Genomic DNA, 57671 nt, shown 5'->3' with positions numbered 1-57671 from the left:
CCGTCCACGCCCTTGTCCAACCAGAACTTCACGTTGTCCAATGTGGCTTGACGCACCGCGGGATTATGGAAGTTCAAATCAGGCTGCGAAGCCAGGAAGTTGTGCAGGTAATACTGCTCACGGCGCGGTTCCCAACGCCATGCCACACCGCCAAACAGCGACATCCAGTTATTCGGCGGCGTACCGTCTTCTTTCGGATCGGCCCAGACATACCAGTCGGCTTTGGCGTTATTGCGGCTCTCGCGGCTTTCCTTGAACCAGGAATGTTCTGCCGAGCAATGGCTCAACACCTGGTCGATCATCACCTTGATACCCAGCGAATGCGCCTTGGCCAGCAAGCGATCGAAATCATCCAGCGTGCCAAACAAAGGATCCACATCGCGGTAGTCGGCGATGTCGTAGCCGAAATCGGCCATCGGCGACTTGAAGAACGGCGATATCCAGATGGCGTCCACGCCAAGGCTGGCGATGTAGTCCAGCTTGCGCACGATGCCCGGCAGATCGCCGACGCCATCGCCATTGGTATCCAGGAAGCTGCGCGGGTAGACCTGGTAGATCACCGCACCACGCCACCAATTGGTTGTCGTCATCGCTCCCTCATACCCATGGATCGCGCGCCGACCTGGCACGCACAGCGGGCGCAACTATTCCACGCTTGGCGCTCGTGCGTGACGGCGGTGGGCCATGCTGCGCCATGAATACGTATGCATATCGCCCGACCGCCGCGATGCTTCCGCGTTGGCGTTTGCGGTCTTTGGTACGACTTCCGTTGCAAAGATCAACTACGACAAGGGTTTGGCGGCGGCGTCGGTTTCATCACGCCAAAATCCATCGACGGCCCGCGGCGGGATTATGTTTGCAGTGCAGCATGGAATCGGCCGAACTTCCCTGCAAGATGCCGACCACCGACGCCCATGCATGGGGCGGTGCGTCGTCTACCGCAACCAGGACTCACCCGAATGACCCAAAAGCCGCAACTGTCTTTCTGGCAGATTTGGAACATGTGCTTCGGCTTTCTGGGTATCCAGTTCGGATTCGCGCTGCAGAACGCCAATGTCAGCCGTATCTTCCAGACGTTGGGTGCGGAGATAGACGACATTCCGATGCTGTGGGTAGCGGCGCCGCTGACAGGCCTGATCGTGCAGCCCATCGTCGGTTATTTCTCCGACCGCACCTGGACGCGCCTCGGCCGCCGCCGGCCCTATTTCCTATACGGAGCGTTGCTGGCTTCGCTGGCATTGTTGTTCATGCCCAACTCGCCGGCACTATGGGTTGCGGCTGGCCTGTTGTGGATCCTCGACGCGTCCATAAACGTCTCGATGGAACCGTTCCGCGCCTTCGTCGGAGACCAACTGCCGCCTCAGCAACGTCCGGCAGGCTATGCGATGCAGAGCTTCTTCATCGGCGTGGGTTCGGTGATCGCCAGCATGCTGCCTTGGTTGTTGACTCAGGTCGGAGTGAGCAACACTGCCGAAGCCGGCGGCATACCCGACACCGTCAAGTACGCTTTCTATGCCGGCGGCGCGATTCTGTTCCTGGCGGTCGGCTGGACCGTACTGCGTACTCGCGAGTACCCGCCAGAAGTGCTGACATCGTTCGACGACGCCGGCACCGTAGATGAAACACACGCTGATCTCGACACCGCCCGCGCGCGTCGCGAGGGATTGCTGTGGCTGCTGGTGGGCGGCGCCGGCATCGCGTCGATCTTCTGGTTCGCGCTGGACAAACAACTATTCGTGCTGGCCGGCGGCCTGACAGCCTATGGAGTAATCCTGCTCCTGGTCAGCCTTACCCGCTCGCGCAACATGTTCAGCACCATCGCGGCCGATCTGCACGCCATGCCCGGCACCATGCGGCAGCTAGCGGTGGTGCAGTTCTTCTCCTGGTTCGCCTTGTTTGCGATGTGGATCTACACCACGTCGGCGGTTACCCAAGTCCATTATGGAAGCACGAACACCGCGTCGGCCGCCTATAACGAGGGTGCCAACTGGGTCGGTGTTCTGTTCGCCGCCTACAACGGTTTTGCCGCGCTGGCGGCCGTCTGCATTCCGTTGATGGTGCGGGCACTTGGCCTGCGCATCAGCCATATGATCAATGTATGGTTGGGCGCCGCCGGTTTGCTATCGTTTCTCATCATCCGTGACCCGCAATGGCTGCTGCTGTCGATGGTCGGCGTTGGATTTGCCTGGGCCTCGATCCTGTCACTGCCGTATGCGTTGCTATCCGATAGTGTTCCCGCGAGGAAAATGGGTATCTACATGGGCATATTCAATTTCTTCATCGTCATTCCCCAGCTTATCGCCGCCAGCATTCTGGGATTCCTGTTGAAGACATTCGCCGGGGGGCAGCCCATTTACGCCATGGTAATCGGCGGCGCCAGCCTGCTGATCGCTGGCTTGTGCGTGCTGCGTGTCAAAGAACCCCTTTCCGATCCGCAGGTGGCCTGATGCGCCTAATCATCTCCGCTCTCGCGCTGGCACTTTGCAATGTGCCTGCCTTTGCCGCGCCGCCGAAAACCGACACGTTCTACGGCACCCAAGAATCTTTCGCCAGCGAAGCGGTGTACTTCGTGCTGACGGACCGTTTCGTCAATGGCGACCCATCCAACGACCATCGCAACCAGGGCGGCGCTTATCCAACGTTCGATCAGCGCGTGCCCGGACCGGATGGCGAGACCGACAACATCGGCTATCTGGGCGGCGACTTCAAAGGCATCGTCGATAATGCGGACTATATCCGCGGCATGGGATTCAGCTCAGTCTGGATAACGCCCATCGTCGACCAGCCGGACGAACCCTTCACCGGCGGCAAGCCGGTCAGTTGGGGCAGTTTCTGGACCGACCAAGGCAAGACCGGTTATCACGGTTACTGGGGCGTCAATTTCTACAAGCTGGACGAACACCTGCCCAGCCCGGGATTGGATTTCGCCGGTTTCACCCAGGCCATGCGCAAGCAGAACCTGAAGATCGTGCTGGATATCGTGGGCAATCACGGCTCACCGTCCTACACCATGCCGAAGGATCAGCCGAAGTACGGCGAGATATACGACAGCAATGGAAAGCTGCTGGCCGACCATCAGAACCTGCCGCCAGGGAAACTGAACCCGGCGAAGAATCCCTTGCATCGTTTCTACAACACGAAGCCTGGCGTCGCCGAGCTTTCCGATTTCAACGAGAACAACCCGGCGGTGCTCGATTATCTGACCGGCGCCTATCTGCAATGGGTCGACCAAGGCGCTTACGCTTTCCGCATCGATACCATCGGCTGGATGCCGCACAGTTTCTGGAAAGCGTTCGCCGACCGCATACGCGAAAAGAAGCCGGACTTCTTCATGTTCGGCGAGAACTTCGAATACGACGCCGCGAAGATTGCCGGGCACACCTGGAAGCGCAATGGCAGCATCAGCGTGCTGGATTTCCCCTTGCGCGCCAAGTTGGTGGAAGTGTTCGAGAAACAGGACAGCGACTACGGGGCGCTGGCCGGGGCGCTGTATCTGGAAGATGGCCCTTACGCTAACCCGTACGAGCTGATGACGTTCTACGACAACCACGACATGCCGCGCATGGACGCGACTGATGATGGTTTCATCGACGCGCACAATTGGTTGTTCACCGCACGTGGCATACCGGTCATCTATTACGGTTCGGAAACCGGCTTCATGCGCGGTCGCGCCGAGCACGCCGGCAACCGCAACTACTTCGGCCAGGAAAACATCGACGCCGCTCCACGCAGTCCTATCTATCGCAATCTTCAACGCATCGCCAAACTGCGCCAAGCCTCACCGGCGTTGCAGCGAGGCTTGCAGCTCAACGTGCAGCTGAAGGGCGACGAAGCCGTGTTCTATCGCGTGTACCAAGAGAAAGGAAAGGCGCAAACCGCGCTGGTGCTGTTGAACAAGAGCGACCGGGCGCGGCGCATCACGGTGGACGAATACCTCCAAGCCGGCCCATGGCGCGATGGCTTCACCGGCAAGAAACAGCGCGTGAAAGATCGGTTGGCCGTGAGCGTACCGGCGCATGGCGTGCGCGTGTTTTTCCTGGATCAGCCGGTGACGCGGCAGGACATGCGTAAGCGCTTGGCCGAATTGATGGCGCGCAAGTCCCCCGATCCAGGGTGATTTCGAGAACCTGTAGGGGCGGCGTCCCGCTGCGAGCCCTTTGCTTCTATCGCAATCTGATGAAAAGAGCTCGCGGCGGGACGCCGCTCCTACAACGGCAATAGCTAGATCGCGCCGGAAGAGCGGCGCAACGCCAGCTTTACCGGAATGGTCTGGCTTTCCACCGGCTCGTCGTTGATCAGTTTCAACAGGCTTTCCACCAACATGATGCCCGCCAGCTTGGTGTCCTGCTGCACGGTGGACAGACTAGGATTGACGAAGCTCGCCATGGGAATGTCGTCGAAGCCGGCGACGGCGATATCGTCCGGTACGCGCAAGCCGCGTTCGTGCAGCGCCTTCATCGCGCCTATGGCAATCAGGTCGCTGGCGGCAAAAATCGCGTCGAATCGCACCTTCCGTCGCAATAACTCCATCGCCGCTTCATAGCCCGATTGCTCGGTAGTGACCGCATCCACCTGCAGCGACGGTTGCGCCATGGCGCCAGCGGCCTGCAGTGCGTGCGCATAACCGCGGTAGCGCTCGAAGAACTCCGGGTAGTGATTGGAGGCATCGCCCAGGAAGGCGACATCCCGCCTTCCTTGCTCGACCAGATGCGCGGTAATGTCCTGCCCGCCCTGGAAGTTATCGCAGCCCACCGAAATACCCGGCTGCCCCGGTAGCACTGCGCCCCAGCGGACGAAATGCGTGCCCTGCTGCACCAGTTGTTCCAGCCGCGACTGCGCCTGCAGGTAATCGCCATAACCTAGCAGGATGATGCCATCGGCCTTGTTGCTGTCTTCGTAGTCGGCCTGCCAGTTGGTGGATAACTGTTGGAATGAGATCAGCAGGTCGTAGCTTTGCAGCGCACAGGCACGGGTGATGGACCCCAGCATGGACAAGAAGAACGGATTGATCAGGGAATCATCCGGCGTCGGGTCCTCGAAGAACAGCAGCGCGATGGTGCCCGAATGCTGCCGGCGCAGATTGGAGGCGTTCTTGTCGACCTTGTAGTTCAGCTCGGCCGCGATCGCCTGGATGCGCTTGCGCGTCTCTTCGTTGACCATCGGACTGCCGCGCAAGGCGCGCGAAACAGTGGGCTGGGACACCCCGGCCAGGTGAGCGATGTCCAGCGAGGTGGCTTTACCCTTGATCGGTGCGGTCACGGACGGCTTCTGCAGCAAACGCTAGGACCGCGATGATGCCATGCCGGGCGGTCGGCTTCGACTGGTGGAGCCGGTAACCGGTTACCGGTTACCGCCGAAGAGTCTGTTCCTCTCCTTGTGGGAGCGACGCAAGTCGCGACCGGAGCTCGAAAAGCACTTTAGACACGGATCAACACGAATGGATACGGATAAAGATCGTTGGTTGTTTTATCGGTCTTTTCCGCGTTAATCCGTGTCTAAAGCTCCTGATTTCCGGTCGCGACTTACGTCGCTCCCACAAGGAAACATGCCTCTCACCCCACCTGCATAGCCCCATGCACGCGCACGCCTTCGGCGTCGGTGATGCTGACGGACACTTCGATGCCGTGGCGGACGCTTTCGGTGACCACGCAGAAGTTCTCGAACTGAGCCAGTATCCGCTCCAGCGAGGCGTGCGCGCTGGCGGCTTCGGCCAACTGGATATCGGCCTGGATATGGCTTACCCGGAAACGGCCTTGCTCGTTGCGGGTCAATTCGGCGGTGGCCGTGGTCACCAACTTGCCTGGCTGGTTCTTGAACTTCCGCAGTGCGAACAGCAGGCTGGCGGACAGGCAATTGGCAACCGCCACCGTCAGCATCCGGGTGGGATTCGGGCCGGCGCCCTCGCCTAGCGGTTCCGGCTCGTCGGTCAGCAGGTCCGGAATACTGGTTTCGTCGAAATGGATGCGGAACGAGTAGTCGCTTTCTTGTTCCAGGGTCAGGACGATCTTCTGGGTGTCGCTCATGTGCAAGGGGCTCTATGTGTTAGGAAGGAAGATGCTGGCGTGCCCACTGCACGATGCTCTGCACCGGCATTGCTCCGGACTGCCGGGCCAGTTCACGGCCGTGATGAAACAGCCCCAAGGTGGGAATGCTGCGGATTCCGAAACGCGTGGCTAAAGCGGGCTGCGCTTCGGTATCCACTTTCGCCAAATGCAGACGCGGTTCCAGCAGTTTCGCTGCTTGTTCGTAGGCGGGCGCCATCGTCCGGCACGGGCCGCACCAGGGCGCCCAGAAATCCACCAACAATGGGATATCAGACCGGGCGGCATGTGCGTCGAAATGGATAGCCTCCAGCGCAAACGGCTGGCCGGCGAACAATCGAGACTTGCAGCGCCCGCACACCGGGCCTTCGCCCAGGCGCGCGGCCGGCACCCGGTTGATGGCATGGCAATGCGGACAAGCGATCTGGAGCGATTCTGCGGCGGCGTTCATGTGGCTGCCTCCTACATCGGATGCGCGACAGCATGGCGCAAAAGGGCGGAGGAATCATCACCAGCGCAGTCGTAGAGCGGAGCTTGCTCCGCTGCGTTTCCCTATAGGCGGACCAAGAGCAGCGGACTAATCTCCGCCCTACGAGAGGCGCCGTCTATTCGCTATCGCCTGCCGTCGCGACGGCCCGATTGTTATCGGCGCCGCCCCTATTCTCGAGGCGCAGCTCCGCTCCACGAGAACACGGGCCGTCTACACAATACGTTCGCGCAGCGCTTCGTACTGCGCCGGAATAGGATCAGCATGAGCGGGCCGCTGCAGCAATGCCGTCAACGAGGGCGGCACTTCCACCGGTCTGCCGATCAGCGGTTCGACTACGCTTTCGAACTTGGCGGGGTGCGCGGTGGACGCCACCGCCCAATCGCCGCCTTCACCGCTCGCCCGCAGGTCTTCCAGCACCTTGATGGCCGTGGCCGTATGCGGACAGAACACCTCACCATGTTGCGCATACCGGCGCTGGATGGTTTCCCGAATGGCGGCGTCGTCGACGCTGGCGGAAACGAACGCGGCACGTAGCGCCGCATCATCGCCGCGGTACAGCCAGCGCAAGCGTTCGAAGTTGCTGGGCGCACCCACGTCCATCGCATTGGCGATGGTGGGGACACTGGATTGCGGCGCGTATTCGCCGCCGGAGAAATAATCCGGCAGCACCCGGTTGGCATTGGTCGCCAACATGATGCGGCCCAACGGCACGCCAAGCGAGCGCGCCAGAATGGCAGCCAACGCATTGCCCAGGTTGCCGGTGGGAATGACGAAGTTCAGCATCTCGCCAGTGGCCGTGTGGTGACGCAGCGCGGCGTCGGCGTAGTAGCTCATCTGCGGCAGCAAGCGGCCCAGGCTGATGCTGTTGGCGGAACTGAGCGGCGCTTCGGCCTGCAACGCCTGGTCGTTCAATGCCCGCTTGACCAGTGCCTGGCAATCATCGAACGAGCCAGCCACACGCAACGCCGTGACGTTGTCGCCAAAACAACCGAGCTGATGTGCCTGGCGCGGTGAAACTCGGCCATCCGGATACAGCACCACGACGCGAAGCCCCGGTTGCTGGTGAAATGCCGCGGCCACTGCCGCACCGGTGTCGCCCGAAGTCGCCACCAGAATGGTCAACGGCCGTGAGGCGTCCTTGCGCAGCCGCGTCAGGCATGCAGCCAGAAAGCGTGCACCGAAATCCTTGAACGCTGCAGTGGGACCATGGAACAGTTCCAGCACATGATCGCGAGGAGTGGCCAGCGGCTTCAGCGGCGCGGGAAAATCGAAGGCTTCGCGGCAGATGGTCGGCAATTCCGACGCCAAAGCGTCGTCTTCGAAGAAGGGGGCCAACAGATGCGTCGCGGTCTCCGCAAGATTGGCGCCGGCTTTCAGTTCCCGCGACGCAGGTAGCTCTGACGGAACGTAGAGTCCGCCATCGGGCGCCAGACCCGCGGCGATCGCCTGGCTGAGCGTGGCGGAAAGTGACGAATCGCGGGTGGAAATGAACTTCATGATGGTTCCGTCGTGTCCAATGAATTACCAGAATGTTTATCTCGTCATCCCAGCGGACGCTGGGATCCATTTTCGCTTTCGCTGCGGAGAGAAGAAGCCACGATCAAGAGCAGATGGATCCCAGCGTTCGCCGGGATGACGAGTACTACCGTTGAGGCGCGCGGAGAGCAGCCCGGGCAACGACTCTCCCAGGCGCAAAACAACGCTGCGTCTTCACACCTCACTCCACCGACAACACCTCCGCACCGGTGGCGTTGATCGGCGACACCCACGCCTGACTATCGAAGCCCGCGTCGCGAAAGGCGGCCTGTATACCCGCCACAGCCGCATCCGCCGCAGCGCGCGATTCGAACCAGGCGAATACGCTGGGACCGGCGCCGGAAATGCTGGCGCCCATCGCACCCGCGTCCAACGCCGCTTGCTTGGCCGAGGCAAACCCTACGATCAAAGACGAACGACGCGGTTCGACCAGCACGTCGCTCAGACCGGCGCGTACCAGTTCGGTATTACCGGTATAGCAACCCGATAGCACCAAGGCGAGATTCGCGCTTTGAGCGACGAATTCGCTCAAGCGATAATCGCCCTGCAGCGCGGCGCGCGCGCGGCGAGTTTCCAGAATCGCGTCCGGATGGACCAGAACGCTATGCCATGCATCGGGGACGTGAATCCGGAGCAGATGTTCGGCGGTAGCCAGCACCAGTCCGCCCAACAGCATCGGCCCCAGATTGTCGCCATGGCGCCCACCACTGGCGACGGCTTCGCCGATCAACGCGAAGGGATACAACGCGTGTCGCGGCAATGGTTCTTCCAGCAGCTCATTGGCTGCGACCAGTGCGGCCACGCAGGACGCCGCCGAGCCGCCCATGCCCGATCCCAACGGAATGCCTTTTTCGATCTCCAGCTCGAAACCAAAGGGCAAGCCCTGGGCTTCACGCATGGCGATCAAAGCGGCGCCGGCCGTATTCCCTGGCGCGTCCAAGGGCAGGTCCACGGTCGCGCCGCGAATCGCGGCGATGCGCACCGCGGGTTCGTTTTCGTCTGGAGCTTCAATGCGCCGCACCGACACCGTATCGCCGGCGCCCTCGATCGCATGTCCCAGAATGTCGAAGCCGACTCCCACATTGCCGACGGATGCCGGCGAAAAAGCCGTGGCCATCTGCTTCATGCGCGCGCCTCGGCACGAAAAGCGTTTGGACACGGATTAACAGGGACAAGAGCGGATAAGACCGGCGCAGGCAGAAGTAAAAGTTCGCGGCGGAGATGCCGCTCCCGTGGAATTTCAGTAAATTTTTTCGCTTTGTCTGCGGTTATCTGCGTTGATCCGTATCCGAAAGCCTTTCTCGATATCCTCACAGCTTGGCTCCCTGCCCCGCCGCCACTCTCAGCAAGTCGGCGAACACGCCGGCGGCGGTCACTTCGGGACCGGCGCCCGGTCCTTGCACGATCAACGGATTGTCGCAGTAGCGACGAGTGGTGAACTGCACGATGTTGTCGGTCAAACGCAGATGGGCGAAAGCGTGCGTGTCCGGCAGTTCCACCAAGCCGACGCTGGCGCGGCCGTCGCCGTCCAGGCGCGCAACGTAACGCAACACCTTGCCTGCCGCTCTTGCCGCCGCCAGTCTTTGCGCGAAAGCGGCGTCCACCTCCGGCAGGCGTGCCATGAACTCATCGACGCTTCCCTGGCGCAACGATTCCGGCACCAGGCTTTCTACCACAACATCGTCCAACGTCAGTTCGCGGCCGGCTTCGCGTGCCAGGATCACCAGCTTGCGGGCAACGTCGGTACCGGACAGATCGTCGCGCGGGTCTGGTTCCGTGTATCCCATTCCGCGCGCCTCGCCTACCAGCGCGGAGAATGGTGCGCTGCCGTCGAACTTGTTGAACAACCACGCCAACGTGCCAGAAAAAATACCTTCCACAGATAACACCGCGTCGCCGGTGTCTAGCAGATCGCGCAACGTGGAAATCACCGGCAATCCGGCGCCTACCGTGGCCTCGTAGCGGAAACGTGCGCCGCTCACCGCCGCCGCTTCGTGGATGGCGCGGAATCGCGGTACCGGGCCGGCACCCGCCTGTTTGTTCGGCGTCACCACATGGATGCCGGCCGCCAGCCATTCGGCGTAACGATCAGCAACCTGTGCGCTGGCGCTGCAATCCACGATGACGGCATGTGGCAGATGCGCTGACAACAGGTGCGCGGTGAAGCGGTCCAGGTCGGCCGCCAATCGGCTGCTGGTCAGGCGTTCGCGCCAGTCGCCGCCGATGCCGCGTTCGTCCAGCAGCATCTTGCTGCTGGAGGCGATCGCGCGCAGCCGCAGGTCGAGATTGGCCTTGCCCAACAGCTGCGGTTGTGCGGCGCGCAGTTGTTCGATCAGCGTGGCGCCGACATTGCCCGGACCGATCACACCGACCGAGAACGTCTGCGGCGACAACCAGAATCCCGCATGCGCCGCGCGCAACGCCTTGGTCGCATCGGCACTGTCGATCGCGACGGAAATATTGCGTTCGGAAGAACCCTGCGCGATGGCCAGGATATTGACCCGTGCGCGACCCAGCGATTCGAACAGGCGTGCGGCCACACCCGGCTGGCCGGCCATGCCATCGCCCACTGCCGCCAACACGCTGATGTTGTCGGTGCGTTGTATGCGTTGCACCTGACCGATGTTCAATTCGTGCGCGAAGGCATTGAGCAACGCCGCCTGCGCACGCGTCGCTTCGGCATGCCGAACAACGCAGCAGATCGAATGTTCGGACGAACCCTGCGAAATCATCACCACCGACACGCGCGCATCGCGCAGCGCGGCGAATACGCGCTCCGCGGTGCCGGGTACGCCAATCAGGCCGGTGCCTTCCAGATTCAGCACTGCCAGGTCCGGGCTGAGTGTCAGGCCCTTTACCGGACCGGCGACATCGCGTTCGGCGGTGATGCGAGTGCCGGGGTGCTCTGGGTGGAAGGTGTTGCGGATGATGATGGGCAAGCCGCGTTCGATGGCCGGCGCCATGGTTTGCGGATGCACGACCTTGGCTCCGAAATAAGCGAGTTCGCAGGCCTCGTCGTAGCTGAGCGCACTTAGCTGCACCGCCTCGGGCACCACGCGCGGATCAGCCGACAGTACGCCGTCCACGTCGGTCCAGATGTGCAGTTCGGCGGCGTCGAACAACGCCGCGAAGATAGCGCCCGAATAATCACTGCCATTGCGCCCCAGCGTGGTGATTCGATTGGCGCGGTCGCGCGCGACAAAGCCGGTCACCACGATGCGGCGCTGCTGGTGCTGTGCGCGCCAGTCGGCAAGCCGGCTGGCACTGATGGCCCAATCCACTTCCACACCCAGGTCGCTGCGGTCCACCACCAGCACGTCGCGCGCATCCAGCACCGCGCAATCATCGCCTTGTGCACGGAAGTAATCGCCCAGCAAGCGCGCCGAACAAACCTCGCCCAGTCCCTGCACGCGGTCCAGCACCTCTCGCGGCAACTCGCCGATGACCGCGAGCGCGCCGAGTATCTCGGACAGCTTGGCGAAGCGTTCGTCCAGCCATTCCAGCGTGGGGCCGGCATTTTCGTTCAACAGCGCCACGGCTGCGCCGCGGTGACGGGCGCGCAGTTCGTGCCAGCGGTCGCGCCATTCGTCCTGATTGCGCGAAGCGAGCTCCGAGAGATCGATCAAGGCATCGGTGACGCCCCTCATGGCCGAGACGACGGCGACCTGGATATCTTCGTCGCGCGCCCGCAGCAACTGCGCGACATGGCGGTAGCGCTCGGCATCGGCCACCGAAGTGCCACCGAACTTATGCACGACAGTGCGGAGCGGTAAGGGTTCTACGGCTTGTTGTTCTTGTGCGGCAACGCTGGACGGCATGGAACGGAACCTCTGTTGTGAGGCCCGGCGCGCATCAGGTTTGGGGTCGCCCCGCATCCTGATCCGGGTGCGGGGCCGTGGTTTGCGAAATTACGCGAACACAACCAACCGCACCCGACGAATCGTGGTGCTAATGATGGTAATGGTACCGAGGCCGCCGGCCGCGCCAACACGGTGCGCTGGCGGAAAAGCCAGGGCGGAACCGTTCGACGGGGAGAGGGCGGCGTTGTGCATACCCGTAGAGAAACCGAAGCCGAGGGGTGCTGTCAAGCGCTGCATCGCAACATCGGGATCGATCGCCGTCTGGAAGCGGTTCCACCGTGACCAGACGGCAGCCGATGGTGACCCCGGCGCGATTCGAACGCACGACCTGTCCCTTAGGAGGGGACCGCTCTATCCAGCTGAGCTACGGGGCCTTGGGGCGGGATTGTCTCATGAACGGCCAGCGCGCCGCAGCGGGCGCCTCTCCGGGCATTCGGCCGTGCTACCTTTGACGGGTGCCTGGCGTTGTTGGTTGTGCCGGGCCGCCGGGGGTTCTTGGGGGAATCGGGCTATGGGCCGCAGGATTGCGCGGCCTGACGAATATCCCGTCGCGGCGGCGTTGCGCAATACCGAACGTGTTTGCCAGGAGTTGTGTCGTATGTGTCCAAGCAAGGTTTCCGCCGGCGACGAGCGGGGATGGATCGTCCCGATTGGTGGGGCCGAAGAAAAAGAAAACAGCGCCAGGATCCTGGAACGCTTCGTCGGTCTATGCGGCGGTCCCGATGCGGACATCGTGGTGATCCCCACCGCCAGCCGATTGGCCGACACCGGACTGCGCTACGAGAATATTTTTGCGCGGTTGGGTGCGGGACGCGCCGAGTCGCTGGAGTTCGACAGTCGGGACGATGGCCAGCGCGAGGATTGGTTGCGCCGCATCGAGGAATGCAGCGGCATTTTCTTCACCGGCGGCAACCAGTTGCGCATTTCCACCATCCTGGGCGGCACCGACGCGGCGCGGATGATCCGCCAGCAGAACGCACGTGGAGTGACGGTCGGCGGCACCAGTGCCGGCGCCAGCATTCTCAGCGAGCACATGATCGCTTTCGGGGAAGAAGGCTCCTCGCCGAACGCCAGCAGCGTCCGCTTGGCCCCTGGCTTGGGCCTGACCAATCGCTTCGTGATCGACCAGCATTTCCGCCAACGCGACCGTTTGGGCCGTCTGGTTGCTGCACTGGCATACAACCCGTTCGCGATCGGCATCGGTTTGGACGAAGACACCGCCGCTTTCATCGGGCCCGACAACACGCTTGAAGTCGAAGGCAGCGGTGCGGTGACCGTGGTCGATGCCGGTGGTCTGCAGTTCTCTTCGATGGCGCAGGTTTCGGAAGACGAACCGGTTTGCCTGCTGGGCCTCATGGTGCACATCCTGACTGCGGGCGCTACCTTCAACCTGCATACCCGGCAGGCTTCGGCAGGCAGCTTGGATCGGCCTCGTTCGGTGTAGGGTGCGTTGTTGATTTGTTTTGGGGCGGCGTCGATATCGATGCTGCGGACATTGACCCAACGCAGCGTGCGCTGTGCCGCGGCCTGGTCCAGGCGAGTTGGGATTCATCCGAACTATGAGCGTTTTTCTTTGGTTCCGGTGTTTCATTGAAGCGGGTCGTTTTTTGAAACGGTTTCGCTCATTGCTGCTGCCGCGGATGCATGGCTATGGCGGGTCGAGACCCGCCCTACGACGTTTCAACGATCGAGTCGATCGACACTTCCCAGTAGCTGGCCTGGGCAACCCCGGACGCGGCTGATAAGCGGTCAATCACCAGGCCGCTAACGCTTTTGCTGTTACGTTACTCCCCAGGCACCACCCGCCGGCACCGTCGGGCCGACCAAAACAATCTCAAGGTAAAGCATGCGCATTCTCGAACGCTCTGTTTTCGTCGGCCCTTCCCAATACGCCCATTTCCCCGTCATCCGGCTGGAACTGGACCTGCAGGCGCTGGAAGACTGGCCCACCGCGCGGCTGGGCGCGATCTTCGTCGATGGGCTGGTCGAGGCACTGCCCGGCTTGGCCGAACACGGTTGTTCCTATCGCGAACCCGGTGGGTTTATCCGCCGCATGCGCGAAGGTGAAGGCACCTGGCTGGGCCATGTACTGGAACACGTTGCCATCGAACTCCAGAACGTCGCTGGCGAGAACGTCACTTTCGGCAAGACCCGCAGCATCAGCGACGATCGCCCCGGTGTGTACAGCGTGGTGTACGAATACGCCCAACGCGAAGAAGGCATCGCCGCGGGCGATCTTGCCATCAAGCTGCTGTGCTCGCTGTTGCCCAAGGAATTGCAGCCCAAGAACAGCGTGCCTGACGACTGGAACTGGGACACTGCGCGCGACGATTTCATCCGCTACGCACAGCGCCGCGCACTGGGCCCGTCCACCGCTTCGCTGGTGCGCGCCGCTGAAGAACGCGGCATTCCGTGGTTCCGGCTCAACGAACAATCGCTGATCCAGTTCGGCCACGGCAAGTATCAGCAGCGCATCCAGGCCACCGTTACCGGCAAGACCCCGCATATCGCGGTTGAACTGGCCAGCGACAAGGAAGAAACCAACAAGATTCTCGGTTCGCTGGGCCTGCCGGTTCCGCGCCAGGAACTGGTCACCGACGCCACCGGCGCGTTGCGTGCGGCCAAGCGACTGGGCGGATCGGTAGTAACCAAACCCTACAACGGCAATCACGGCCGCGGCATCACCATCGACATTTCCAGCGATGATGAAATTCGCGAAGGCTTCGCTGCGGCCCGCGAGCATTCACGCTCGGTCATCGTGGAAACCTACATTGCCGGCGACGATCACCGGCTGCTGGTGGTCAATGGCGAACTGATCGCCGCCACTCGCCGCACTCCCGGCCATGTGGTGGGCGACGGCGTACATGACATTGCCGACTTGGTCGACATCGTCAATGCCGATCCCCGGCGTGGCGTGGGACACGAAAAAGTGCTGACCCGACTGGAGTTGGATGCACAGGCGGACTTGATGCTGGAACGCGTGGGCTACAACCATTTCTCCGTGCCAAAAGCGGGCGAAGTGGTCTACCTGCGTTCGACGGCCAATCTGTCCACCGGCGGCACCGCCACCGACGTCACCGACGTCATCCACCCCGACAACCGCGACATGGCCGTGCGGGCGGTGCGCGCTATCGGATTGGACGTGGGCGGTGTGGATTTCATTTCGCCCAATATCGCCGAAAGCTACAAACTGGCCGGCGGCGCGATCTGTGAAGTCAACGCCGCGCCCGGCTTCCGCATGCACGTGGCGCCCAGCGAAGGTACTCCGCGGGATGCCGCCGGGCCGGTGATCGATATGCTTTTCCCGCCGGGCACGCCGTCGCGGGTGCCGATCGCCGCCATCACTGGCACCAACGGCAAGACCACCACCGCTCGCATGTTGGCGCATATCACCAAGATGGCCGGCTATACGCCGGGATTGACCACCACCGAAGGCGTCTACATCGACGGCCAGCGAACGGTGGAAGGTGACATGACGGGTCCGGTATCGGCGCGGATGGTGTTGTCGGATCCGCAGATCGATATCGCCGTGCTGGAAACCGCACGCGGCGGCCTGCTGCGCGCCGGCATGGGTGTGCCGGAAGTGAACGTGGGCGCGGTGCTGAACGTGCAAGCCGACCATCTCGGCCTGAAAGGCATCGACACGTTGGAGCAATTGGCCGAGATCAAACGCATCGTGGTGGAAGTGGCAAGCGACTGCGCGGTATTGAACGCCGACGACGCGAACGTACTGAAGATGTCGGCATACACCGACGCCAAGACCATCTGCTACGTCACCATGAATCCTTCACACGCGCTGGTGCGCGAACATATCCGCGCCGGTGGCCGCGCCTGTGCGCTGGAGGCAGGCATCAACGGCCACATGATCACGCTGTACGACAAGGGCAGCCACATTCCGCTGATGTGGACGCACCTGATCCCCGCGACGATGGAAGGCCGCGCCCTGCACAACGTGCAGAACGCGATGGTCGCCGCTTCGATGGCGTTTTCGCTGGGCATCAAGCTGGATGCGATCAGCCAGGCCTTGCGCACCTTCGATACGACGTTCTTCCAGGCACCGGGACGGATGAATGTGTTCAACGAACACCCGTTCAAGGTGCTGATGGATTACGCGCACAACGCGCATGCGGTCAGCGTCATGGCTGACCTGGCTCAGCGATTGGACGTGACCGGCCGCCGTATCGTGGTGGTCGCTGGTCCCGGCGATCGCCGGGACGACGACTTGCGCGCGATCGCCGCGGCGATTGCGGGCAGATTCGATCACTACGTGGTTCGCCGCGATGACTCCTTGCGCGGCCGCGATGGCGACGAAGTGCCGCGTATCATCGCCAAGGCATTGCAAGCCAATGGCGTGCCGGACGACGCCATCACCATTATTCCCGATGAACAGCAGGCGGTGGACGCCGCACTGCGACTGGCCCAACCCGGCGACCTGCTGCTGATTTTCGCCGATGCACTGACACGCACCTGGAAGCAGATCACCAAGTTCCAGCCAGCCGGCGACGCACCGCGGCCGGCTGCCCGCATCGAAATTCCATTGCCGCTGGCTGCTCCGGAGGAAGCCGCCTTCGCAAACCTGGAAGGCGTGGTGCGCGACGAACGCGGACTGGTGTTCGAACGCGAGCAGAACGACTGAACGATGTCTCCGGAACCTTTTGAAGATTCGCGCCGATTGACCGGCTGCAACGTCTATTTCGCCGCCACCGGCGCGGCATTGGAAGCGGTTCGTGGATCGAAGCCGGACGACACGGCGCTCGAGCGTTGGCGTGCCAATATCGCCACGGCACGCGAAGCGCTTGGCTGGCCACAGGGCGACATCGTTATTCACCGCCACCGCACCGGCGCTTCTCTCGTCTTCGCCGCACCCATGGATCAGTTGTACACCGCCACCGAAGTCAACGAATGGGCTTGGTGGTCGGCGTTACTGAATCTTCAGTCCACTGTTTCCTTCTCCCCCCGGGAGAAGGTGCCTGGAGGGCGGATGAGGGAGGGAGCCCAAATCTCTAGCGCAACCTTTCGGAAGAAACTGCCTTTCGACTCGGAAACAAAAGACTTCATGGGGAGAAGGGAGCAAGAGCCGAAGCTCTACCATGCCCCCGGTCACGCTGCGGTTTGGGACGCTGACTCTGCCATCCACACCTTGCGCTTAGCCGCCAAAGCCGAAGCCCGCCCTGAACTGATTGCCCTGCAAGAACAGGCCGACGCGCATGGGTTGCCGCTGCTGGCCGACGATGACGAAGTCACGATCGGTGAGGGCACCGGCAGCCGCACTTGGTTTGCGGAGGGCCTGCCCTCGCCCGTCGTGGTGCCATGGGCGCATTTGCACACGATTCCTACGGCGCTGGTCACTGGCTCCAATGGCAAAACCACAACCGTGCGTCTATTGGCCGCCATGGCCAAAGCACACGGTTGGCGCACCGCCTACAGCTGCACGGATGGCGTTTTCTTCGATGGCAAGGCGCTGGAAACCGGGGATTTTTCCGGCCCCACCGGCACGCGCACTGCGCTGCGCCAGGACGGGGCGGAAGCGGCCATTCTGGAAACCGCACGCGGGGGCATGCTGCGGCGTGGGCTGGCGCTGTGCCATGCCAATGTCGCGGTCGTCACCAATATCGCTGCCGATCATTTTGGCGAATACGGCGTGCACGATCTCGATGACCTGGCGCGGGTCAAGTTGACGGTAGCGCGCGCGATCCGCCAAGACGGACAGCTGGTGCTGAACGCCGATGACTCGACGCTGGTGGCGCATGCGCCAGCGCTTACGGTTCCGCTGGCGTGGTTCGCATCGGACTTCGACCATCCTCTGCTGCAACAACACCGCGAACAAGGCGGTGCGACGTGCGGCGTGCGCGACGGCCGATTGCTGCTGTATGTCGACGGCGTCAGCAACGATCTGGGCACAGTGGCGTCCATGCCGCTTACCGTGCGGGGACGAGCGTCCTACAACATCGCCAATCTCGCCGGCGCCGCCCTGACCGCAAGCACGCTGGGCATTCCCCCGGTCACCATCGCCAACATCGCGGCGCATTTCGGCGGCGAGCGCGGCGACAACCCGGGGCGCCTGCAACGGTGGTGTTTCGGCGATATGCAGGTGTATGTCGACTATGCGCATAACCCCGATGGCTTGCGTGGTTTGCTGGAGGTCGCGCTATTGGAACGCGGCACAGCCCAGCGTTTCGCCCTGCTGTTGGGACAGGCCGGCAACCGCGAAGACGACGATATCCACCAGCTGGTTGCCACGGCCATGGCGTTCCATCCCAGCCATGTCGTGCTGAAGGACATCGGCGAAGGCTACCTGCGCGGACGGGCGCCGGGCGAGATCGCTGCGCTGATGCGTGGGGCTCTGGTTTCGCTTGGCATGCCGGAATCGGCCATCGTGACCTGCCTGGACGAAGCCGAAGCGGCTCGCCAGGCGCTGGCCTGGGCCCGGGGAGACGACGTGGTGGTGCTGCCACTGCATGAACCGACCGCCCGGACGCAAGCGGTGACGCTGCTGGACCGCATGGAAGCGGAGGGTTGGCGGGCGGGCATGGAGGTTCCGCCGCTTCCTGCTGCGGATGCCTAGTTGCTTGAGCTGGGACTAGAAGATTCAAGGCAAAAGCAAATCCCCCTCGATTCCCCTTTAAAAAGGGGGAGGCAAAAGCCAGCTTTCCGCTTCTCAATTTCCGCTTCGCGAATCCCGGCTCCTGCCAGCGGCTCTGCTAAAATTCCGGTTCCTCTGGCGCGCCCCCGCGTCCCTTCGCCGGGATTTCCGCGCTGAACCCGATTCCCTGGAGCTCTACATGCCCGCAAACATCCTCAAGGCGCTCGGCCTTGACCAGCGTAATTCCGGCACCTATCTCGGCAGCGGCGAATGGTCCGCTACCACCAATGCCGGTCTGCTGCAGTCGATCAATCCTGCCACCAACGAGGTGATTGCCGAGGTATATGCCACCAGCCAGGCGGACTACGAGACCGTGGTTGCGCGCGCGCAGGAAGCCTTCAAGGTCTGGCGCACCACGCCGGCGCCCCGTCGCGGCGAAGCCATACGCCTGTGCGGCGACGCGCTGCGCAAGCACAAGGATGCGCTGGGTTCGCTGGTCGCGTTGGAAATGGGCAAGAGCAAGCCCGAAGGCGACGGCGAAGTGCAGGAGATGATCGACATCGCCGATTTCGCCGTGGGCCAGAGCCGCATGCTGTACGGCTACACCATGCATTCCGAGCGGCCTGGCCACCGCATGTACGAGCAGTACCACCCGCTGGGCCTGGTCGGCATTATCAGCGCGTTCAACTTCCCGGTCGCGGTGTGGGCATGGAACTCCTTCCTGGCCGGCGTCTGCGGCGATATCTGCCTGTGGAAACCGTCCAACAAGACGCCGCTGACCGCCATTGCCTCGATGAAGGTCTGTAACGACGCATTGAAGGCCGGCGGCTTTCCGGACATCTTTTTCCTGATCAACGATGCCGGCGTCGAGTTGGCGCAACAGTTCGTCGACGACAAGCGCATTCCGCTGATCAGCTTCACCGGTTCCACCCAGGTCGGCCGCACCGTCGGCGAGCGGGTTGCGCGTCGCATGGGCCGCAGCCTGCTGGAGCTGGGTGGCAACAACGCCATCATCCTGGACGAAAGCGCCGACCTGAAACTGGCGATCCCCGGCATCGTGTTCGGCGCAGTCGGCACCGCCGGCCAGCGTTGCACCACCACGCGCCGTTTGATCGTGCACGAGTCGATCTACGACACCGTGCTCTCCACGCTGGTCAAGGCATACAAGCAGGTGGAAGGCAAGATCGGCGACCCCACGGACCCGGCGAACCTGATGGGCCCGTTGAACAGCCAGGGCGCCGTGCAGCAGTTCCTGGCCTCGATCGAGAAAGCCAAGGCGAGCGGCGGCAAGGTCGAAACCGGCGGTACCGCCATCGATCGCCCAGGCAACTTCGTATTGCCGACGATCATTACCGGCCTGAAGAATTCCGATGAAGTGGTGCAGCACGAAACCTTCGCTCCCATCCTGTATGTGATGAAGTACAAGACGCTGGACGAAGCCATCGATATGCAGAACGCAGTGCCGCAGGGCCTGTCTTCGTCCATCTTCACGCAGAACCTCAGGGCGGCCGAGCAGTTCCTGTCCGCTGCGGGTTCGGACTGCGGCATCGCCAACGTCAACATCGGTACCAGCGGCGCGGAGATCGGCGGTGCGTTCGGTGGCGAAAAGGAAACCGGCGGCGGTCGCGAATCCGGATCGGATGCGTGGAAGGTCTATATGCGCCGGCAGACGAACACCATCAACTACTCCGATTCGCTGCCACTGGCGCAGGGCATCAAGTTCGATCTCTGATCTTTCAGCCCTGATACCCGCGGATGCGTATCGCCGTCATCTCCGACATCCATGGCAACCTCGGTGCGTTGTCGGCGGTCCTCGCCGACATCGCCGCGCAGGACTGCGATAGCGTGGTGAACCTGGGCGACATTCTTTCCGGGCCGCTGCAGCCGGCGGAAACCGCCGATCTGCTGATGCCCTTGGCATTACCCACTATCCGCGGCAATCACGAGCGGCAACTGCTGGAAATGTCACCGGCAACGATGGGCGCCTCCGATGCCTATGCGCATGCCCGCCTGCGACAGGATCAGCGCGAGTGGCTGGCGCAACTTCCGGCCAGCCTGGTGTTGAACGAAGGCGTCTTGCTTTGCCATGGCACGCCGGCGAACGATCTGGAATATTTCCTGGAACATGTGGATGCGGGCGGCTTGCGGCCGGCCACACCGGACGAAGTGTGGGCGAAAGCCAGCGATGCGGCTTACCCGGTCATCGTGTGTGGACATACGCATGTGCCGCGGGCGGTACGCCTGGCCGATGGCAGGCTTATCGTCAATCCTGGTAGCGTCGGCTTGCCGGCGTACCACGCCAATCACCCTTTTCCGCACGACATTGAAAACCACAGTCCAAAGGCGCGTTACGCCGTACTCGACAACACCAGCGGGCGATGGAATGCCGAACTGATCGCGGTCGACTACGACCATGAAGCAGCCGCCAAGCTGGCATTGGAACACGGCAGCCCCGAGTGGGCGCATGCATTGCGAACGGGCCGCGTCGCGCCCGAGGAGAACTGATGTATTCGTTGGCCCGCCCCTTTCTGTTTGGCCTGGACGCGGAACGCGCCCACGGACTGGGTCTCAACGCGCTGGAACTGGCTTACCGCACCGGCACCACCGGATTGCTGACCAATCCCATCGCACCGATGCCTACCAAGTTATTGGGCCTGACGTTCCCCAATCCCGTCGGCCTGGCCGCCGGCCTGGACAAGAATGGCGCGCATATCGATGCCTTGTTCGCACTGGGCTTCGGCTTTGTCGAAGTGGGCACCGTCACGCCACGACCGCAAGCGGGCAACCCCAAACCACGCATGTTTCGCCTGCCCCAGCACCGCGCCATCATCAATCGTCTCGGCTTCAATAACGAAGGCGTCGATGTACTGGTGCGCAATGTCGAGCGCGCGCGGCGGAAGGGCGGCTTGCTGGGCATCAATATCGGAAAGAACAAGGACACTTCCAACGAGCGCGCCGCTTCCGACTATTTGTATTGCCTGGAACGCATCTATCCGCTTGCCGACTACATCACCATCAACATCTCCTCGCCCAACACCGCGGGGCTGCGCGAGTTGCAGGAAGAGCAAGCACTGCGCCATCTCATCGGCACGCTGCGCGATGCGCAGGAAGAACTCGGAGCGCAGCACGGCAAGCGCGTACCGATGCTGGTCAAGGTGGCGCCCGATCTGTCGGATGACGACATCGACGCGGTGGCGCGCGTACTCGCGGACCTGTCCGTGGATGGCGTGATCGCCACCAACACGACGGTGTCCCGCATCAACGTGCAAGATCATTCGCTGGCTCATGAAACCGGCGGCCTGTCCGGTGCGCCGTTGATGGGCCAGTCGACGACGGTGCTGCGCCGTCTGCGTGCCCGCCTGCCGGACAACATCCCACTGATCGGAGTCGGCGGCATTCTTTCGGGTGCCGATGCGGTGGCGAAGATGTCCGCAGGCGCCTCGCTGGTGCAGTGCTATACCGGCCTGATCTATCGCGGTCCGGAACTGGTGGGCGAATGCGTGGAGGCGATTCGCCGCCGCCGCGAAGCGCCCAGCCGCGGAGCGGTCGCACCGGAATGAACAATGCCTTTCGATTGATCGAGAGCGCTGAGCTCGACCACCGCAACACGTTCGGCATCGCCGCGCGTGCGCCCTGGCTGATCGAAATTGCCGACACCGACGCGCTACCCGAAGTACTCGCCCTGCCCCGATTGCGCGATGCGCCCGTCCTGATCCTCGGCGGCGGCAGCAATCTGCTGTTCGCGGGAAACCCGGAAGGCGCCGTGGTGTCGTTCGACTGCCGTCGCATGACCGTGCTGCAGGAGCACGACGATCATGCAGTGGTGCGTGCGGACGCGGGTGCCGAGTGGCACGCGCTGGTGCTGTGGACACTGCAGCAGGGATTGTCCGGGCTGGAAAACCTGGCGTTGATTCCAGGCACGGCCGGCGCGGCACCCATCCAGAATATAGGCGCCTATGGCTGTGAAGTAGGCGAATACGTGCATGCCGTGGAGGCCTTCGACCGAACCACCGGCGAACTGCGCCGACTGGATCGCGCCGCGTGCGCATTCGCTTACCGCGACAGCCTGTTCAAGCGCGAGCCCGACCGCTACGTGGTGACAGCGGTGGAATTGTCGCTGCCGCGCGCGCCTGCGTTGCGCCTGGACTACGCAGGGATACGCGAAGAACTGGCAGAAATGAATGTGGCTTCGCCCGACGCACGCAGCGTGGCGCAAGCGGTAATCCGCATTCGACAGCGCAAGCTGCCCGATCCAGCCGTGATCGGCAACGCCGGCAGCTTCTTCAAGAATCCAATCGTCCCCGCTGCATTGGCGGAGGATCTGCAGCATCGGCACGCAGGCTTGCCAATGTTCCGTGGCGACGCCGCCGATAACCGCAAGCTTTCCGCCGCCTGGATGATCGAGACCAGTGGCTGGAAAGGTTTCCGCGAGGGTGATGCCGGCGTGTCGGAGCAACACGCCCTGGTGCTGGTCAATCACGGCAGCGCGACAGGCGCGCAGCTACTCTCGCTGGCGCGCCGCATTGCTGATTCGGTACAGGCGCGTTTTGGTATCGCGATAGAACCGGAACCGAAAGTGATCGGGGCGCGTTGGTAGAGATGAGCGTTTGATGCCCACCATTCCACACCATTTCCGTGCAGCGTCGTTGATGCTCGGCAGTACGATGTTCTTCGGCTTGATGGTGGTGGCAATCCGGCTGGCATCGGAAACGCTTCACACCTTCGAGATCGCTTTCTTCCGCAACTTCTTCGGATTGATTGCTGCGCTGCCGCTGCTGATCCGGCATGGTCCGGGGTTGCTGAAGACCACCCAATTTCCGCGCTATGTGTTCCGCTGCGTGATCGGCATTTGTTCGATGCTGGCCGGCTTCTGGGCTATCGGCCATCTGCCGTTGGCGCAAGCGGTATCGTTGTCCTACTCGACTCCTCTGTTCGTGACGTTGGCCGCGGCTGCGCTGTTGAACGAAAAGGTCCGTGCCCGGCGCTGGACGGCGGTGGGGTTGGGCTTCCTGGGTGTGTTGATCATCGTGCGTCCAGGCAGCACGGAATTCAGCATCGGGGCGGTAGTGGCGGTATTGGCCGCGGTACTCAGCAGTATCGTCGCCATCCAGATCAAACAGCTGTCGCAAACCGAACCGGCGGACCGCATCGTCATCTACACCACACTGCTGTGGGTGCCGATGTCATTGGTCCCTGCGCTGGCGGTGTGGCAGTGGCCACAGGGCATCACGTGGCTGTGGGTGATCGCGGCCGGGATCATGGGCACCGGCGGCCACATGCTGTGGACACGCGCATTGAAGCTGGGCGAAGTTTCGGCGCTGACACCGATCAGTTTCATGCAGTTGCCTGTCGTGGCGCTATTCGGCTGGTGGTTGTTCGACGAAACGCTGGATCGCTGGACCTTGCTGGGCGCCGCGATCATCTTCGGCGCCAATGCCTACATCGCGCATCGCGAAGCGGTACTCGCAAAGCGAGCCGCGAGCGAATCGCCGACTTCCGCCGCCAAGCCGGGCGAATGAGCATAGCTCGGCGTCACACCCGGACTCTCGGGAACGCATCGTCCGCTTGGGGGCGACCTACCAATGCGTTGCCCTACGTAGAGCGGAGCTCGCTCCGCTGCTTTTGACGTACCGCCGAGGGTTGGTTTTTGGCATACCAGCAAGAGCAGCGGAGCAAGCTCCGCTCTACGTCGGTATCCAATCGTCGGTGGATTGTTGGCCGGGATTACGCCCCGGCGCTCGGAACACGGGCGTGTCATAGCGTCGGCGCGCGGAGCCGATCTACCAATGCCTGCCTTGCGTAGAGCGGAGCTCGCTCCGCTGCTTTTGACGTGCCGCCGAGAGCTGGTTTTTGGCATGCCACAAAGAGCAGCGGAGCAAGCTCCGCTCTACGTTGGCGTCCAATCCTCGGTGGATTGTTGGTCGGGATTACGCCTGGCGCTCGGAATACGAGCGTGTCATAACGTCGGCGCGTGGGGCTGACCTACCGACGCGTGCCTTGCGTAGAGCGGAGCTCGCTCCGCTGCTTTTGACGTACCGCCGAGAGCCGGTTTTGGCATACCACCAAGAGCAGCGGAGCAAGCTCCGCTCTACGTTGGCATTCAATCGTCGGCGACTCTCGTAGGTCGGATTACACGCCGGCGCTCGGGAGCGCGGGCGTGTCATGCGTCGGCCACGTGGGGGCGACCTACCGCATCACCACTTTTCCGGGGCGTCGATCGGCGCGGATTGCGTCGGCCATCGCGCGCTGCGGTTCGCTGAGTTGGGTGGGGTCGGCGGCCAGCAATGGCGCCATGTAGCGTTGGCGTAATTCGGCTGCCGCGGCTTTCTGTCCCAACTGTTCGTAGGCTTCGACCAGGTTCCAGGCACCGGCTACGGTTTCCGGATGGTCCTCACCCAGCAAGCGGCGCCGCACTTCGAACAATTCCCGGAGTGACGCTATGGCAGTGACGTTGTCGCCCACCTGCAGGGACGCGTCGCCGCGGATCAGCATGGCGGCCTGGGTTTGCGGGTGTTTGACGTCCAACACCTGCTTGGCGAGCGGCAGGGCTTCTTCCAATAGTTCGAGCGCAGCGCCCGCTTGTCCGGCACGAAACAAGGTGCCGGCGTGATTGATGAGGATGGAAACCGTGTCCGGATGCTTGCGACCGAACAGCCGTGTGCGCATTTCGATCACCTGCTCTTCCACCGGCAGCGCGGATGCGTAGTCGTCAAGGCGCGCAAAAGCCGTCGCGAGGTTCAGACGCGCGCGAATGGTTTGCGGGTGTTCCGCACCCAGCACACGCACACGCGCTTCCAGCACGGACTTCATCATCGGCAACGCCTCCTCTGCGCGGCCGGAGTCGGTGAGCATGTTGGCGAGCGTGCCACGTGCATGCAGGGTTATCGGATGTTCGGCGCCCAGTCGGCGCATCTGTATTGCGACCAGCTGGCGTTGCAATTGCACGGCGCCTTCTTTCTCGCCCGTGATCATGCGGACGATGGCCAGGTTGGTGGTGGCGCTCAACGTGTCCTCGTGATCCGGCCCGAGCACGGCTGTGCGCAGCGGCACCAGTTTCTCCATGTTCTCGCGCGCCTGCTTCAATTCGCCGACGGCGCGCTGCTGATCGGATAGGTCGTTCAACACGTCCATGGCGGCGGGGTCGCGCTCGCCCACCGTCGCGACCAGACGGTCGTGCAACGCCTGCAACATGCTTTTGGCGCGCTCGCGATCGCCTTTGGCGGCTATCGCGCGTGCGTGCGCCAATTCCAGCTTGACCCGGGTGCGGTCGTTGGGCGGCAACGCGTGAGCGCTAGGCAAAGACTGTTCCAGCACTTCCATCGCCTGATCGATCCGCGCCGCGGTCAGCAGCGAACTGGCCTGCTCCTGGCGAGCCATCAGCGTGGCGGCATTGCCTTCGCCCAATGTCCGGCTGCGGTACTCGGCGACTTGCCGGAAGTTTTCCACGGCCTTGTCGTTGACACCCAATGCCGCCTGCACGCGCGCGACGGATTCGCGCAGTTGGCTGGCTAATTCAGGCTCATCGGCGAAGTCGCGGCCGATGGCGGCTTCCGCACTGGCGAGCAGATGGATATCGATTAGTTCCCGCGCCAGATCGGCGGTACTGGCGCGTGCCAGCGTCGTATCGAAGGCCGCGCTGGCGCCTGGGTCGGTGATGGCAATCTGCTTGCGCAGTCCATCGGCCATGCCGATGCCCATCGCTTCGATCTCGATGCCTTCCAGCATCGATTGTTGGAAAGCGACTACTTTTTCCAACTCCGCGCTGCGCTTTTCCGCTACGGCGCGTTGCGTTCGCGCCTGCATCAAACCGTACACCGACAACGTCAGGCCACCTAGCAAAGCGAACAGCACCAGGCTCGCGGCGACAAACGCCACGCGGTGCCGGCGCACGAACTTGCTCCACACATAACGGCGACTGGCGGGTACTGCCGAAAGTGGCCGACCTTCGAGAAAGCGGCGCAGGTCTTCGGCCAGCTCCGCGACGGCGGCGTAACGCTCTGCGCGGTCGTGGCGCATCGCCTTCAGCACGACCCAATCCAGCTCGCCGCGCAGCGCACGCCGCATCCCGGCCAGACTGAGCCCGTGCTTGCGCGCGAGCTTCTCCGCATCGGCATGCGGCAACGTCCCCAGCTTCTCGGAAGGTGCCCGCAAAGTGGTGGAGGCCGGCAGCAAGGTTTCGCCCATCGCGGTGGGGCGGCTTCCGGTCAGTAGTTCGTACAGCACGACCCCCAGCGAATAGACATCGCTGCGCGTATCGATCGCCGCGGTGTCTCCGTCCGCTTGCTCCGGACTCATGTACTCGGGTGTTCCGGCGCGCTCGTGGCTGGCCGTGCCGATGGCGCGCGAAGCAACCGTGGCGATGCCGAAGTCGATGATCTTCGGTGACGGTCGCCCGTCAATTTCATCCACCAGGATGTTGCCTGGCTTCAGATCGCGGTGGACCACGCCTTTGTGGTGGGCATGTTGCACGCCTTCACAGATACGGATGAACAACTCGATGCGCTGGCGGAGCGTCAACGCGTGGTCTTCGCAGAAACGCGTGACCGGGCTGCCCTCGATGTACTCCATCGCGAAATACGGAAAGCCTTCCGGGGTCGCACCGGCGTCGTAGATCTGGGCAATCGACGGATGGCGCATCTGCGCCAGCAGTTGCCGTTCTATCTCGAAATAAGCGAGATGCCGCGCATCCAGCCGCTGTGCACGCAGCAGCTTCAAGGCGACCGTTCGTCGCACCGGCTCCAACTGCTCGGCGCGGTAGACATCGCCCATGCCGCCGCGGCCCAGGATCGATTCGATTCGGTAGCGGCCAAGCCGGGAGCCCGGCGCCAAAGCATCGACTTGAACCGTGCCGGCGTCCGGCGTGCGGGTAGCGAGGCTTTCTGTTGGCCCCAGATCATCGTGCGGGTGCTGCGTCGTCATCTGCCACTCCCCCCGTGGACTGCCCGTCATGTTACCGGATGCGCCTGCGGTTGAAGGGTATTCCAGCTACACTCCGCATCTAGGGCCTGTTAACACTATTGGGATAGGCCACGCCGCAATCCAGTGCGTGCGGGGCAAGGAAGAATGAGGAAATGTATGCCGATACATGCCCGAGTGATGACGCAGTCCCGTGCGCAGTGGATTGCGGCCCCCGTATCAAGTACGGGGCAGGCTCTTCGGGTTGCTTCCCCGCTTTGCCAGGAACTTGCGCGTGGCTTGAACAGGCGGCCAGCCTGCCGCTACGCCGCGCACAAGCCCCTGGCAAAGCGGGGAAGCAACGTGACCTATCCCAATAGCATTAACAGGCCCTAGGGGCCCACGATCACCGGCGCATGTCTCCAGCCAACAAAGATCCTCACACCACTCAACGTACGGTACTCAGCGGCGGTCCCAACGAGGATTCGTCGCGCTCGGCATGCGTGGTGGTGATCCATGGCGAAGGATTGGGCCGCCGTGTCGATGTCGAGGACAAGCCGGTGGTGGTAGGCCGTTCGCAGGAGGCGGACCTGCACATCCCGCACAAGAGCGTTTCCCGCCAGCACTGCCAGATCTGGCGTGACGGTGACCAGTACTGGGTGCGCGACCTGGGCGCCACCAACACCACCAAGCTCAACGAAAAACCCGTTCACGAAGCCGCATTGAACGATGGCGACCATCTGACGCTGGGCGAAAGCATCCTCAAGTTCATCAGCCACTCCAGTGTGGAGGCGCGCTATCACGAAGAAATCTATCAACTCGCCACGCACGACGCGCTGACGGACCTGTACAACCGCCGGCATTTCATAGAAGTGGCGGAGAAGGAGATCGCGCGTGCGATGCGTCACCAGCGTCCGCTGACGATGTGCATCATCGATGTGGATCTGTTCAAGCCGGTCAACGACCGCTACGGCCACATTTCCGGCGACAACGTGCTGCGTCAGATCGCCGGCCTGCTGCACCGGCACGTGCGCAACGACGATGCCGCCGCGCGTATCGGAGGCGAGGAATTTGCAGTGCTTTTGCCGGAGTGCGACGCGGACGCCGCATTCCACTTCGCCGAGCGCCTGCGCGAAGCCGTAGCGGAGACGGTGTTCAAGCCAGGCGGCGAAGCGCAACAAATCACCGTCAGCATCGGTATCGCGCCGATGACGCCCGAGCGCGACACCTGCAGCCGCATGATGGCTGCCGCCGATGCGGCGCTCTACCGTGCCAAGAGCGAGGGGCGCAACCGGGTGTGCGTGGAGCGCTGAGGCCGTTTCCAAGGCCCTGCCTGCCGGGGGCGTCGACGGCGATAGCAATAGCCGTGAAGACGCTTATCGTAGAGCGGAGCTTGCTCCGCTGCTCTCGGGTCTAGGGCGAAGAGCAGCCGAGCAAGCTTGGCTCTACCGAGGCGCCAATCCGAACCTGCCTACATCCATCGCGACGGATCACAAGCAGGCTATCAGGCCGCTCCGGCGAGCGGGCCCTCCATCGAGCCGCTCACAACTTTCGGTATGGCATGCACTTCGAAGCCACGCTCACGCCAGGCGTCGATGCCACCCCGCAGCGGCATGACGTCGACGAACTGATGCTTGCGCAGTTGGGCGGCCATCCACGCGGCGGAGACCTCGTCCGGGCATGCGCAGTAGATGACGATCTTTCGTTCGCGCGGATATGCCGACACGATCTCATCCAGCTTGCGCTCGTCGGCGAATACCGCGCCGGGAATGACGAACGGATCGATCTCGCGGAAGCCGGGAGCGCGGATATCGAATACGACGGGGGCGGACTCCGAACTCATCAGCGCATGCAGATCATCCGGCTCGATGCGGGTTGATTCCAGTGCCTTGAGCAACGCCCGCCGGCGGCGCCAGCGCACCGCGATATACGCGGCCAGTACCAGGCCAATCAAGACCCCGGCACCGGTACCTAACTGGCTCAGCGTCTCCAGCACGCTTTCCACCTGGTTGGCGAACACCGCTCCCAGCGCCAGCCCCACGCTGGCCCAAAGCGCGGCACCCAAGCCGTCATAGCGCAGGAACGAAGATGTTCCTGCCTGCATGGCGCCCGCCAGCGGCACCGACACCATCGACAGCCCCGGTACGAACTTGGCGACCGACAGCACGCGCACGCCATAGCGTCCATAAAAGCGTTCGGTCTGCTTCATGCAGCTGTCGCGCGACAACGACAGCCGGCACAGCGACTGCATGGTGCGGTTGCCGTAGCGTCGGCCAGCCAGGTACCAGGCGCTGTCGCCGATGAGGCTGGCCAGCACCGATACCGCCAGCACGCCCAGTAGCGGCAGCCACATGGGCTCGGCCGCCAAAGCCACGCTCGCGCCGACCAGGATCAGGGTCGGCATCGCCGGCACCGGCAGTCCCAGCGACAGCGCCAGGACATTGGCGAACACCAGCAGTACGCCATAACGTTCGACCAGCTCTTGCATGTCTGTACCTGTTTGCCGGGTGTCCGGCATGGGCGCCCACTCGGCTATGGTGTGACCGCGCTCGCTCCACGGCAAGCGCGAGCGTTGCAACGATGCGTTTACAACTTCGCCCGGGGACCGGGCTGGACACCGACCGGAGCGCCGTCCAGTCTGCTCAGGGCGGGTCATCCTTAGAGCACAGGCGGAATCACGAACATATGAAAACCATTGGCATGATCGGCGGCATGAGTTGGGAATCCACCCTGCCCTATTACCGGCTGGTCAATGAAACCGTCCGCGAACGCCTCGGCGGGCTGCATTCGGCCAAGCTGGTGCTGTACAGCGTGGATTTCCAGGAAATAGAACGGCTGCAACACAGCGGCGATTGGGACCGCGCGGGCGAGGCGATGGCGCACGCGGCACGGGCGCTGCACGCGGCCGGTGCCGACTTCCTGATCCTGTGCACCAACACCATGCACAAAGTCGCCGCCGCCGTCGAAACCGCGGTGCCCATTCCCTTCCTGCACATCGCCGACGCCACGGCGGATGCGATCACTCAGGCCGGTTTGCGCCGGGTGGGCCTGCTGGGCACCCGCTTTACCATGGAACAGGACTTCTATCGCGAGCGGCTGCAGCGCCACGGTATCGAAGTGGACGTGCCCGCCCCGCACGAACGCGAGGAAATCCACCGGGTGATCTACGAAGAACTCTGCCAGGGCCTCGTGCTCGACAGCTCCCGAGACAGCTACCGGCGCATCATCGCCGGACTGCAGGTGCGCGGCGCCGAAGCGGTGATCCTGGGTTGCACCGAAATCATGTTGTTGATCGGTCCCGAAGACGCCGACATTCCGATGTTCGATACCACCGCGCTGCATGCGCGGGCGGCGGCATTAGCCAGCCTGGATTAGGGCCTGTCTACGCGCCGTCGTCCGCAGCGCTGGCTCGCTTCCAAGGCCGCGCGCCCCACCTGAACATCACGAAGTAAACACCGGCGGCCCACGCCATGCCGGCAAGCCACCCGCCCAGGATGTCGGACGGATAGTGCACGCCCAGGTAGATGCGCGATGCGCCGACCTGCAACACGAACGCCAGCGCCACCACCAGCACCAGCCAGCGCCAGCGCGTATGCCAGCTCAGCAGGATCAAGGTCATCGCCAGCGTCATCGATCCCATGGCATGGCCGCTGGGAAAGCTGAACGTGGTTTCCGGCGCCAGCGATTCCCAGAGCGTCGGGCGATCACGCCGAAAAAATTGCTTGGTCGCCAGGTTGAGCAACGCCGAACCCGCGAACGATGCCGCCGCGAATGACGCTTCCCGCCAACGCCGCGCCAAGAGCAGTGTCAGCACCAACAAGATGTCGATCGGTATTACGCCGTACCGGTAGCCGGCGGCGGAAACACCGATGAACCACTGGTCCAGCCCGGGCGTGGCCGACGCGTGCGCTCTCAGCAGAAGCAACTCGTCGTAGAAGAACGCTTCCTGCTCGTGCACTTCATCGGCCAGTTCGACAAAGCCCCACAGCGGCAACAGCAAGCCCACGAACAACCAGACCATGCGCCCGGCATGCTGGCGAAAAATGGCGGCGATGATGCGAGCGCCCTGCGCGACGATCTCGGGGCTGTTCACGATCCGCACCATGCCGAGCGCACCAGGGGATTCAACAGGAGCTGGAACAGGCTCTCAGCCGGCGCTTCGCGCATATTTGGTTTCGACATAGTGGTCGATCAGTGCGACGAATTCCTGCGCGATGTTCTCGCCACGCAACGTCACCGTCTTCTCGCCATCGACGAATACCGGCGCGGAGGGTGCTTCGCCCGTGCCGGGCAATGAGATGCCAATGTTGGCGTGACGCGATTCGCCGGGTCCGTTCACCACGCAACCCATCACCGCCAAGGTCATGTTTTCCGCGCCCGGGTGACTGATCTTCCATTCCGGCATCTTGCCGCGCACGTGGTTCTGCACCACCTTGGCCAGTTCCTGAAAGAATTCCGAAGTGGTGCGCCCGCAGCCCGGGCACGCGGTGACCATCGGCGTGAAGGCACGTTGACCGGTGGTCTGGAGCAGCTCCTGCGCGACGATCACTTCCGCCGTGCGCGATTGACCGGGTTCCGGCGTGAGCGAAATGCGGATGGTGTCGCCAATGCCTTCCTGCAGCAGCACCGACAACGCGGCAGCGGACGCCACAATCCCTTTGCTGCCGATGCCTGCTTCGGTCAGGCCCAAATGCAGCGCGAAGTCCGAACGCTGGGCCAGGTCGCGGTAGACGGCGATCAGCTCCTGCACACCGCTTACTTTGGCCGACAGCACGATGCGATCGCGCGGCAAACCAATCTCCACTGCACGTTCTGCCGAATCCAGCGCGGACCGGATCAATGCTTCACGCAATACGTGGCCGGCGTCCCACGGGTCCGACCGCTGCGCGTTCTCGTCCATCAGTTGCGCGGCCAGCGACTGGTCCAGCGAACCCCAGTTGGCGCCGATGCGAACAGGCTTGTCGTAGCGGATGGCGAACTCGATCAATTGCGCGAACTGGGTGTCTCTCTTCTTGCCGAAGCCAACGTTGCCCGGATTGATGCGGTACTTGGCGAGCGCTTCGGCGCAGGCCGGTTCGTTGGTCAGCAGCTGGTGGCCGTTGTAGTGGAAATCGCCGATCAACGGCACATCGATGCCCATCATCCGCAACTTCTCGGCGATGCGGGGAATCGCGGCAGCCGATTCCGGGTTGTTCACCGTCAAGCGCACCATTTCCGAACCGGCGCGCCAGAGTTCGGCCACCTGCTTCACACTGCCGGCAATGTCGGCGGTGTCGGTGTTGGTCATGGATTGCACCACCACCGGATGTCCCCCGCCCAGCAGCACACCGCCAATCTTGACGGTCTGGGTGATGCGGCGGGGCCAGGCGGTGGCGTTGGCGGGAGGCGTGGGGCGAGTGACGGCGTCGTGCATGGGGCTATTTTAGACCGGGATGGGCAACGCAGCCCGCATGGATTTCCATTCGGAGAAATCCACTGGTCATCGGCGACGGCTTGCGCCTGCGACCGTCTGCCGCAGGGCTGCTCGCGGTCCCATGCTCTAGCATGTACGCATGTCCCCCATCGATTCATCGCCCTCTTTCCTGCGTACGCTGTGCAATCTGCGCTGGGTCGCCATCGTGGGCCAGGCGGCCGCGGTCCTGGTGGCGCTGGGCCCCATGCGGCTCGCCCTGCCGCAATGGCCGCTATGGTCGGGGATTGGTCTGTTGGCGGCGTTCAACTTGTACGCCACGTGGCGCAGTCGACGGCGTCCGGAGGAATCGTCCCGCGAGGCGTTCTGCCACATCCTGGTGGACGTGGCGGTGCTGGCTTGGCTGGTGGGCTGGAGCGGCGGTGCCGGCAATCCGTTCAGTTCGATGTTCCTGCTGCTGATCGTGGTGGCCGCCTTGGCACTGCCGCTACGCTGGGTATTGGGTACCGCCGCGGCTTGTCTGCTGGCGTATGCGCTGATGACGATGCTCGGGCGGCCATTGCCGCACCTGCGTGACCGCGGCATCGACCTGCATACCGTGGGCATGGCGGTGAATTTCGTGCTTTCGGCGGGTGTGGTCCTGTTTTTCTCCACCCGGATGGTCACTGCGCTGCGCCAGCGCGAACGCGAACTGGCGGTACTGCGCGAACGGTTTGCCCGCAACGAAGGCATCGTGGCACTGGCTACCCATGCGGCGGCGGTCGCGCACGAACTGAATACGCCATTGGCCACCATGACGCTGCTGGCCGAAGACATCCGGGAACAGTCGCCTTCCGTCGAAGTACGCGAGGACGCCACGACGCTGCGGCAGCTGATCGATCTCTGCCGCGACCGGGTGCGCGCCCTGGCCGATTCCGCCGACATGGACACGGACACCGCGGTCGACCTGGATCAGGTCGTCCAACGCTGGAAGCTGGTCCGCCCCGCCATCGAACTACACCGCGAAGGCGAACTGCCGCCCGGTCTGCTGGTCGACCCATCGGTGGGCCATCTGCTGCAAGCCCTGCTCAACAATGCCGCCGACGCCAGCCAGCAAGCAGGTTCTTCGCGCGTGGACCTGGCGCTGCGTCGCGAAGCTGAGGGACTGGTGGGTGAAATCCGCGACTACGGCAATGGCTTCCATGGTTCGCTGCCGTTTCATTCCGACACGTTGTTCCGAAGCAGCAAGCCCGATGGCATGGGCGTGGGACTGGCGTTATCGCACGCCACGGTGGAGCGCCTGGGTGGCTCACTGACCATGCAGACGCTCAAGCCTCGCGGAGTACGCGTGCAGTTCCGCCTGCCACGGCCAGGATTTCCAGAGGAGGTATGATGAAAGGCCTGCTGATCGACGACGACGAACTGTATGCGCGCACGCTGCAGCGCAGCCTGGCCCGTCGCGGTATCGAGACGGAGATCGCTTCGGATGCGCACAGCGCGTTGTTGTTGGCGCGCGCATCGCCTCCTGATTTCGCTCTGGTGGACTTGAAGCTGGGCGAAGATTCCGGGCTGAGCCTGATCCAGCCCTTGCGCGACCTGCGCGCGGACATGCGCATCCTGCTGGTCACCGGCTATGCCAGCGTCGCCACCGCGGTGGAGTCGATCAAACGCGGCGCCGACGATTACTTGCCCAAACCGGCTTCGCTATCGACCATCCTCGGTGCGCTGGGCGTGGAACAAAGGCCTGAGTCGGCCGAACCAGAAGACAGGATGACGCCGCTGTACCGCTTGGAATGGGAACACATCCAGCAGGCCCTGGCGGAAACCGACGGCAACATCTCCGCCGCGGCACGCTTGCTAGGCATGCACCGCCGATCTCTGCAGCGCAAATTGCTGAAGCGCCCAGGACCGGAACGCAGACAAATAGACGAATAACGTAGGGCGGGTATCGACCCGCCATCGCCATGCGCCCAACAACGGCGGGCAATCAAAGAAATCATTTCCGCAGCACTGCAAGAACGCTTCCGATGTGTTCTTTGCGCCAGCATCCAAATGGCGACGACGGGTCGGGGCCAACCCTATTTTTCTTTATGAAATCCCGCCGCTGCGCTACGGTATCGCCATGACCGATCCCGCCCGCGATGTCCTCACTCCCAGCCAGCTCAACACGCTGGCGCGCGATCTGCTGGAAAGCGCGTTTCCCCTGGTCTGGGTGGAAGGCGAATTGGGCAACGTCACCCGGCCCGGCTCCGGCCATTTGTATTTCACGCTGAAGGACGCGCGTGCGCAGGTGCGCTGCGCCATGTTCAAGCCCAAGAGCCAATGGCTGAAGTTCGTTCCGCGCGAGGGTCTGCGTGTGATGGCACGCGGCCGGTTGACGCTGTACGAAGCACGCGGCGACTACCAGTTGGTCATCGACCACCTGGAAGAATCAGGCGAAGGCGCATTGCGCCGTGCTTACGAAGAACTCAAGGCGAAGCTGTCGGCCGAAGGGCTGTTCGACACCGAACGCAAGCGTCCGCTACCTACGCATCTACGCCGGCTGGCTGTCATCACTTCCCCCACTGGCGCAGCGGTGCGCGACGTATTGAGCGTGCTGTCGCGACGCTTTCCACTGCTGGAAGTGGATGTGCTGCCTGTGCAAGTGCAAGGCGAATCCGCGCCGGCGCAGATCGTCGCCATGTTGAAGCGAGCCGGTGCCTCAGGCCGTTACGACGCAGTGCTGATCACCCGCGGTGGCGGTTCACTTGAAGACCTGTGGGCGTTCAATCAGGAGCCGCTGATACGCGCGATTGCGGCCGCACCAATGCCCGTGGTTTCCGCGATTGGTCACGAAACCGACTTCACGCTTGCTGATTTCGTCGCCGACCTGCGTGCACCTACGCCGTCCGCGGCAGCGGAATTGCTGGTGCCGGATCATCGCGATCTGCAGGCGCGCCTGAACGCGCTGGAACGTCGCCTACGCATGCTGCACACGCACCGCCTGCGCCAGGCCATGCAACGCGCCGACCGCGCCGCCTTGCGCTTGAACGCGCTACATCCCCAAACCCGGCTATCGATGCTGAAGCGACGTCATCAGGAAGCGGAGCGCCGGTTGCATGCGCTCTGGCGCGATCAACAACAACGCCGCAATGCCGCACTTCGGCAGGCGGCAGCGGTGCTGCGCGCGCATCAACCGCAACGCCGTTTGGCGGTGCTGCGTGAACGTTTGCGCGTGTTGGGCCTCCGTCCACAAGCGTGCATCGCCCGGACATTGCAACGCGATGCCCTGAGATTGCGCGGACTGGCACGATCGCTGGAAACCGTCAGCCCGTTGGCCACCGTCGCTCGCGGCTATGCCATCGTCACCCGCGAGGACGGGAGCTTGGTCCGTTCGGTCGCCCAGGTGGAGGCCGGCGACTCCGTAAGCGCGCGGCTAAGCGATGGCGATATCAAACTACGGGTCCTGTAAGAGCGGCCGTTACTTCGTAGGAGCGGCGCCCCGCCGCGAGCTCCTCCCGTCAGATCGCGATAAGAACGAAGAGCGATCGAAGCCTGAGGTTCGCCACCTAGACGCGCTGCGGCGCGTTCTTGATCGCGTTCACCGAACGGCTATCGGGGCGCGGAGCGGCGTCCCGCCGCGAGCTCTTCCCGTCAGATCGCGATAAAGAACGAAACGCTCGCGGCGGGACGCCGCTCCTACAAAGAGGTACCAGGACCTTAACCCCACTCCCCAACCCGACGCGTTCGACTTCTTGTCCACCACAGGAGTCCCGCCATGCATCACCGTCGCCTTTGCCTCTCCCTGTTGGCCGCCGCCGTCCTGGCCGGCTGCCAATCCAGTCCTTCCGCCGAAGACACCGCCGCATCCGCAGCCGGGCATCCGCAAAAAGTGACCGCGGCTATCGCCGCCGATCAGCAGGCAGTCTTACGTGAAGAGCAATCCGCCGTCCGGCATTTGCAGCGCAAGGCTTCCAACGCCCAAGCTCGCTACCACGCCCCGCCTCCACCTCCCGCGCCCACCGAATCGGCCGCCATGGCACCGATGACCAGCGCCAACTTGTATGCCAGCACACCGCCGATGGCTCCCGTCATGGCGGCTGCGCCGGCTAATCCCGCCAACACGGAAAAATACGCCGAGCGTGACGACAACCCTGTTCATCGCACCACCGAACAATCGATATCCACTTTCTCGATCGACGTGGACACCGGCAGCTACAGCAATGTGCGCCGCATGTTGCGCGAGGGTATCCGGCCACCCGCGGACGCGGTGCGCGCGGAAGAATTCATCAACTACTTCAGCTATCAGCATCCCGCGCCTGCCGACCGCAGCCGTCCATTCCGTGTCACCACGGAGTTGTCGCCGGCCCCATGGAACGACAAACGCCAGTTGTTGATGATCGGCATCAAAGGCTACGACGTGCCTAAAGCCACGCTGCCGCCGGCCAACCTGGTCTTTCTGCTGGACACTTCCGGCTCCATGGATTCACCGGACAAACTGCCGCTGCTGAAACAAACCTTGGCGCGGTTGGTGCCGCAGTTGCGCGAACAGGATCGCGTTTCCATCGTGGTCTACGCCGGTTCCGCCGGGTTGGTCCTGCCGCCTACGCCGGGCGATCGTCATCAGGACATCCTGGGCGCCCTGGAACGCTTGCAAGCGGGCGGGAGCACCAATGGCGGCGATGGCATCCGCCTGGCCTATGCGATGGCGCGGCAGACCTTCATCAAAGGCGGCGTTAACCGAGTGATCCTGGCCACCGATGGCGATTTCAATGTCGGCACGGTCAGTCAGGACGCACTGGAAACCCTGGTCGCGGACCAGCGTCAATCCGGCATCGCGCTAACCACGCTCGGATTCGGTCAAGGCAACTACAACGATGCACTGGCCGAACGCCTGGCCGATGTGGGCGACGGCAACCACGCCTACATCGACACGCTGCAGGAAGGCCGCAAGGTGCTGGTGGAGGAAATGCAGGCGACGTTGATGACGATCGCGCGCGACGTGAAGATACAGATCGAGTTCAATCCCGCCGCTGTGTCCGAATATCGCTTGATCGGCTACGAGAATCGTCTGCTGAATCGCGAAGACTTCGCCAACGACAAGGTCGATGCCGGCGATATCGGCGCCGGCCATGAAGTCACCGCGATCTACGAGATCACACCGGCCGGCAGCGGCGCGAACCGGTTGCCATCGCTGCGCTACGCCGAAGGAAAGCCGGTCGCGCGCACCAGCAGCGATGAACTCGCCCATCTACGTCTGCGCTACAAGCGCCCCGGCCAGGACAAGAGCGAACTGATCGAAACGCCCGTGTTGCGCTCATCGCTTACCTCCAGCCCCAGTCCTTCGATTCGATTCGCCAGCGCGGTTGCCGCCTATGCGGACCTGCTGCGCGGTGGCACGCATATCGAGAGCTGGACATGGAACGATGTAGCTGCCGCGGCTAAAAGCGCCCGTGGAGAAGATCGCTATGGATTGCGACAGGAATTCGTTGAGTTGGTGGAGCAAGGCCGGCGATTGGCGGCGAGCGAAAGCAATGCGCCCGTGATTGCTAGCGAATAACCAAGTTCACGCCCGCACAAGGATGTGCGGGCCCATACACCCCGACCTGGGAGCGACGTAAGTCGCGACCGGAAGTCCGCGAGATCCAGTGCTCACAATGAAGTGCATGGTAAAGATGTACTGATTATTTTGGCTTTCCGGTCGCGACTTACGTCGCCCCCACAAGTCGGGCTCCACGTGGCATTACACCGTCGCCACGCCACCCATCTGCGGTGCCGGGCGGCCGAACAGGTAGCCTTGGCCGAAGCAGCAGCCCAGGTCCAGCAAGGCTTGCCGCTGGCATTCGGTCTCCACGCCCTCGGCGATGGCGTCGATGCCCAGGGTGCTGGCGAGCGCCAGGATGGCGCGTACCAACGCCAGGCTTTCCGGGCGGCCTTCGCTGCCGATGCCGGCAATGAAGCTGCGATCAATCTTCAGCACCGAAATCGGGAACCGGTGCAGGTAGGACAACGCCGAGAAACCAGTACCGAAGTCATCCAACTGCGCCAGGACACCGTGCTGACGCAGCGTACGCAAGATCCGCAGCGTGCGCGGCGCATCGTCGAGCAGCGCCACTTCGGTGATTTCCAGACGCAGTCGCGAAGGATCCGCACCGGCGCTATCGAACATCGCCAGCAACCGGTCGGCGAAATCCGGCGAACGGAAATGGCGCGGCGAGACGTTGACCGATATATAGCCCTCGCCGCCGCGCGCGATCTGCTGCACCACCTGCTCGTACAGCAGCCAGTCGACCTGCTCGATCAAACCGCTGTCCTCGCCCAGGCTGATGAACTCCGCGGGGAGCAACAGTCCCCGCCGTTCATGCTGCCAGCGCAACAGCGCCTCGTAGCCGATCACTTCGCCGTTCTCCAGGCGCGTGATCGGTTGGTAGTACGGCATGAAATCGTGGTTGTTGATGGCGCGGCGCAAGTCCGCTTCCAGATCCAGGCTCTGCATCGCCGCTTCGCGCATGGCTTCATCGAACATCGCGCAGCGGTCGCGCCCCTGTTCCTTGGCGCGGTACATCGCCGCGTCGGCATCGCGCAGGAGCTCTTCGCCATTGCGATAGCGCGGGTGCCAGACCGCGATACCCAGGCTGGCGGAAGGAAACAGCTCGCGCCCGGCCACCCACATCGGCCTTCCCAGTGCTGACAACAACCGCTGCGCCAGCTCACGCACGCTTTCCTCGCCGTCGGCGTACTCCACCAGGATGGCGAATTCGTCGCCGCCCAGACGCGAGACTACGTCGTTGGCACGCATGCTCAGGGAGATGCGTCGCGACACCTCGATCAGCAGTTCGTCGCCGGCGGCATGGCCCATGCTGTCGTTGACCAGCTTGAACCGGTCCAGGTCCAGGAACAGCACGGCGAAAGCTTGGCCGTCGCCGTGGCGAGCGCGCTCTATCGCCGCGGACAAACGATCCAGCAGGTGCGGCCGGTTCGGCAACCCGGTCAGCGCATCGTGCGTGGCCTGGTAGGTAAGCCGCTGTTCCGCGCGTAGACGCTCCGCGATCTGTGCCAGCAATTGGTTATTGGCTTCGGCCAACTCGCGGGTACGCTCCTCCACGCGCCGCTCCAGTTCGGCGTGAGCGGCGCGCAGCCGCTCGTGCGCGCGCTGGCGATCCAGGCCGTTGCCGATGTGATGCGCGACGAACATCAGCAGGCTCTGGTCGTGGGCGGTGAACGCCACATCGGGCGAATAGCTCTGCACCACGACCGCGCCCACCACGTCTTCGCCACGAAACAAGGGCACGCCCAGCCAACTGTACGCGGGCGGCCCATGCTGCTGCAGGCTGCCTTGTTCGGCCAGCCTGCGGATCACCTCGCGATCGGCCAACAACGGCTTACCGCTGGCGATGACATATTCGGTCAGCCCATTGGTCAGGCGGCGGGACTGGCGGATGGGATCGCGCTCATCGATGGAATACGGAAACTGCAGGGTGTCGCCCGCGTCCGATACCAGCGCGATATAGAAATTGCGCGCATTGATCAGCTCATCCACCACCGCATGCACATCGGCGTAGAAGCGTTCCAAATTCTCCGAAGTGATCGCCAGATCGGTGATGCGGAACAGTGCCCCTTGCAGTTTTTCCGCGCGCTTGCGCTCGATGATTTCCGCCTGCAGTTCGCGGTTGGCGCGCTGCAGTTCATGCGTGCGTGCTTCGACGCGACGCTCCAGGTCCACGTGCGCGTGCTTGCGGTCCAACGCGGTAAGAATGTGCTGGGCCACGTAACCCAGCAACGCGCGGTCTTCGTCGGCGTAGCTGGCCGGCGCGTCGTAGCTCTGCACCACGATGGCACCGCAGATGCGGTCGTCGCGGCGCATCGGAACGCCCAGCCAGTCAAGACTGTCCGGTCCGTGGGAAGGATCGCGCATGACCCCCAGCTTCTGCCGGATGACCGATGACGGCCCGCGCAGCGGCTGCCCATGGCGCAGCAGCGCGAAGGTCATGCTGTTGACCATTTCCTCTTCGCTGAACTCGCGACCGGGCTCGGCCACATAGGGGTCGCGCTGGTCGGCGAAATACAGGAAACGCACTGTGCGCCGCTGATCGTCATACAGCACGATGTAGCAGTTTTCCGCATACATCAGCGAGCCGACGACGGTATGGATGCGCCGGAGCATCTCCGGCATCTCCAGATCGGCGCTGGCGAGATCGGCGATCTCATACAGCGCCTGCTGCAGACGCTTGGACTTTTCCAGCGATACCACACGCGCCTGCGCGCGTGCCGCATCCTGCGTGGTCATCAGCAAGGTCCTGGCCAACAGCAGCCAGGATTCCTCTTCGGCAGAGGTCAACGGCTGCGGCACCGACCAGGCAATCGCCATCCGCGCATTGCCGTCGGTGTTGTCCCAGGCATGCACGCGCACATCAGGCTCGTCGAGCTCCGATGGAGAATCGGACAGCGCCTGCTCGGCACGGCGGCGCAGTACAGGCAGCGCATTGGAGGACAGCGCGGCGCCGGAACCAAGCGCCCAATCGCGCCAGCAAACGCCCAAGGCAGCGTCATCCGGCAGCATGCCGCACAGGATCTGGACGACCCGGTCGATCGGCGATGACGGAGTGTCGACACGAGACATGTCGGCGCTTACGGGTCGGCTGGGCATTCCTGGTCCCGAAGGAGGCGATGTGGCGGCATGGATAACAACGGGATTTTCCCCAAGCGGCGAGCATACCGCTATCCAGGGGCGGCAATGCTCTCGGCGGACGAATATCGATTCAAAAACCCCGCTGGGACAAGCTGGCCGTTTACAAGTCCATGCTCATCCCAGCCGCAATTACGGATTTCGCCGCCGTTTCTCCGCTGAACGTACCCGGCCGTCTGAAGCGGACACATCCGGTCACCCGCTCCGGCTTCCCGCGCGCGCGCGAACCGCTTACCCTGACGCCGGTGAACGACCTTGCTGAACCCGCCGACGAATCGCTGATGCTGGCCTATGCGGCCGGCGACGCCAATGCCTTCGAGCAGCTTTATGCCCGTCACCGGGGACCGTTGTATCGGTTTCTGCTCCGTCAGCTGCGCGATCCGGCACTGGCCGATGAGTTCTTCCAGGACGTCTGGCAGCGGGTCATTACCGCACGGAGCGGTTGGAAGCCGGAAGCCGCATTCACCACGTGGTTGTTCCGCATTGCCCACAATAGGCTCAATGATCACTGGCGCGCCCTCAAGCACCGGCCACCGGCGCCGGACGACGCCGAGGACCGGACCGCCCGCGTACAGGACCCGGACACACCGGAGCGTCAGCTGTCGGAATTCGAACAACGGCGCCGTTTGCAACTGGCCATGGCCGAACTGCCGGACGATCAGCGCGAAGTGCTGCATCTGCGGCTGGAGCAGGAATTGACCTTGGAGGAAATCGGCGAGATCACCGGCGTTGGCCGGGAAACCGTCAAGTCGCGACTGCGTTATGCGATGGACAAGCTGCGTGCGAGATTGAGCGAATGATCAGGCAACAAGAACCACTGACGCCGGAAGAGCGCGAACTGGCTGCCCAGCTGTCGCGGCTGGGTCCGCACGGTGAGCCCTCGCCCGCGCTGGATTCCCGGATCATGGCCGCGGCGCACGCGGAGTTGGCCGCCACAAAAAGCCGTCGGCAAAAACCACGCTGGCCAGTGGCGTTGAGTTTGGCGGCGTCGGTGCTATTGGCCGTCGGCGTGGCCTGGCAGCTGCGGCCGTTACAGGAAACGCCTACGGCAAGCGAAGTCCCAACTGCAGCCGCCGCACCCGAATCCCCGCCACTGGCGGCCGTCGAAACCCAGGCCGCGGACGTCGCCGAACAAATTGCGGATGCCACGCCTCCTCCCCCGGCACCTGAAGCGTTCCCAGTGACGCCCGATACAAATAGTGGTGCCGCACCCGCCGGTCCACCGCAGCTGGAAAAGCCAGCCGCGCCAGGCACCGCCGCGCGTGCTCCCGCACCTGTTAAATACCTCGCCCGGGTACCTACACCCAAATCAACAACCCCGGAGACCGCCCGTTACTCACCACCGCCACCGCCGCCCCCGCCTGCGCCAGCTGAAGACGCACGTGCCGGCGCCTTGGCAGAGCCCGCGCCGATAATGCAGGCCTCGCATGATGCGGAGCGAACCGCCGTGCAGGCGGAGCAAGCGGCACAAGCCAAACGCGCGCGCGATGAGGCCACCAGCAACCGTCTGTTGCTGCGTGAGAGCGAGCAGCGTAGACGGCAGGAATCTCCAATGGCCGCCGCCAGCGCCATCGCGCAAGACACCATCGCCGAGGAAGCCAGCTCTGCGCGTGCCACGCTGCGGCGCACCGATCTGCAATTGCCGGTCGCCGAAGACGCCAAGCTGGCACCGGCGGAGTGGCTGAACCGCATCCGCCTGCGGCGCGACCTGGGCGATAGCGGCAACGCGAGCGCCAGCTTGCGGTTGTTCGTCGATGCGCATCCGTTCCAACGCGTGCCGGAAGACCTTCGCCCGCTGCTCGGCGAAGAATGAGCGATACCCTGGTCACGGCTGCCTCGCATGTTCTGGAGGTCAAGCACAGTCGTTTCATCGTGCACGCCGCGCCGGTCACCGCACCCGAAGCAGCACTGGCGTTCCTCTCGCAGGTTGCCGATCCCGCCGCCACCCACAACTGCTGGGCCTATCGGATTGGGGGCGAATATCGTTCCAGCGACGATGGCGAACCTGCCGGCACCGCCGGACGTCCCATCCTGGCTGCGATCGAAGGGCAAGGCTACGACCAGGTGATGGTGGTGGTTACCCGTTGGTTCGGCGGCATCAAGCTAGGCGCGGGCGGCCTGGTGCGCGCTTACGGCGGCGCGGCGGCGGAATGCCTGCGTGTCGCTCAACGCCGGCCATTGATCGCCTTGCGCGAGCTGGCGATCGCCTGTCTGTTCGAGGATCTGGGCCATGTGCATGGCGCCTTGGACCTTCATCACGCGGAAAAACTCGGCGAAAGTTTCGACGAATCCGGGGCACAACTTCGATTGCAGATGCCCGAAACCTGCGTGGACGCCTTGAAAATCCACCTCCGCGACGCCACACGTAACCGGGTACGGTTTATCGATGTGCCGGAAGCGGCATCGAAAGAGTGAGTCGACCGGGGTACTTGTGGGAGCGGCTTCAGTTCCGGCGGTGGTTCATCGCGATCTACCGGTACTGAAGCCGCTCCCACAAACGCCTCCACCGGATAACCGATGACCTCCCCTGCCACCGACGCAAGAGCGACTGCTACTACCGAGTCCAAATCCAGCGCGCCCAAACCCAAGCCCAAGCTCGGCAGCCTTCGCGCTCTGTGGCCGTTCATCCGTATGCACACGGGATTGTTCGCGGCGTGGCTGAGCGCATTGGCCGTTGCATCGGCGGCCACCCTGAGCTTGCCGGCGGCGTTCAAGCAAATGATCGACCATGGCTTCAGCGATGGCGGCGCGGGAATCAATCAATCGTTCGTGCTGTTGTTCCTTGCGGCGGTGGTGCTGGCACTGGCGAGCGCCGCGCGTTTCTACTTCGTTTCCTTGCTGGGCGAAAAGGTCGTCGCCGACCTGCGGCAGCAGTTGTATGGACACCTGATCGGTTTGGGCGCCGAATTCCACGACCGCAGCCGCAGCGGCGAACTGGTCTCGCGCCTGTCCGCCGATACCGAACTGCTGCGGAATGTCGTGGCCACCAGCATGTCGGTCGCCTTGCGCAGTAGCGTCACCGTCATCGGCAGCATGGCGATGCTGTTCGTCACCAGTCCGCGGCTGGCGGCTTTTGCGGTGATCGGCATTCCATTGGCGGTGTTGCCGATTGTGCTGGGTGCGCGGCGGTTGGAAAAAGCCTCGCGTGCCAGCCAGGACCGAGTCGCCGATGCGAACACTTTGGCCAGCGAGACCTTGGGCGCGGTCCGCACGGTGCAGGCACATGCGCGCGAGCCCTACGAAAGCGGCCGTTTCAGTGCCGCGGTCGCGGTTGCCGTGGAAACCGCCCGCAAACGCATCCGCGCGCAAGCCTGGGTGACCGCTGCGGCCATCACCCTCATCTTCGGCGCGATCGTGCTGGTGTTGTGGTCGGGCGCACACGATGTGGTCGAAGGCACAATGACCGCGGGTACGCTGGCGCAATTCGTGCTGTACGCGCTGATCGGCGGCGGCTCGGTGGGTGCGTTGGCGGAAGTCTGGAACGAACTGCAACGTGCGGCGGGCGGCATGGGCCGCATCGCGGAACTGCTGCAGGAATCTTCCGACATCGCCGTTCCCTCGCAACCAAAATCATTGCCCGCCGTACGTGGCGAGATTCGTTTCGACAACGTGGTCTTCCACTACCCGTCCCGGCCCGACCTGCCGGCGCTGGACGGCTTCGATCTGGCCGTGCATCCCGGTGAGACGGTAGCGCTGGTGGGGCCGTCCGGCGCCGGCAAGAGCACCGTGTTTTCGATGCTGCTGCGCTTCCACGATGCACAGGCCGGCGCGATCCGTGTCGATGGTATCGACCTGCGTGAACTGGACCCGGCTGACCTGCGCGAACAAATTGCGTTGGTACCTCAGCAACCGACCATCTTCGCCGCCAGCGCGGCCGACAATATTCGCTACGGCAAGCTTGATGCGACCGAGGCGGAGTTGAATGCCGCCGCCGAAGCCGCCGAAGCCGATGACTTCATACGCGAGTTGCCGGAAGGCTTCGATAGCCAGCTCGGCGAACGCGGCGCACGCCTGTCCGGCGGCCAACAGCAACGCATCGCCATCGCCCGTGCGCTGTTGAAGAATGCGCCGATTCTGCTGTTGGACGAGGCCACCAGTGCACTGGATGCACAAAGCGAACGCGCCGTGCAGCATGCATTGGAACGGCTGATGGAAGGACGCACCACGTTGGTCATCGCCCACCGGCTGGCCACCGTATTGAAGGCGGACCGCATCGTCGTGATGGATCGCGGGCGTATCGTCGCCCAGGGTACCCACGAAGAACTGCTGGCACAGGACGGCTTGTATGCGGAACTGGCGCGATTGCAGTTTTTGGATTGAGAGGCGGATTGCTGTTGTAGAAGCGGCGTCCCGCCGCGAGCTCTTCCATCAGATCGCGATAGAAGCGAAGAGCGTGAAGCTCGTCGTTTACCAAACTGGACGCGCTGCGACGCGTTCTTGATCGCGCGTGCGGATGTGGCTATCGGGGCGCGGATAAAAGCAAAAGCGCGCGCCGGGACGGCGCTCCTACCTATGATTCCTGCACCTACGATTCGCCGATCAACCCGCCTGCATCAACGGCACGGCAGCACGCGGGCGGCTGGGGAAGGCATGACGCACTATCCGCCAGATGACTTCGCCGAACTGCTTGGGCAGCGAGCCGGTGTTGTAGTGCTGACCGTAGCGGGCACAGATATCGCGCACTTCCGGCGCTAATTCCGCATAGCGGTTGGCAGGGATATCCGGATAGAAGTGGTGTTCGATCTGATGGCTCAGATTGCCCGATAGCACATCGATGATCGCACCGCCGCCAATGTTGGAAGAGCCGCGCAACTGGCGCAGATACCAATGGCCACGCGATTCATTCTTGATGCTTTCCTTGGGAAAGGTTTCCGCATCCAAGGTGAAGTGGCCGCAGAAGATGATGACGAAGGTCCACACATTGCGCATGCCGTTGGCCACCATGTTGCCCAGCAATATCGGCAGGAAGAACGGGCCGGCCATCAACGGGAACACCAGATAGTCCTTGATCAGTTGGCGCGCCATTTTCCTGCCCACCGGGCGAAAATTCCGCCGCAGCTGCGCGCCGCTCATCTTGCCGTGCCACCAACGCCCGAGCTTGAGGTCCTGAATAGCCACGCCCCACTGGAACAGCAGCGCGAAGAACACCGCGATGACCGGTTGCGCCAAATAGAACGGCTTCCAACGCTGCTCCGGGAAGACGCGCAACAAGCCGTAGCCGATGTCGTCATCCATGCCACGCACGTTGGTGTAGGTGTGGTGTCGGAAATTGTGGGTCTTGCGCCAGTTTTCGCTGGTCGCCACGATGTCCCATTCGTAGGTCTGGCCATTGAGATGGGCGTCGCCCATCCAGTCGTACTGGCCGTGGATGACGTTGTGGCCCAACTCCATGTTCTCCATGATCTTCGACAGTCCCAACAGCAACGTGCCCAAGACGCACACCGGCAGGAAGAAAGGAGCGAACGCCGCGCCCGGTAGCGCCAGGCCGCCCAAGACCGCGCCCGCGAACAGCAGAATGCGGCCGGCGAGTCCGGTATAGCGCACTGCCTTGACGATATTGCGGATGTAACGAGCGTCGCGGACGCCCAGCGTAGCGACGGTACGCGCACGCAGCGCGTCGAGTTCTTCGCCGAAGCGGTCAAGTTCGGCGGCGCTGAGGGGACGATTGCGGGGTGCGTTCATTTGGGGACGAGTTGCCTGGGCGCGGGACATCAGAGATCGAGTTCAAGGTCGGTGGCGGCGCTGTGGATACAAAGCTTCAACGCCGACGTGGCTTCATGCATCAGCTCGCCGGTATGCAGTTGGCGTGCGCTGCCGGAGAATTTTCCGCAGGCGCAGGTGTTGCAGATGCCCATGCGGCAGCCGGAGGCAGGCTTCAGGCCTTCGGCTTCCAAGGCGGTCAGCAGCGATTGACCGCGTGGCAGGCGCAAGCGGCGACCGCTGCGGCGCAGATGCACTTCGACGTCGCCTACCTCGTCGACAGCGATCGGCGGCGGCGTGAACGCTTCGGCCTGGAATGATTTCGCATGCTCGCCGAGCAACGCGCGCGCAGTTTCGACAAAGCCACCGGGACCGCAAGCCAGCACTTGCTGATCGGCGACACGCAGACCCAATGCGGAAATCAATTCGGCATCGATGCGGCCTTCGCCTTCATCGGTTCGTTGCGCAGGTTCGCGGGTCAACATCAACCGCAAGCGGAAGCGCGGCTGCGCTACGGCAAGCGCGCGCAGTTCATCGAGGAAACAGAACTCATCACGCTGCCGCGCCCAATACACCAGGGTCAGATCGACCGGCATGCCCTGCCCGGCCAGCTGACGGATCAGCGCCATCAGTGGGGTGATGCCGCTGCCACCGGCCAGGAACAACCAGGCGCCTTGCGGACGCGAGGGCAGCGTCATTTCGCCGAAAGCCGGCCCCAGTTCGAAAATGTCGCCCAGCTTCGCGCTACGGCATAGGTGTTCGCTGACGCGTCCGCCCTCGATGGCCTTGACGGTAATGGCTAGCAGCCCATCCGCCCGCATCGGCTCTGTCAGGCTGTAGCTACGGGTCAGGCGAGCGCCGTCGACATCCACGCCCAGGTTCAGATGCTGGCCGGGCTGGAAACCTGCCCAATGGGCGTTCGGCTTCAACAGCAGCGTCACGGCGTCGCGCGATGCTGGTTCGCGCGCGACCAGCTTGGCCAGCGGGCGCTCCCAGGTCCAACTGCGGCTGAAGCGGGAGGCCCAGAAATCGAAAACGTCCGGCTTGATCAGCGGACGGAGCAACCGCCTGAACGGGCTGGTTCCACGACGGTCGGGGAGAACTTGAGCATTCATGGGGCCTACTATACCCATGTGAATACATTTGTGTATACACGTGTATATTAATTCTGCGGCTATGATGCCGTCATCCCCGCCCTTCGGTTCAGCTAATCCCGTGACGTCACCCCCATTTTCCAATCTTCATGAAGATCATGGCCCTGGCCGCAAAGCGTCGATCTCGCGGGAAGACCTGTTGGCGGCAGCCTTGAAGTTGGTTGGCCCGCACCGCAGCGTTTCCACGCTCAGCCTGCGCGAAGTGGCCCGGGAAGCGGGAATAGCACCGAACAGCTTCTACCGGCAGTTCCGCGACATGGACGAACTAGCGGTAGCGTTGATCGACCTGGCCGGACGCTCGTTGCGCAAAATCATCGGCGAGGCGCGCCACCGTGCCGCCAGCAATGATCGCAGCATCGTGCGTGGTTCGCTCGAGGCCTTCATTGAACAGCTGCGCGCCGACGACAAGTTGCTGCACGTGCTGCTGCGCGAAGGCACGGTGGGCTCGGATGCGTTCAAGCAGGCCGTGGATCGGGAACTGAATTTCTTCGAAGAAGAACTGCACGTCGACCTGGTTCGCCTGGCAGAACGCGACAACGCCAAACTGCATCAACCAGCGCTGGTGTCCAAAGCGATCACTCGCCTGGTCTTCGCCGTGGGCGCCACGGCGATGGATCTGCCCACTGAGAAAGATGCCGAATTGATCGATCAGCTGTCGGACATGGTGCGGATGATCATCACGGGCTCACGGACGATTGCGATGCAAGGTACTGCGGCGCAAGCGTAGCGGCGCTCTCGCCGTTGCGAGGCGGCGCGTATGTTTTTGTAGGAGCGGCGTCCCGCCGCGAGCTCTTCCATCAGACCGCAACAGAAGCGGACAGCTATTGAAGCCCGCTGTCCGCGACTTGGACGCGCTGCGGCGCGTTCTTGATCGCGCGGGCCAAGGGGCTACCGGGGCGCGGAGCGGCGTCCCGCCGCGAGCTCTTCCATCAGCCGCAACAACTATTAATGCCCGCAGCCCGCCATCTGGACGCGCTGCGGCGCGTTCTTGATCGCGCGGGCCGAGGGGCTACCGGGGCGCGGAGCGGCGTCCCGCCGCGAGCTCTTTTCGTAGATCGCGATAAAAGCGAAGAGCGCGCGCCGAGGACGGCGCTCCTGCAACAGCCGATACGCGGAATATCGGGCTACACCGGCAACGCCCGCGTGATCAGGGCGCTGATATCACCGCTTGTCGGCAACGTGCCGAATGCCAGCCCATGTTCGCCGCCCAGGCGGCTGCGGATGAAGAGTTCCGCGGCCGGGCTTTGCGATGTCAGCAAGACCGCCGCTTGTAAACCGAGAGCCAACTGCTCCGTCAGCAGGCGCGCATTCGATTCGGCGATATTGCCAGGCGTTAGCGCTGCCTGCAGCCGCTCCAGCCAACCATCGAATACGGCATCGCGGCCAAGCGCTGCCTCCAGCTCCGCCAACACGGCCGCACCGGTTTCTGGTTCGCGAGACAGTGCGCGCAGGACATCCAGGCACTGGATGTTGCCGCTGCCTTCCCAGATCGAATTGAGCGGCGCCTGCCGATACAGCCTCGGCAACATGGACTCTTCCACGTAACCGGCGCCACCCAGGCACTCCTGCGCTTCATTGACGAAGGTCGGTGTGCGTTTGCATATCCAATACTTGCCGACTGCAGTGGCGATGCGGGCGAAGGCGGCTTCGCGGGCATTGCTGGCGGAAGCCTCCACGGCACGCGCCACTCGCAACGAAAAAGCCAGCGCGGCTTCCGACTCCAGCGATAAGTCGGCCAATACATTTGCCATCAACGGATGATCCACCAGCGGCTTACCGAAACTACGGCGATGGCGTGCGTGGTGCACAGCTTGCGCCAACGCCATGCGCATCTCCGCCGCCGAGCCCAGCATGCAATCCAGCCGCGTGTACATGACCATTTCGATGATGGTTGCCACTCCACGTCCTTCATCGCCGATGCGGCGCGCCCAAGCGCCGCAGAATTCGACTTCGCTGGACGCGTTCGACCAATCGCCCAACTTGTCCTTCAGCCGCATGATGCGGAACGCGTTCTTGTCGCCATTGACCAGGCGACGTGGCAACAGGAAACAGGTGAGTCCACCGGGAGCCTGCGCCAGTACCAGGAAGCCGTCGGACATAGGCGCGGAGAAGAACCACTTGTGACCGGTCAACGCATATTCGCCCTCGCGCGCCAGTGGCGTGGCCACCGTGGTATTGCTGCGCACGTCCGAACCACCCTGCTTCTCGGTCATGCCCATTCCCAAGGTAACGCCGGCCTTCTCCGCAATAGGGATATCGCGCGGGTCGTACACCGGAGCGGCAGCCTTGTCGGCCCACTCGCGCAGGGCCGTTTCGCGCCGCAGTACCGGCACCGCCGCATGGGTCATCGTCAAAGGGCAGCTGGTGCCGGATTCAACCTGATGATGCAGATAGCTCAATGCCGCACGTGCGACCTGGCTGCCAGGTTCTTCCTGGTGCCACGACAATCCAGCGACACCGTGTTCTTTCGCTGCGTGCATCAGGCGGTGGTAAGCCGGATGGAATTCAACCGTGTCGATGCGATGGCCATATCGGTCGTGTGTTTTCAAGCGCGGCTTGTCGCGGTTGGCATCGAAGCCGATGCGATACAGCTCATCGCCGGCCAGCGTTGCGTAGTGTTGCAACGATTCCGCAAAAGCGCTCGCACCTTCGCGAGTCACCCCTTCGCGCAAGACGGCATCGTCGGCCCAGAGATCACGGGGTTCGAACGGCGGTGGTTGATTTTCCACCGCGTGGGTTTCGAATGGCGGTAATGGATTCATCGCATCCTCCAACGCATGGATTGATTGTCGCGCATTCTTGGAGACGGCGCTGCAAGCCAAAGCTTTTGACACGGATTAACGCAGATGAAAGCAGATAAAAAAATGTGGGTTCCGCCTGGATCCGCATCGACGAGCAACCCCGCAGGGACGCCGTCTCGGCGCGAGCTTTTGCTTTTATCGTGATCGGATGGCAAGAGCTTGCGCCGAGACGACGCTCCTATCGGTCAGAAGTCGCTACGGAAGTATTGAAAGCGCCCAGCGCTTTCAAGAATTCCGGTTTCAGTTTCAGGCTGCCGAAGAATCCATGCTGTGTGCCGCTGAGTACACGCAGCATGTGGCCACGCCCGCCCGGCAGACGACCCAACGGCAGGAAGCTGACGTCGCGTACCTTCGCAATGATGTCGAGCTCGGACTGAAATAGCGGGGTCAGCCAGCGGCTCCAGAACTGATAGATGGATACGTGCGATTGCCGTTGTCGTTGGTACTGCGCCAGCGCGGCATCGATCCGCGTTTGTGCGCGCAAGGCATCGCGCAGTGCCAGCGCATCCATCAATGCCATGTTGACGCCCTGCCCCAGTTGCGGACTCATGGCGTGCGCGGCATCGCCGATCAACACCAGCCGATCACGATGCCAGCGACGCATGGTTGCGTCGCGGTAACTGGCACGTGCCAGGCAAGCCGTGTCGACAATGCTTTCCAGGCGTTGGTGCGCCTGCGGCCATAGGCTTGCGATCTCATCCAGCCACGGTTGCACACCATCTCGCTGCCAGCGGTCGAAATCGGCAACGGGCAGGCTCCAGAAAAAACTGAGCCTGGGTGTGTCATCGCCGGGGCGTGTTCCCACCGGTAACAAGCCGATCATCTTGCGGGCGGCTACATAGCGCTGGCGAAGCTCTTCGGGCCACTGCCAGTCGCCCTGTGGCACCAGGCACCACAGCGCTCCCCAGGGATACGGCGCATTTTGTCTGATGCCGTGCGTGTGCGTGCGCAACGAAGAGCCGGCGCCATCGGCGGCGATCACCAGATCGAAGGGGCCGTGCCACCCGCCTTCGCCATCCTGGATGCGACGCGTATCGTCGTCGATGCCAACGATGCGGGTGCCGCGATGTACGTGCTCCACACCGGTCCAGGCCTGTGCCAACAGCGTAAACAACGCACCGCGCTGCATTCCCAACCCGAACATGTCCGCACCCAGCTGCGTGTAACGCATGTCCATCACGGCGCGTCCGCATGGCGTCTCGCCATACAAGCGCTGCACCACCCGCCCGTGTGTCAATGCCTGTTCCAACAACCCCAGTTCCCACAGCACTTGCAGACCGGTTGGCTGCAACAGGAAGCCGGCGCCTACCGGTCCCAGTTCCTGCGCGCGTTCGAAAACTTTCACCCGGTGTCCGTCGCGCGACAGCAGGATCGCGGCAGCCTGGCCCGCCGTGCCGTAGCCGATGATGGCGATGTCGAGTAATGGCTGCATACCGTCGTCATTTCCTTCACGCGTTTACCTGCGAACACCGCACCGGGTTAATAACCATGCGGATACCAATTTAAGTAAATGCATTTACCTGCTGCTGAGCCCGGTTGCGCGACCATTTATGCGGCAACGCACAATGCCGAAGAGGAGCCTCGGCATAAAAAAACCCCGCCATGGCGGGGTTTGAAGAAACAAAAATTCGGTAATCAAGCAGCCGGTGTGACATTGCCCGCTTGGGCGCCTTTGGGGCCTTGGCTTACCTCATAGCTGACGCGCTGGCCTTCCTGCAGGCTGCGAAAGCCTTTGGCTGTAATAGCAGTGTGGTGCACGAAGACGTCGGCGCTGCCATCTTCTGGCGCGATGAATCCGAAGCCCTTGGCATCGTTAAACCATTTGACGGTACCGTACGGCATAGCGATTGCATTTCCTTTTCTGGATGCGGGTGGTTTGTGTGACTCGTCGTCACGGCCCGAGTATGCAAACCTCGGAGCGAGTTGACAATCACCCGCGTGCAAGTTCGCCGATCAGCTCCGGCAACCCGGCCGATGCCGCTTCCACATTCGACAGCACCTCGGCCAGGGTGATCTCTTCGCCGGTACCGCAACCGGCCGCCCAGTTGGCGACGATCGCCAGGCAGGCGTAGTCCAGTCCGAGTTCGCGCGCCAAGCCCGCTTCCGGCATACCGGTCATGCCCACAAGATCGCAACCATCGCGACGCATCCGTGCGATCTCGGCTTTGGTTTCCAGCCGCGGACCTTGGGTGGCACCGTAGCAACCGCTCTCCACCAGCTTGACGCCGGTGACGTGTGCGGCGGCAATGACCTTGTGGCGGAGCAATGATGTGTAGGGATCACCGAAATCGACATGCAGGACTTCGTTATGCCCGCTTCCATCCGATGCGGCATCCCATATCGTCGAAACGCGGCCCCAGGTGTAGTCGATCAACTGATCCGGGCACGCCAGGACTCGCGGACCGAACCGCTCGGTGATGCCGCCCACGGTGTTGAGTGCCAGCACGCGAGTGGCGCCGACTTCTTTCAGCGCGGCCAGGTTGGCGCGGTAGTTCACTTGATGCGGCGGTACCGAATGTCCTTCGCCATGCCGAGCCATGAAGGCGATGCGTTGCCCCAACAGGTGGCCGATGCGGACGGGGCCGGAGGGTTTGCCAAAGCGCGTATCGACCTGCCGCGTTTCCACATCTTCCAGGTTCGCCAGCTTGTACACGCCGGTGCCGCCGATGACGGCCAATGCGATCCGATGGCTCATATCAATCCTTCAGCGCGTAGATGCCGGGGAGATTGCGACCTTGTTCGTGGTAGTCCATGCCGAATCCGAAGACATAACGGTCCGGCACGCTCAGGCCCACATAGTCGGCGCAGATTCCCGGCACGCAGCGATCGTGCTGCTTGACCGTCATCGCTGCGATCCGCACGTCCGTAGCACCTTGTTCCAGGCACCATTCGCGTACCGCCAACAAGGTGTGTCCTTCGTCCAGGATGTCATCCACCAGCAGAACGCGGCGACCGTAAAGGGCGGTGGCTGGACGATGCTTCCACACCAGTTCGCCGCCACTGGTTTCGCCGCGGTAGCGGGTGGCATGCAAGTAATCGAATTCCAGGTCGAGCCCGTGCTCACCCAGCTCCAAAGCCAGCAGGCCTGAGAAAGGCAGCGCACCGTGCATGATGGTCAGATAGACGGGCACTTCGCCTGCATAGTCGCGTGCGATCGGTTCGGCCATCGCGGCGATCGCGGCTTCCAATGCCGCCCGCTCCACGACCAACTCGGAATTGGCCAGTGCATCCGCCAGCGATGGACGGCGAGAACCCAGCGTAGTCATCAGGCAATTCCTCGTGTGTTGCTGGTCAGGCGCGACTGCGTTTCACCATAGCGCTGATCCGCCAGCAAGCCATCCCACCCTAGCGCGCCACGACCTATCAGTCCAAGCAGCGCGGCCGTATTGAAAGTACGGCCTTCCACCGCCTTCAATGACTCCTCAACCAGCTTGGGCGCGCACACCAGCACCACATCGCAGCCGGCATCCAGGTGATCGTCGATGCGCGCCTTCACCCCACCGGCGGAAAGCGCCGCGGCCATGCCGATGTCATCGGAGAAGACCACGCCACGGAAACCCATTTCCTGTCGCAGGATCTCCTGGATCCAGCGCGGCGAATAACCTGCGGGCTCAGGGGCGACGGCCGGGTACTTCACGTGCGCCATCATCACGGCGTCGGCGCCGGCGTCGATACCGGCCACGAACGGCACCAGGTCCTCGTTGCGCAATACATCCAGCGTCCTCGGGTCCACCGCATCGTCGAAATGCGTATCTTCCAGCACCGTGCCGTGACCGGGAAAATGTTTCAACGTGGCCGCCATGCCGACGCTGTGCATGCCACGCACGTAGGCGCGGGTGAACTCGGCCACCACCTGCGGATCGGCATCGAATGCACGGTCGCCAATAGCGCGGTTGCCACGCGCCAGGTCCACGACCGGGGCAAAACTCAGGTCCACGCCACTGGCTTTCACTTCGCTGGCCATCAGCCAGGCATGTTCCTGGGCTTGCTTCAATGCGGCCTGGGGATCTGTTGCATACAGCTTTCCGAAACCTTCCAGCGAAGGAAGCGCGCTGTAGCCGTCGCGGAAGCGTTGCACGCGGCCGCCCTCCTGGTCCACGCAGATCAGCTGGGGACGCGGTACGGCGGCGCGGATCGCGGCGGACAATTCCGTGACCTGACTGCGCGAAGCGAAGTTGCGGCCAAACAGGATGACGCCGGCGACCGCATCGTGCTGCAGCCAGTCGCGTTCCTGCGGGGTGAGTTCGGTACCGGAGATGCCGATGACGAGCATGTATGGGGCCTACTTGGAGAGGATATCGGTGGCGGCGCGTTCATCGTCCGTCCAAGCGGAGTACGAGCGCGACGCCAGTGCCAGATTGTAATAGCGCAGGCTGTCGGTGACTTGCTTACCAATCCAGGCCGGTTTCACGAAGCTTTCATCGGCGTCGCCCAGTTCGATTTCGGCGACGATCAGGCCGGTGTTATCGCCCAGAAACTCGTCGACCTCCCAGAGATGGCCTTCATGACGGACGTAATGGCGGCGCTTGTCGATCACCCCGCCGACGCATAGCGCCAGCAGCTCGCGCGCATCGGCTACAGGGATGGGATAGTCGAATTCCTGGCGGGTATGGCCCGACTCTCGCGACTTCAGGTTGAGGAATGCCTCACTACCCTGGATGCGCACACGCACCGAGGCCTTCTGGTCGCCGTTGTCCATGGCCGCCACATCGTTGATGTAGCCCTGCGCCATCGGCACGACCTCATGCGCGGCTTCGCGCCAGCCGTCGCCGATGACCAGGAATTTGCGTTCGATTTCTAGGGGCATGGTTGGAAGGCCGGGAATGGGGAAACGGGAATAGGGAATGGGAAGAGCGCTACGCCGCGAGGATATTGATCTGGATGCTACGGAACATCGATGAAAAACTGAAAGCTCGGCTGAGGGGATTTCGCTTTTCCGATTCCCTATTCCCGGTTCCCCATTCCCGGCTACCTCTCAAACAACGCGATCGACTCCACATGCGCGGTGTGCGGGAACATGTCCATCACGCCGGCGGATTTCAGGGTATAGCCGTGTTCGTTTACCAGGTAGCCCGCATCGCGCGCCAGTGAGCCTGGGTGGCAGCTGACGTAGACGATACGTTCGAATTGTTTCAACGGCAGCTGCTGCAATACATCGATGGCGCCGGAACGCGGCGGATCCAGCAATAGCTTGTTGAATCCGGCTTTCGAAGGACTTGGCCGCATCCACGATGTGCCGCGCTGATCCTGGGTCAGATCAGCTGCGTGGAACTGGGCATTGGTCAGACCGTTACGCGCGGCGTTTTCGCGCGCACGCGCCACCAGGCCTGCTTCACCTTCCACGCCCACGACTTCACCGACCAACCGCGCCATCGGCAAGGTGAAATTGCCAAGACCGCAGAAGAGATCCAGAACGCGGTCTTGTGGTTGCGGATCCAGCAACTCGAACGTACGCGCGATCATCTTCTGATTGAGGCCCGCGTTGACCTGGATGAAGTCGAGCGGCCGGAAGGCGAGTTCGATATTCCATTGCGGCAGCGCGAACACCAGCTTTGGGTCTTGCGGCCACAACGCATGCACGCTCTCCAAACCACCCGGCTGCAGGAAGACGGCGAAATCATGGGCCTTGCCGAAGTCAGTCAATGCGACAAGATCATGTTCGCTCAGCGGCTGCAGATGGCGAAAGATCAGGGCAATGCCGCTGTATTCGGGTGAGCTGTCGCCGGCGATGAATTCGATCTGCGGAATATCCGCCCGGGCGTGCAAACTTTCGACAAGCTGCGCCAGCGCGCCGATCTTGCTGCCGAGCTGGGGGATGACGGTATGACACTCGGACAGATCGGCGACAAAGCGCGGATCTTGTTCGCGAAAACCGACCAGCGTCTTGTCTTTCTTGTTGACCCGTCGCACCGAGAACCGGCCTTTAATGCGCCGATAGCCCCAACTGGCATCGGTCAGCGGTGCCAGCACCGCTCGCGGCGTCACGTGGCCGATGCGTTCCAGGTTCTCCAGTAATACGCGCTGCTTGGCGATGATCTGCTGCGACTCGTCCATATGCTGCAGCACGCAGCCGCCACACGTTCCAAAATGGATGCAGCGCGGCTCAACCCGATGCGGCGAAGCCTGCAGCACTTCAATGGTACGGGCTTCGTCGAAATGGCGATTCTTCGCGGTTTGCTCGGCCATCACCCGCTCGCCTGGCAAGGCGCCGGTGATGAACACGGCTTTTCCGCTTTCTTCTGGGGATTTGCCTGCCCGGCGGGCTACCCCGCGGCCGTCGTGGCTCAGGTCGAGGATGTCGGCTTCAAACGGGGTTTTGTCGATACGGGGAGAACGGGAACGTGCCACGTGGCGAAGGTTGCGTGCTGACTGCGGGCGCGTATTGTCGCATGGGGGTGAAGCCGGGAATGTGGAATTTGGAATGTGGAACAGGGAAGCGCTTCCGCTTTTGCCTCCCCCTTTTAAAAAGGGGGACTGAGGCTGAGGTATCCCCACGTTTTTCATACTGAGATCAACCGCTTATTGGCGATCTGACTGGAAAGTAGTGCGCGCATGAC

Annotated in this window: 43 protein-coding genes and 1 tRNA gene (1 of these 44 running past the window's edge); 21 read left to right on the top strand and 23 right to left on the bottom strand. The window is 62.9% G+C overall.

Annotation, left to right across the window (positions count from 1 at the left end):
• A protein-coding gene (locus AADW18_RS00220; RefSeq protein ID WP_337341338.1) for an alpha-glucosidase crosses the window boundary here: on the bottom strand, positions 1-590 show its start. Its footprint begins 1027 nt before the window's first position; the window shows 590 of its 1617 coding nt (coding positions 1-590); it begins with the start codon at positions 588-590; its stop codon lies off the left edge, out of view.
• Positions 591-959: 369 nt separating this feature from the next.
• On the opposite strand from AADW18_RS00220, the gene AADW18_RS00215 reads away from it, so the two are divergent.
• On the top strand, positions 960-2447 hold the full coding sequence (locus AADW18_RS00215; protein ID WP_337341337.1) for an MFS transporter: 1488 nt from the start codon (positions 960-962) through the stop codon (positions 2445-2447).
• Positions 2447-4117 carry an alpha-amylase family glycosyl hydrolase gene (locus AADW18_RS00210; protein WP_337341336.1) on the top strand — a complete coding sequence of 557 codons (1671 nt, stop codon included), beginning with the start codon at positions 2447-2449 and terminating at the stop codon, positions 4115-4117. Before AADW18_RS00215 ends, AADW18_RS00210 begins: the two co-directional genes overlap by 1 nt.
• Before the next feature lie 104 nt (positions 4118-4221).
• On the opposite strand, the gene AADW18_RS00205 is transcribed toward AADW18_RS00210, so the two are convergent.
• The 7 genes from AADW18_RS00205 to AADW18_RS00175 form a co-directional block, all read right to left on the bottom strand.
• Positions 4222-5259, bottom strand: coding sequence for a LacI family DNA-binding transcriptional regulator (locus AADW18_RS00205; RefSeq protein WP_337341335.1), 1038 nt, complete (start codon positions 5257-5259; stop codon positions 4222-4224).
• Between the two features lie 293 nt (positions 5260-5552).
• Positions 5553-6023: an OsmC family protein gene (locus AADW18_RS00200; RefSeq protein WP_337341334.1), complete on the bottom strand. Its 471-nt coding sequence runs from the start codon at positions 6021-6023 to the stop codon at positions 5553-5555.
• 19 nt (positions 6024-6042) lie between these two features.
• The gene (gene trxC, locus AADW18_RS00195) at positions 6043-6492 is read right to left on the bottom strand and encodes a thioredoxin TrxC (RefSeq protein ID WP_337341333.1); all 450 of its coding nucleotides are present in this window, start codon (positions 6490-6492) and stop codon (positions 6043-6045) included.
• Between the two features lie 249 nt (positions 6493-6741).
• Positions 6742-8028, bottom strand: a complete 1287-nt coding sequence (gene thrC, locus AADW18_RS00190) for a threonine synthase (RefSeq protein ID WP_337341332.1) — start codon at positions 8026-8028, stop codon at positions 6742-6744.
• Between the two features lie 220 nt (positions 8029-8248).
• Positions 8249-9193 (bottom strand): homoserine kinase, encoded by a 945-nt coding sequence (locus AADW18_RS00185; RefSeq protein WP_337341331.1) that lies wholly within the window; start codon positions 9191-9193, stop codon positions 8249-8251.
• Positions 9194-9377: 184 nt separating this feature from the next.
• Entirely contained in the window at positions 9378-11885 is a 2508-nt protein-coding gene (gene thrA, locus AADW18_RS00180; RefSeq protein ID WP_337341330.1) for a bifunctional aspartate kinase/homoserine dehydrogenase I, read from the bottom strand.
• 339 nt (positions 11886-12224) lie between these two features.
• Positions 12225-12301, bottom strand: a tRNA-Arg gene (locus AADW18_RS00175).
• 137 nt (positions 12302-12438) lie between these two features.
• On the opposite strand from AADW18_RS00175, the gene AADW18_RS00170 reads away from it, so the two are divergent.
• The 8 genes from AADW18_RS00170 to AADW18_RS00135 all read left to right on the top strand — a co-directional run bounded on the left by AADW18_RS00170 (position 12439) and on the right by AADW18_RS00135 (position 24029).
• Positions 12439-13371, top strand: a complete 933-nt coding sequence (locus AADW18_RS00170) for a cyanophycinase (RefSeq protein WP_337341329.1) — start codon at positions 12439-12441, stop codon at positions 13369-13371.
• Positions 13372-13773: 402 nt separating this feature from the next.
• Positions 13774-16563: a cyanophycin synthetase gene (cphA, locus tag AADW18_RS00165; protein ID WP_337341328.1), complete on the top strand. Its 2790-nt coding sequence runs from the start codon at positions 13774-13776 to the stop codon at positions 16561-16563.
• A gap of 3 nt (positions 16564-16566) precedes the next feature.
• Positions 16567-18492, top strand: coding sequence for a Mur ligase family protein (locus tag AADW18_RS00160; protein WP_337341327.1), 1926 nt, complete (start codon positions 16567-16569; stop codon positions 18490-18492).
• Between the two features lie 217 nt (positions 18493-18709).
• The gene (locus AADW18_RS00155; RefSeq protein WP_337341326.1) at positions 18710-20242 is read left to right on the top strand and encodes an aldehyde dehydrogenase family protein; all 1533 of its coding nucleotides are present in this window, start codon (positions 18710-18712) and stop codon (positions 20240-20242) included.
• A 23-nt stretch (positions 20243-20265) separates the two neighbouring features.
• Positions 20266-21015, top strand: a complete 750-nt coding sequence (locus AADW18_RS00150; RefSeq protein ID WP_337341325.1) for a metallophosphoesterase family protein — start codon at positions 20266-20268, stop codon at positions 21013-21015.
• Complete coding sequence (locus AADW18_RS00145) at positions 21015-22070, top strand: quinone-dependent dihydroorotate dehydrogenase (RefSeq protein WP_337341324.1); 1056 nt, start codon at positions 21015-21017, stop codon at positions 22068-22070. Before AADW18_RS00150 ends, AADW18_RS00145 begins: the two co-directional genes overlap by 1 nt.
• A complete protein-coding gene (gene murB, locus AADW18_RS00140; protein ID WP_337341323.1) occupies positions 22067-23107 on the top strand; it encodes a UDP-N-acetylmuramate dehydrogenase in 1041 nt (346 codons plus the stop codon). Before AADW18_RS00145 ends, murB begins: the two co-directional genes overlap by 4 nt.
• 13 nt (positions 23108-23120) lie before the next feature.
• A complete protein-coding gene (locus tag AADW18_RS00135; RefSeq protein WP_337341322.1) occupies positions 23121-24029 on the top strand; it encodes a DMT family transporter in 909 nt (302 codons plus the stop codon).
• Between the two features lie 667 nt (positions 24030-24696).
• Here the strand turns inward: AADW18_RS00135 and AADW18_RS00130 are convergent.
• On the bottom strand, positions 24697-27429 hold the full coding sequence (locus tag AADW18_RS00130) for a serine/threonine-protein kinase (protein ID WP_337341321.1): 2733 nt from the start codon (positions 27427-27429) through the stop codon (positions 24697-24699).
• 392 nt (positions 27430-27821) lie between these two features.
• Between AADW18_RS00130 and AADW18_RS00125 the strand changes: the two genes are divergently transcribed.
• The gene (locus AADW18_RS00125) at positions 27822-28718 is read left to right on the top strand and encodes a GGDEF domain-containing protein (protein WP_337341320.1); all 897 of its coding nucleotides are present in this window, start codon (positions 27822-27824) and stop codon (positions 28716-28718) included.
• Between the two features lie 191 nt (positions 28719-28909).
• Here AADW18_RS00125 and AADW18_RS00120 read toward each other — a convergent pair whose 3' ends face one another.
• A complete protein-coding gene (locus tag AADW18_RS00120; protein ID WP_337341319.1) occupies positions 28910-29893 on the bottom strand; it encodes a DedA family protein/thiosulfate sulfurtransferase GlpE in 984 nt (327 codons plus the stop codon).
• 197 nt (positions 29894-30090) lie between these two features.
• On the opposite strand from AADW18_RS00120, the gene AADW18_RS00115 reads away from it, so the two are divergent.
• On the top strand, positions 30091-30780 hold the full coding sequence (locus AADW18_RS00115; RefSeq protein WP_337341318.1) for an aspartate/glutamate racemase family protein: 690 nt from the start codon (positions 30091-30093) through the stop codon (positions 30778-30780).
• Between the two features lie 7 nt (positions 30781-30787).
• Here the strand turns inward: AADW18_RS00115 and AADW18_RS00110 are convergent, their stop codons facing one another.
• Positions 30788-31426, bottom strand: coding sequence for a phosphatase PAP2 family protein (locus AADW18_RS00110; protein ID WP_337342083.1), 639 nt, complete (start codon positions 31424-31426; stop codon positions 30788-30790).
• Between the two features lie 126 nt (positions 31427-31552).
• Positions 31553-32818, bottom strand: a complete 1266-nt coding sequence (gene ispG, locus AADW18_RS00105) for a flavodoxin-dependent (E)-4-hydroxy-3-methylbut-2-enyl-diphosphate synthase (protein WP_337341317.1) — start codon at positions 32816-32818, stop codon at positions 31553-31555.
• A 139-nt stretch (positions 32819-32957) separates the two neighbouring features.
• Between ispG and AADW18_RS00100 the strand changes: the two genes are divergently transcribed.
• The 4 genes from AADW18_RS00100 to AADW18_RS00085 all read left to right on the top strand — a co-directional run bounded on the left by AADW18_RS00100 (position 32958) and on the right by AADW18_RS00085 (position 38333).
• The gene (locus tag AADW18_RS00100) at positions 32958-34187 is read left to right on the top strand and encodes an ATP-binding protein (RefSeq protein ID WP_337341316.1); all 1230 of its coding nucleotides are present in this window, start codon (positions 32958-32960) and stop codon (positions 34185-34187) included.
• Entirely contained in the window at positions 34187-34729 is a 543-nt protein-coding gene (locus AADW18_RS00095) for a response regulator transcription factor (protein ID WP_337341315.1), read from the top strand. Before AADW18_RS00100 ends, AADW18_RS00095 begins: the two co-directional genes overlap by 1 nt.
• Before the next feature lie 187 nt (positions 34730-34916).
• On the top strand, positions 34917-36245 hold the full coding sequence (xseA, locus tag AADW18_RS00090) for an exodeoxyribonuclease VII large subunit (protein ID WP_337341314.1): 1329 nt from the start codon (positions 34917-34919) through the stop codon (positions 36243-36245).
• A gap of 306 nt (positions 36246-36551) precedes the next feature.
• Positions 36552-38333, top strand: a complete 1782-nt coding sequence (locus tag AADW18_RS00085) for a VWA domain-containing protein (protein ID WP_337341313.1) — start codon at positions 36552-36554, stop codon at positions 38331-38333.
• A 183-nt stretch (positions 38334-38516) separates the two neighbouring features.
• Here the strand turns inward: AADW18_RS00085 and AADW18_RS00080 are convergent, their stop codons facing one another.
• Positions 38517-41393, bottom strand: coding sequence for an EAL domain-containing protein (locus AADW18_RS00080; RefSeq protein WP_337341312.1), 2877 nt, complete (start codon positions 41391-41393; stop codon positions 38517-38519).
• 311 nt (positions 41394-41704) lie between these two features.
• Between AADW18_RS00080 and AADW18_RS00075 the strand changes: the two genes are divergently transcribed.
• From AADW18_RS00075 to AADW18_RS00060, 4 genes are all read left to right on the top strand, one after another.
• A complete protein-coding gene (locus tag AADW18_RS00075) occupies positions 41705-42259 on the top strand; it encodes an RNA polymerase sigma factor (protein ID WP_337342082.1) in 555 nt (184 codons plus the stop codon).
• Positions 42256-43272 carry a hypothetical protein gene (locus AADW18_RS00070; protein WP_337341311.1) on the top strand — a complete coding sequence of 339 codons (1017 nt, stop codon included), beginning with the start codon at positions 42256-42258 and terminating at the stop codon, positions 43270-43272. The genes AADW18_RS00075 and AADW18_RS00070 overlap by 4 nt, the downstream gene beginning before the upstream one ends.
• Positions 43269-43874, top strand: coding sequence for a YigZ family protein (locus tag AADW18_RS00065; RefSeq protein ID WP_337341310.1), 606 nt, complete (start codon positions 43269-43271; stop codon positions 43872-43874). The genes AADW18_RS00070 and AADW18_RS00065 overlap by 4 nt, the downstream gene beginning before the upstream one ends.
• Positions 43875-43976: 102 nt before the next feature.
• Positions 43977-45779: an ABC transporter transmembrane domain-containing protein gene (locus AADW18_RS00060; protein ID WP_337341309.1), complete on the top strand. Its 1803-nt coding sequence runs from the start codon at positions 43977-43979 to the stop codon at positions 45777-45779.
• Between the two features lie 219 nt (positions 45780-45998).
• Here the strand turns inward: AADW18_RS00060 and AADW18_RS00055 are convergent, their stop codons facing one another.
• Entirely contained in the window at positions 45999-47141 is a 1143-nt protein-coding gene (locus AADW18_RS00055; protein WP_337341308.1) for an acyl-CoA desaturase, read from the bottom strand.
• A gap of 29 nt (positions 47142-47170) precedes the next feature.
• The gene (locus AADW18_RS00050) at positions 47171-48274 is read right to left on the bottom strand and encodes an FAD-binding oxidoreductase (protein ID WP_337341307.1); all 1104 of its coding nucleotides are present in this window, start codon (positions 48272-48274) and stop codon (positions 47171-47173) included.
• Positions 48275-48374: 100 nt separating this feature from the next.
• Between AADW18_RS00050 and fabR the strand changes: the two genes are divergently transcribed.
• Positions 48375-49040, top strand: coding sequence for an HTH-type transcriptional repressor FabR (gene fabR, locus AADW18_RS00045; protein ID WP_337341306.1), 666 nt, complete (start codon positions 48375-48377; stop codon positions 49038-49040).
• Between the two features lie 397 nt (positions 49041-49437).
• On the opposite strand, the gene AADW18_RS00040 is transcribed toward fabR, so the two are convergent.
• From AADW18_RS00040 to rlmD, 8 genes are all read right to left on the bottom strand, one after another.
• Positions 49438-51075 (bottom strand): acyl-CoA dehydrogenase family protein, encoded by a 1638-nt coding sequence (locus AADW18_RS00040; RefSeq protein WP_337341305.1) that lies wholly within the window; start codon positions 51073-51075, stop codon positions 49438-49440.
• Between the two features lie 217 nt (positions 51076-51292).
• Complete coding sequence (locus AADW18_RS00035) at positions 51293-52546, bottom strand: NAD(P)/FAD-dependent oxidoreductase (RefSeq protein ID WP_337341304.1); 1254 nt, start codon at positions 52544-52546, stop codon at positions 51293-51295.
• Positions 52547-52749: 203 nt separating this feature from the next.
• Positions 52750-52956, bottom strand: a complete 207-nt coding sequence (locus AADW18_RS00030; RefSeq protein WP_337341303.1) for a cold-shock protein — start codon at positions 52954-52956, stop codon at positions 52750-52752.
• Positions 52957-53044: 88 nt separating this feature from the next.
• A complete protein-coding gene (locus tag AADW18_RS00025; protein ID WP_337341302.1) occupies positions 53045-53809 on the bottom strand; it encodes an S-methyl-5'-thioinosine phosphorylase in 765 nt (254 codons plus the stop codon).
• A gap of 1 nt (position 53810) precedes the next feature.
• Positions 53811-54380, bottom strand: a complete 570-nt coding sequence (locus AADW18_RS00020) for a hypoxanthine-guanine phosphoribosyltransferase (protein ID WP_337341301.1) — start codon at positions 54378-54380, stop codon at positions 53811-53813.
• Positions 54380-55387: a beta-N-acetylhexosaminidase gene (gene nagZ, locus AADW18_RS00015; protein ID WP_337341300.1), complete on the bottom strand. Its 1008-nt coding sequence runs from the start codon at positions 55385-55387 to the stop codon at positions 54380-54382. Before nagZ ends, AADW18_RS00020 begins: the two co-directional genes overlap by 1 nt.
• Before the next feature lie 9 nt (positions 55388-55396).
• Entirely contained in the window at positions 55397-55921 is a 525-nt protein-coding gene (locus AADW18_RS00010; protein ID WP_337341299.1) for a CYTH domain-containing protein, read from the bottom strand.
• A gap of 161 nt (positions 55922-56082) precedes the next feature.
• Entirely contained in the window at positions 56083-57462 is a 1380-nt protein-coding gene (gene rlmD, locus AADW18_RS00005; protein WP_346842721.1) for a 23S rRNA (uracil(1939)-C(5))-methyltransferase RlmD, read from the bottom strand.
• Positions 57463-57671 lie beyond the last annotated feature (209 nt).

The sequence above is a fragment of the Pseudoxanthomonas sp. CCNWLY206-1 genome (assembly GCF_039710385.1).
GTDB lineage: Bacteria > Pseudomonadota > Gammaproteobacteria > Xanthomonadales > Xanthomonadaceae > Pseudoxanthomonas_A.
The sequence above is the reverse complement of the archived record's forward strand: the minus strand, read 5'-3'. Positions and strand labels throughout refer to the sequence as shown.

Excerpts from the sequence above, each read along its gene's own strand:
- AADW18_RS00070 (WP_337341311.1), top strand. The coding sequence starts at position 42,256 with ATGATCAGGCAACAAGAACCACTGACGCCGGAAGAGCGCGAACTGGCT.
- nagZ (WP_337341300.1), bottom strand. The coding sequence starts at position 55,387 with ATGCTCGTCATCGGCATCTCCGGTACCGAACTCACCCCGCAGGAACGC.
- AADW18_RS00065 (WP_337341310.1), top strand. The coding sequence starts at position 43,269 with ATGAGCGATACCCTGGTCACGGCTGCCTCGCATGTTCTGGAGGTCAAG.
- thrA (WP_337341330.1), bottom strand. The coding sequence starts at position 11,885 with ATGCCGTCCAGCGTTGCCGCACAAGAACAACAAGCCGTAGAACCCTTA.
- AADW18_RS00050 (WP_337341307.1), bottom strand. The coding sequence starts at position 48,274 with ATGAATGCTCAAGTTCTCCCCGACCGTCGTGGAACCAGCCCGTTCAGG.
- AADW18_RS00185 (WP_337341331.1), bottom strand. The coding sequence starts at position 9,193 with ATGAAGCAGATGGCCACGGCTTTTTCGCCGGCATCCGTCGGCAATGTG.
- AADW18_RS00085 (WP_337341313.1), top strand. The coding sequence starts at position 36,552 with ATGCATCACCGTCGCCTTTGCCTCTCCCTGTTGGCCGCCGCCGTCCTG.
- AADW18_RS00060 (WP_337341309.1), top strand. The coding sequence starts at position 43,977 with ATGACCTCCCCTGCCACCGACGCAAGAGCGACTGCTACTACCGAGTCC.
- ispG (WP_337341317.1), bottom strand. The coding sequence starts at position 32,818 with ATGCACGACGCCGTCACTCGCCCCACGCCTCCCGCCAACGCCACCGCC.
- AADW18_RS00025 (WP_337341302.1), bottom strand. The coding sequence starts at position 53,809 with ATGAGCCATCGGATCGCATTGGCCGTCATCGGCGGCACCGGCGTGTAC.
- AADW18_RS00210 (WP_337341336.1), top strand. The coding sequence starts at position 2,447 with ATGCGCCTAATCATCTCCGCTCTCGCGCTGGCACTTTGCAATGTGCCT.
- AADW18_RS00155 (WP_337341326.1), top strand. The coding sequence starts at position 18,710 with ATGCCCGCAAACATCCTCAAGGCGCTCGGCCTTGACCAGCGTAATTCC.
- AADW18_RS00035 (WP_337341304.1), bottom strand. The coding sequence starts at position 52,546 with ATGCAGCCATTACTCGACATCGCCATCATCGGCTACGGCACGGCGGGC.
- AADW18_RS00200 (WP_337341334.1), bottom strand. The coding sequence starts at position 6,023 with ATGAGCGACACCCAGAAGATCGTCCTGACCCTGGAACAAGAAAGCGAC.
- AADW18_RS00120 (WP_337341319.1), bottom strand. The coding sequence starts at position 29,893 with ATGCAAGAGCTGGTCGAACGTTATGGCGTACTGCTGGTGTTCGCCAAT.
- AADW18_RS00170 (WP_337341329.1), top strand. The coding sequence starts at position 12,439 with ATGGGCCGCAGGATTGCGCGGCCTGACGAATATCCCGTCGCGGCGGCG.
- AADW18_RS00135 (WP_337341322.1), top strand. The coding sequence starts at position 23,121 with ATGCCCACCATTCCACACCATTTCCGTGCAGCGTCGTTGATGCTCGGC.
- AADW18_RS00030 (WP_337341303.1), bottom strand. The coding sequence starts at position 52,956 with ATGCCGTACGGTACCGTCAAATGGTTTAACGATGCCAAGGGCTTCGGA.
- trxC (WP_337341333.1), bottom strand. The coding sequence starts at position 6,492 with ATGAACGCCGCCGCAGAATCGCTCCAGATCGCTTGTCCGCATTGCCAT.
- AADW18_RS00150 (WP_337341325.1), top strand. The coding sequence starts at position 20,266 with ATGCGTATCGCCGTCATCTCCGACATCCATGGCAACCTCGGTGCGTTG.
- AADW18_RS00160 (WP_337341327.1), top strand. The coding sequence starts at position 16,567 with ATGTCTCCGGAACCTTTTGAAGATTCGCGCCGATTGACCGGCTGCAAC.
- AADW18_RS00145 (WP_337341324.1), top strand. The coding sequence starts at position 21,015 with ATGTATTCGTTGGCCCGCCCCTTTCTGTTTGGCCTGGACGCGGAACGC.
- thrC (WP_337341332.1), bottom strand. The coding sequence starts at position 8,028 with ATGAAGTTCATTTCCACCCGCGATTCGTCACTTTCCGCCACGCTCAGC.
- AADW18_RS00020 (WP_337341301.1), bottom strand. The coding sequence starts at position 54,380 with ATGACTACGCTGGGTTCTCGCCGTCCATCGCTGGCGGATGCACTGGCC.
- AADW18_RS00215 (WP_337341337.1), top strand. The coding sequence starts at position 960 with ATGACCCAAAAGCCGCAACTGTCTTTCTGGCAGATTTGGAACATGTGC.
- AADW18_RS00010 (WP_337341299.1), bottom strand. The coding sequence starts at position 55,921 with ATGCCCCTAGAAATCGAACGCAAATTCCTGGTCATCGGCGACGGCTGG.
- AADW18_RS00055 (WP_337341308.1), bottom strand. The coding sequence starts at position 47,141 with ATGAACGCACCCCGCAATCGTCCCCTCAGCGCCGCCGAACTTGACCGC.
- AADW18_RS00115 (WP_337341318.1), top strand. The coding sequence starts at position 30,091 with ATGAAAACCATTGGCATGATCGGCGGCATGAGTTGGGAATCCACCCTG.
- AADW18_RS00040 (WP_337341305.1), bottom strand. The coding sequence starts at position 51,075 with ATGAATCCATTACCGCCATTCGAAACCCACGCGGTGGAAAATCAACCA.
- AADW18_RS00100 (WP_337341316.1), top strand. The coding sequence starts at position 32,958 with ATGTCCCCCATCGATTCATCGCCCTCTTTCCTGCGTACGCTGTGCAAT.
- AADW18_RS00130 (WP_337341321.1), bottom strand. The coding sequence starts at position 27,429 with ATGACGACGCAGCACCCGCACGATGATCTGGGGCCAACAGAAAGCCTC.
- AADW18_RS00095 (WP_337341315.1), top strand. The coding sequence starts at position 34,187 with ATGAAAGGCCTGCTGATCGACGACGACGAACTGTATGCGCGCACGCTG.
- xseA (WP_337341314.1), top strand. The coding sequence starts at position 34,917 with ATGACCGATCCCGCCCGCGATGTCCTCACTCCCAGCCAGCTCAACACG.
- AADW18_RS00080 (WP_337341312.1), bottom strand. The coding sequence starts at position 41,393 with ATGTCTCGTGTCGACACTCCGTCATCGCCGATCGACCGGGTCGTCCAG.
- AADW18_RS00125 (WP_337341320.1), top strand. The coding sequence starts at position 27,822 with ATGTCTCCAGCCAACAAAGATCCTCACACCACTCAACGTACGGTACTC.
- cphA (WP_337341328.1), top strand. The coding sequence starts at position 13,774 with ATGCGCATTCTCGAACGCTCTGTTTTCGTCGGCCCTTCCCAATACGCC.
- murB (WP_337341323.1), top strand. The coding sequence starts at position 22,067 with ATGAACAATGCCTTTCGATTGATCGAGAGCGCTGAGCTCGACCACCGC.
- AADW18_RS00110 (WP_337342083.1), bottom strand. The coding sequence starts at position 31,426 with ATGGTCTGGTTGTTCGTGGGCTTGCTGTTGCCGCTGTGGGGCTTTGTC.